Annotated in this window: 56 protein-coding genes and 4 pseudogenes (1 of these 60 running past the window's edge); 25 read left to right on the forward strand and 35 right to left on the reverse strand. The window is 70.5% G+C overall.

Annotated features, from left to right (window positions below):
* Positions 1–70: 70 nt before the first annotated feature.
* A complete protein-coding gene (locus ACFY4A_RS34505) occupies positions 71–220 on the reverse strand; it encodes a LysR family transcriptional regulator (protein WP_390833257.1) in 150 nt (49 codons plus the stop codon).
* Between the two features lie 217 nt (positions 221–437).
* Between ACFY4A_RS34505 and ACFY4A_RS34510 the strand changes: the two are divergent.
* The 3 genes and pseudogenes from ACFY4A_RS34510 (at position 438) to ACFY4A_RS34520 (ending at position 1910) form a co-directional block, all read left to right on the forward strand.
* A pseudogene (locus tag ACFY4A_RS34510) lies at positions 438–789 on the forward strand (DUF317 domain-containing protein).
* Between the two features lie 106 nt (positions 790–895).
* On the forward strand, positions 896–1186 hold the full coding sequence (locus tag ACFY4A_RS34515) for a hypothetical protein (protein ID WP_390833314.1): 291 nt from the start codon (positions 896–898) through the stop codon (positions 1184–1186).
* The gene (locus ACFY4A_RS34520) at positions 1080–1910 is read left to right on the forward strand and encodes a DUF317 domain-containing protein (protein ID WP_390833258.1); all 831 of its coding nucleotides are present in this window, start codon (positions 1080–1082) and stop codon (positions 1908–1910) included. The genes ACFY4A_RS34515 and ACFY4A_RS34520 overlap by 107 nt, the downstream gene beginning before the upstream one ends.
* Before the next feature lie 171 nt (positions 1911–2081).
* On the opposite strand, the gene ACFY4A_RS34525 is transcribed toward ACFY4A_RS34520, so the two are convergent.
* The 3 genes from ACFY4A_RS34525 to ACFY4A_RS34535 form a co-directional block, all read right to left on the reverse strand.
* Positions 2082–2564 (reverse strand): hypothetical protein, encoded by a 483-nt coding sequence (locus ACFY4A_RS34525; RefSeq protein ID WP_390833259.1) that lies wholly within the window; start codon positions 2562–2564, stop codon positions 2082–2084.
* A gap of 75 nt (positions 2565–2639) precedes the next feature.
* Positions 2640–3095 carry a hypothetical protein gene (locus tag ACFY4A_RS34530; RefSeq protein WP_390833260.1) on the reverse strand — a complete coding sequence of 152 codons (456 nt, stop codon included), beginning with the start codon at positions 3093–3095 and terminating at the stop codon, positions 2640–2642.
* Between the two features lie 194 nt (positions 3096–3289).
* A complete protein-coding gene (locus ACFY4A_RS34535; protein ID WP_390833261.1) occupies positions 3290–4393 on the reverse strand; it encodes an AI-2E family transporter in 1104 nt (367 codons plus the stop codon).
* 572 nt (positions 4394–4965) lie between these two features.
* On the opposite strand from ACFY4A_RS34535, the gene ACFY4A_RS34540 reads away from it, so the two are divergent.
* On the forward strand, positions 4966–6243 hold the full coding sequence (locus ACFY4A_RS34540; RefSeq protein WP_390833262.1) for a diacylglycerol/lipid kinase family protein: 1278 nt from the start codon (positions 4966–4968) through the stop codon (positions 6241–6243).
* On the opposite strand, the gene ACFY4A_RS34545 is transcribed toward ACFY4A_RS34540, so the two are convergent.
* The 7 genes from ACFY4A_RS34545 to ACFY4A_RS34575 form a co-directional block, all read right to left on the reverse strand.
* The gene (locus ACFY4A_RS34545; RefSeq protein ID WP_390833263.1) at positions 6231–6728 is read right to left on the reverse strand and encodes a hypothetical protein; all 498 of its coding nucleotides are present in this window, start codon (positions 6726–6728) and stop codon (positions 6231–6233) included. The two genes, ACFY4A_RS34540 and ACFY4A_RS34545, sit on opposite strands and share 13 nt — an antisense overlap.
* Before the next feature lie 254 nt (positions 6729–6982).
* Positions 6983–8191 carry a PP2C family protein-serine/threonine phosphatase gene (locus tag ACFY4A_RS34550; protein ID WP_390833264.1) on the reverse strand — a complete coding sequence of 403 codons (1209 nt, stop codon included), beginning with the start codon at positions 8189–8191 and terminating at the stop codon, positions 6983–6985.
* Positions 8192–8824: 633 nt separating this feature from the next.
* Positions 8825–9526 carry an HdeD family acid-resistance protein gene (locus tag ACFY4A_RS34555; protein ID WP_390833265.1) on the reverse strand — a complete coding sequence of 234 codons (702 nt, stop codon included), beginning with the start codon at positions 9524–9526 and terminating at the stop codon, positions 8825–8827.
* A gap of 266 nt (positions 9527–9792) precedes the next feature.
* On the reverse strand, positions 9793–10836 hold the full coding sequence (locus tag ACFY4A_RS34560; protein WP_390833266.1) for an NAD(P)-dependent alcohol dehydrogenase: 1044 nt from the start codon (positions 10834–10836) through the stop codon (positions 9793–9795).
* Positions 10837–10860: 24 nt separating this feature from the next.
* Positions 10861–12123, reverse strand: a complete 1263-nt coding sequence (locus tag ACFY4A_RS34565; protein ID WP_390833267.1) for a cytochrome P450 — start codon at positions 12121–12123, stop codon at positions 10861–10863.
* 61 nt (positions 12124–12184) lie between these two features.
* Positions 12185–13588: an NAD(P)/FAD-dependent oxidoreductase gene (locus ACFY4A_RS34570; RefSeq protein ID WP_390833268.1), complete on the reverse strand. Its 1404-nt coding sequence runs from the start codon at positions 13586–13588 to the stop codon at positions 12185–12187.
* Positions 13585–13803 carry a ferredoxin gene (locus ACFY4A_RS34575; protein WP_386576192.1) on the reverse strand — a complete coding sequence of 73 codons (219 nt, stop codon included), beginning with the start codon at positions 13801–13803 and terminating at the stop codon, positions 13585–13587. Before ACFY4A_RS34575 ends, ACFY4A_RS34570 begins: the two co-directional genes overlap by 4 nt.
* 549 nt (positions 13804–14352) lie before the next feature.
* Here ACFY4A_RS34575 and ACFY4A_RS34580 point away from each other — a divergent pair.
* From ACFY4A_RS34580 to ACFY4A_RS34595, 4 genes and pseudogenes are all read left to right on the forward strand, one after another.
* A complete protein-coding gene (locus tag ACFY4A_RS34580; RefSeq protein ID WP_390833269.1) occupies positions 14353–14505 on the forward strand; it encodes a hypothetical protein in 153 nt (50 codons plus the stop codon).
* A gap of 865 nt (positions 14506–15370) precedes the next feature.
* Positions 15371–15514: pseudogene (locus tag ACFY4A_RS34585) on the forward strand (transposase); the annotation flags it as partial.
* Positions 15515–15698: 184 nt separating this feature from the next.
* Entirely contained in the window at positions 15699–16007 is a 309-nt protein-coding gene (locus ACFY4A_RS34590; protein WP_390833316.1) for a hypothetical protein, read from the forward strand.
* A 16-nt stretch (positions 16008–16023) separates the two neighbouring features.
* On the forward strand, positions 16024–16731 hold the full coding sequence (locus ACFY4A_RS34595) for a hypothetical protein (RefSeq protein WP_390833270.1): 708 nt from the start codon (positions 16024–16026) through the stop codon (positions 16729–16731).
* 49 nt (positions 16732–16780) lie between these two features.
* Here ACFY4A_RS34595 and ACFY4A_RS34600 read toward each other — a convergent pair whose 3' ends face one another.
* The 4 genes from ACFY4A_RS34600 to ACFY4A_RS34615 form a co-directional block, all read right to left on the reverse strand.
* Positions 16781–17431 (reverse strand): hypothetical protein, encoded by a 651-nt coding sequence (locus ACFY4A_RS34600; protein ID WP_390833271.1) that lies wholly within the window; start codon positions 17429–17431, stop codon positions 16781–16783.
* Complete coding sequence (locus ACFY4A_RS34605; protein WP_390833272.1) at positions 17409–17888, reverse strand: sigma factor-like helix-turn-helix DNA-binding protein; 480 nt, start codon at positions 17886–17888, stop codon at positions 17409–17411. The genes ACFY4A_RS34600 and ACFY4A_RS34605 overlap by 23 nt, the downstream gene beginning before the upstream one ends.
* Positions 17889–18285: 397 nt before the next feature.
* Positions 18286–19155, reverse strand: coding sequence for an acyl-CoA thioesterase (locus tag ACFY4A_RS34610; protein ID WP_390833273.1), 870 nt, complete (start codon positions 19153–19155; stop codon positions 18286–18288).
* Positions 19156–19195: 40 nt separating this feature from the next.
* Positions 19196–21709, reverse strand: a complete 2514-nt coding sequence (locus ACFY4A_RS34615) for a DEAD/DEAH box helicase (protein WP_390833274.1) — start codon at positions 21707–21709, stop codon at positions 19196–19198.
* 145 nt (positions 21710–21854) lie between these two features.
* On the opposite strand from ACFY4A_RS34615, the gene ACFY4A_RS34620 reads away from it, so the two are divergent.
* Positions 21855–22649, forward strand: a complete 795-nt coding sequence (locus ACFY4A_RS34620; RefSeq protein ID WP_390833275.1) for a metal-dependent hydrolase — start codon at positions 21855–21857, stop codon at positions 22647–22649.
* A gap of 127 nt (positions 22650–22776) precedes the next feature.
* On the opposite strand, the gene ACFY4A_RS34625 is transcribed toward ACFY4A_RS34620, so the two are convergent.
* The 4 genes from ACFY4A_RS34625 to ACFY4A_RS34640 form a co-directional block, all read right to left on the reverse strand.
* Positions 22777–23049, reverse strand: coding sequence for a type B 50S ribosomal protein L31 (locus ACFY4A_RS34625; protein ID WP_390833276.1), 273 nt, complete (start codon positions 23047–23049; stop codon positions 22777–22779).
* 51 nt (positions 23050–23100) lie between these two features.
* Positions 23101–23571 (reverse strand): DUF5709 domain-containing protein, encoded by a 471-nt coding sequence (locus ACFY4A_RS34630; RefSeq protein ID WP_390833277.1) that lies wholly within the window; start codon positions 23569–23571, stop codon positions 23101–23103.
* A gap of 534 nt (positions 23572–24105) precedes the next feature.
* Complete coding sequence (locus tag ACFY4A_RS34635) at positions 24106–25887, reverse strand: ABC transporter ATP-binding protein (RefSeq protein ID WP_390833278.1); 1782 nt, start codon at positions 25885–25887, stop codon at positions 24106–24108.
* Entirely contained in the window at positions 25884–27785 is a 1902-nt protein-coding gene (locus ACFY4A_RS34640) for an ABC transporter transmembrane domain-containing protein (protein WP_390833279.1), read from the reverse strand. The genes ACFY4A_RS34635 and ACFY4A_RS34640 overlap by 4 nt, the downstream gene beginning before the upstream one ends.
* Positions 27786–28074: 289 nt before the next feature.
* On the opposite strand from ACFY4A_RS34640, the gene ACFY4A_RS34645 reads away from it, so the two are divergent.
* Positions 28075–28827, forward strand: coding sequence for a L,D-transpeptidase family protein (locus ACFY4A_RS34645; protein WP_390833280.1), 753 nt, complete (start codon positions 28075–28077; stop codon positions 28825–28827).
* Positions 28828–28968: 141 nt separating this feature from the next.
* On the opposite strand, the gene ACFY4A_RS34650 is transcribed toward ACFY4A_RS34645, so the two are convergent.
* Positions 28969–29424: a MarR family winged helix-turn-helix transcriptional regulator gene (locus tag ACFY4A_RS34650; RefSeq protein WP_390833281.1), complete on the reverse strand. Its 456-nt coding sequence runs from the start codon at positions 29422–29424 to the stop codon at positions 28969–28971.
* 116 nt (positions 29425–29540) lie between these two features.
* On the opposite strand from ACFY4A_RS34650, the gene ACFY4A_RS34655 reads away from it, so the two are divergent.
* A complete protein-coding gene (locus ACFY4A_RS34655) occupies positions 29541–31343 on the forward strand; it encodes an ABC transporter ATP-binding protein (RefSeq protein ID WP_390833282.1) in 1803 nt (600 codons plus the stop codon).
* A 43-nt stretch (positions 31344–31386) separates the two neighbouring features.
* Positions 31387–32235: an endolytic transglycosylase MltG gene (gene mltG / locus ACFY4A_RS34660; protein WP_390833283.1), complete on the forward strand. Its 849-nt coding sequence runs from the start codon at positions 31387–31389 to the stop codon at positions 32233–32235.
* 30 nt (positions 32236–32265) lie between these two features.
* Here mltG and ACFY4A_RS34665 read toward each other — a convergent pair whose 3' ends face one another.
* Complete coding sequence (locus ACFY4A_RS34665) at positions 32266–33345, reverse strand: NAD(P)-binding domain-containing protein (RefSeq protein WP_390833284.1); 1080 nt, start codon at positions 33343–33345, stop codon at positions 32266–32268.
* 59 nt (positions 33346–33404) lie between these two features.
* Here ACFY4A_RS34665 and ACFY4A_RS34670 point away from each other — a divergent pair, with 59 nt between their 5' ends.
* From ACFY4A_RS34670 to ACFY4A_RS34710, 9 genes are all read left to right on the forward strand, one after another.
* Entirely contained in the window at positions 33405–33827 is a 423-nt protein-coding gene (locus ACFY4A_RS34670) for a secondary thiamine-phosphate synthase enzyme YjbQ (protein ID WP_390833285.1), read from the forward strand.
* An 84-nt stretch (positions 33828–33911) separates the two neighbouring features.
* Positions 33912–34097, forward strand: a complete 186-nt coding sequence (locus ACFY4A_RS34675; RefSeq protein WP_390833286.1) for an integrase — start codon at positions 33912–33914, stop codon at positions 34095–34097.
* 480 nt (positions 34098–34577) lie between these two features.
* Positions 34578–34895: a hypothetical protein gene (locus tag ACFY4A_RS34680; RefSeq protein WP_390833287.1), complete on the forward strand. Its 318-nt coding sequence runs from the start codon at positions 34578–34580 to the stop codon at positions 34893–34895.
* A 136-nt stretch (positions 34896–35031) separates the two neighbouring features.
* Positions 35032–35706, forward strand: a complete 675-nt coding sequence (locus ACFY4A_RS34685) for a GntR family transcriptional regulator (protein ID WP_390833288.1) — start codon at positions 35032–35034, stop codon at positions 35704–35706.
* A gap of 215 nt (positions 35707–35921) precedes the next feature.
* Positions 35922–37361, forward strand: a complete 1440-nt coding sequence (locus ACFY4A_RS34690) for a sodium:solute symporter (protein ID WP_390833289.1) — start codon at positions 35922–35924, stop codon at positions 37359–37361.
* Positions 37358–38527: an NAD(P)/FAD-dependent oxidoreductase gene (locus tag ACFY4A_RS34695; protein WP_390833290.1), complete on the forward strand. Its 1170-nt coding sequence runs from the start codon at positions 37358–37360 to the stop codon at positions 38525–38527. The genes ACFY4A_RS34690 and ACFY4A_RS34695 overlap by 4 nt, the downstream gene beginning before the upstream one ends.
* Positions 38528–38594: 67 nt before the next feature.
* Positions 38595–39593, forward strand: coding sequence for a LacI family DNA-binding transcriptional regulator (locus ACFY4A_RS34700; protein WP_390833291.1), 999 nt, complete (start codon positions 38595–38597; stop codon positions 39591–39593).
* Positions 39594–39701: 108 nt separating this feature from the next.
* Entirely contained in the window at positions 39702–41042 is a 1341-nt protein-coding gene (gene hisD / locus ACFY4A_RS34705) for a histidinol dehydrogenase (protein WP_390833292.1), read from the forward strand.
* A gap of 77 nt (positions 41043–41119) precedes the next feature.
* Positions 41120–42484 (forward strand): MFS transporter, encoded by a 1365-nt coding sequence (locus tag ACFY4A_RS34710; protein WP_390833293.1) that lies wholly within the window; start codon positions 41120–41122, stop codon positions 42482–42484.
* 16 nt (positions 42485–42500) lie between these two features.
* Here the strand turns inward: ACFY4A_RS34710 and ACFY4A_RS34715 are convergent.
* From ACFY4A_RS34715 to ACFY4A_RS34735, 5 genes and pseudogenes are all read right to left on the reverse strand, one after another.
* Positions 42501–43145, reverse strand: a pseudogene (locus ACFY4A_RS34715) (oligopeptide/dipeptide ABC transporter ATP-binding protein); the annotation flags it as partial.
* 43 nt (positions 43146–43188) lie between these two features.
* Positions 43189–43656 (reverse strand): MarR family winged helix-turn-helix transcriptional regulator, encoded by a 468-nt coding sequence (locus ACFY4A_RS34720; protein ID WP_390833294.1) that lies wholly within the window; start codon positions 43654–43656, stop codon positions 43189–43191.
* Positions 43657–43959: 303 nt separating this feature from the next.
* On the reverse strand, positions 43960–44664 hold the full coding sequence (locus tag ACFY4A_RS34725) for a hypothetical protein (RefSeq protein WP_390833295.1): 705 nt from the start codon (positions 44662–44664) through the stop codon (positions 43960–43962).
* A gap of 489 nt (positions 44665–45153) precedes the next feature.
* A complete protein-coding gene (locus ACFY4A_RS34730) occupies positions 45154–45573 on the reverse strand; it encodes an SRPBCC family protein (RefSeq protein WP_390833296.1) in 420 nt (139 codons plus the stop codon).
* Between the two features lie 37 nt (positions 45574–45610).
* A complete protein-coding gene (locus ACFY4A_RS34735; protein WP_390833297.1) occupies positions 45611–46621 on the reverse strand; it encodes an aldo/keto reductase in 1011 nt (336 codons plus the stop codon).
* Between the two features lie 631 nt (positions 46622–47252).
* Here ACFY4A_RS34735 and ACFY4A_RS34740 point away from each other — a divergent pair.
* Positions 47253–47564, forward strand: a complete 312-nt coding sequence (locus tag ACFY4A_RS34740) for a hypothetical protein (RefSeq protein ID WP_390833315.1) — start codon at positions 47253–47255, stop codon at positions 47562–47564.
* On the opposite strand, the gene ACFY4A_RS34745 is transcribed toward ACFY4A_RS34740, so the two are convergent.
* The 7 genes and pseudogenes from ACFY4A_RS34745 to ACFY4A_RS34775 form a co-directional block, all read right to left on the reverse strand.
* Positions 47524–47670, reverse strand: coding sequence for a hypothetical protein (locus ACFY4A_RS34745; RefSeq protein WP_390833298.1), 147 nt, complete (start codon positions 47668–47670; stop codon positions 47524–47526). The two genes, ACFY4A_RS34740 and ACFY4A_RS34745, sit on opposite strands and share 41 nt — an antisense overlap.
* A 70-nt stretch (positions 47671–47740) precedes the next feature.
* The gene (locus ACFY4A_RS34750; RefSeq protein WP_390833299.1) at positions 47741–48736 is read right to left on the reverse strand and encodes a TIGR03571 family LLM class oxidoreductase; all 996 of its coding nucleotides are present in this window, start codon (positions 48734–48736) and stop codon (positions 47741–47743) included.
* A gap of 133 nt (positions 48737–48869) precedes the next feature.
* A complete protein-coding gene (locus ACFY4A_RS34755) occupies positions 48870–49694 on the reverse strand; it encodes an aldo/keto reductase (RefSeq protein WP_390833300.1) in 825 nt (274 codons plus the stop codon).
* A 16-nt stretch (positions 49695–49710) separates the two neighbouring features.
* Entirely contained in the window at positions 49711–50058 is a 348-nt protein-coding gene (locus ACFY4A_RS34760; RefSeq protein WP_390833301.1) for a nuclear transport factor 2 family protein, read from the reverse strand.
* Entirely contained in the window at positions 50055–50477 is a 423-nt protein-coding gene (locus ACFY4A_RS34765) for a heme-binding protein (protein ID WP_390833302.1), read from the reverse strand. Before ACFY4A_RS34765 ends, ACFY4A_RS34760 begins: the two co-directional genes overlap by 4 nt.
* 36 nt (positions 50478–50513) lie before the next feature.
* Positions 50514–51710: an MFS transporter gene (locus tag ACFY4A_RS34770; RefSeq protein WP_390833303.1), complete on the reverse strand. Its 1197-nt coding sequence runs from the start codon at positions 51708–51710 to the stop codon at positions 50514–50516.
* Between the two features lie 182 nt (positions 51711–51892).
* Positions 51893–52078, reverse strand: a pseudogene (locus ACFY4A_RS34775) (hypothetical protein); the annotation flags it as partial.
* Between ACFY4A_RS34775 and ACFY4A_RS34780 the strand changes: the two are divergent.
* Together ACFY4A_RS34780 and ACFY4A_RS34785 are read left to right on the forward strand one after the other, a co-directional pair.
* Entirely contained in the window at positions 52074–52208 is a 135-nt protein-coding gene (locus tag ACFY4A_RS34780; RefSeq protein ID WP_390833304.1) for a hypothetical protein, read from the forward strand. The pseudogene ACFY4A_RS34775 and the gene ACFY4A_RS34780 overlap by 5 nt on opposite strands.
* Positions 52209–52500: 292 nt before the next feature.
* Positions 52501–54060: an SMI1/KNR4 family protein gene (locus tag ACFY4A_RS34785; protein ID WP_390833305.1), complete on the forward strand. Its 1560-nt coding sequence runs from the start codon at positions 52501–52503 to the stop codon at positions 54058–54060.
* A gap of 39 nt (positions 54061–54099) precedes the next feature.
* Here the strand turns inward: ACFY4A_RS34785 and ACFY4A_RS34790 are convergent, their stop codons facing one another.
* Positions 54100–54840 (reverse strand): class I SAM-dependent DNA methyltransferase, encoded by a 741-nt coding sequence (locus tag ACFY4A_RS34790; RefSeq protein ID WP_390833306.1) that lies wholly within the window; start codon positions 54838–54840, stop codon positions 54100–54102.
* A gap of 72 nt (positions 54841–54912) precedes the next feature.
* Complete coding sequence (locus ACFY4A_RS34795; protein WP_390833307.1) at positions 54913–55323, reverse strand: DUF5997 family protein; 411 nt, start codon at positions 55321–55323, stop codon at positions 54913–54915.
* 58 nt (positions 55324–55381) lie between these two features.
* Between ACFY4A_RS34795 and ACFY4A_RS34800 the strand changes: the two genes are divergently transcribed.
* Positions 55382–55532 carry the 5' portion of a LysR family substrate-binding domain-containing protein gene (locus ACFY4A_RS34800; protein WP_390833308.1) on the forward strand. 710 nt of this gene lie beyond the right edge of the window, so 151 of the gene's 861 nt are visible here — the first part of the coding sequence; it begins with the start codon at positions 55382–55384; its stop codon lies off the right edge, out of view.

Here is a 55532-nt window from a genome sequence, read left to right on the forward strand (position 1 = left end):
TCCTGACCAGGTACGAGACGAGGCGCTGAGCAGCTTCCCGCTGTCTCACGGCTTGGATGGGTGTTTCCTCTCACCGTCGTGGCATTTCCTCAGCCGGGATCGTCTGGGCGGCTGCGGCGACGCGTTTCCCGAATCGGGTCAGCTTCATGGCCCTGCCGCGCTCTGCCCGCTCGAAGAGGGGCTGCCCGAGGTCCTCTTCGAGACGGTTGATCTGGGTCACCAGAGCGGACTGGCGGATGCCGAGGCGGCTTGACCTGCCAGTCTCAGATTCGTGTCAGATATGCCATCGCTTGGCCATCGCTCGTGAGATTTGGCCACGAAATCTGAGACCCTACACCGCGAGGTGGCGTCGCAGTTCGCCGGGGGCAGACAGGGAAGATCCACGCATGCCAAGGTAGACGACCTTCCCGGAAATCACGTCAGAGAGGTGATTGCCCGTGACCGCGGCTCCCGTGAGCCCCGGATTTTTTACCACCGTTGAGACCCTGCGTCTGCGTGCGTGGCAGCTTGGCCCAGGCCAGTCCGTGCTCGTCATGGACCAATTCTCCGCCGATGACTTCAACCTGGTCGTGGACGACGGGGGGCGTGCAAGTCAACTCAAAAGACGGCCGTTTCTATCTCGGATGGTTTCCGCTGGGCCGCCCCGGTACCGACGGCGAGGGATGGACGATAGCCGTCACAGGTACGGCCAAGGTGCGCGGTTACCGCATTTCTTCCGAAACCGAGACGCCGGCCGATATCGTCGCCGTCGCCGTGGCCCGCGTGCTGGCTACTTCCCAGCCCTTGTGAAGGGCGAGTTGGCTTCGCCGTTTTCGACCGGACGTGTTTCGGCGCCCGCACAGCGAGGGGTTCGAAAGCCGCTTTCCGCAAATTAAGGAGACTTCCCGTGCAGCTCATGGAGATGACCGTCGGTGACCTGGTCAAGCGTCTGTCCGCCTGCGATCCGGCTTCGCCCCTGCGGCTGGCCGTGAACCCGTTCTTCCCGATGGAGCACCGTCTCGAACAGGTCGTCGAGGCCACGGATCGGGCCGGGCGCCTTGTCGTGTATCTGGCCGAGGGCCGGAACGCGGACACACAGCTTGGTCACCTGCCGCCCAAGGTGGCCGTCGCCCTCGCCTGGCAGGCTCCCGTTCAGGCGCCCCCGCGCCGCCCCCGCCGTTCTGCCCGCCCCGCTGGCGGGCGGTGACGACGGACGTCTCTACGACGTCGTCGCGGACACGCTCGCCGGCCTCGGCTGGACCAGCCTCGCGATCGTCCGCGGACGTCAGGAGCCCGACGAGGCCCCGGAGGACCGGCAGGTCCTGCGCAGCACCGTCCTCCACATCAGTCCCGACACCCTCCGGTGGGCGCAGTGGATGCTGCCCGACGAGCCGTTCCACCTGGGCGACCTGCCGATCGCGTGGCAGATCTCCGCCCGCCAGGATGTGACTACGCCCCTTGCGCAGTGGTCCGCCTATTTCACCCCTGATGTGCCGGGCGAGGTTCTCGCCGACTTCCTCCTCGCGCTCGACGCCCGCGACGACCCCACCGCCGCGTATACTGGGCCTGGGCTGGTCCTCGATGCCGTCACGGCCCACGGCTGGCTCCGCGACGTCGACCGGCCCGACGCCGGTGCGGCGGACCCGACGTTCACCTCTCACCTCAGCCTCGGCGAGGTGCCGCCCCTGATCCAGGACGCCGACCCCCGCCTCCTGGCCGTCGAGGCGGACGAGGCGGGACCCGCCGGATGGCTGGCATGGGCGCAGCCTGCACTGGGCGCGCCCTTCTTGTGGGCCGCGTTCTTCGGTGCCAGCGTGCCGCACGACCTTGTCGCGGTCTTCGCCGCCTCCCTCAGCTCCACCGTCCCGGTCCTGCGCCGGGTGCTGCCCGAGAGCACGCGGGACCGACTCCTGCGCGCCCCGGCCGGCTGAGGGCAGGAACACCGCGCACATAAGCCCGGCCTCCCGCTTCGGGGAGGCCGGGCTGCGTGGTGTTCCGGACTGATCGCTCACTGTCTCAGGGCTGTCGCCGAAGGGCCAGGTACAACCACGGCGCCCCCGGTCGTCCGTGTGACCGGGGGCGCCGTGGCATACGGAGGAGTGTCAGCGGGCTGCTGTCGCTTGGCGAGAGCCTGGTCGAGTGCCGGTCGACGAGGGCGGGTGAGCCGGAGACGAGGAGAGCTTGTCGGCGCTGTCGCTGTACAGCTCCTCCGAGACCTCCGAGCTGGTGCCGGCCGTGTAGGTGAAGGACGCCTTCGCCTGGCGGCGGAAGCCGAGCGAGCCTGCGGTGGCCGCGTCACCGCCCAGCTGGTTGAGGGCGGGGCAGCCGAGAACCGTCACATCGTCGTGCTGCGTGGTGCCCTCGGGCTTGCGCGTGTAGCCGGCGCCCAGGTCGCTCTCGTCGAGAAGCAAGGGCTCCAACGCGGCCGACGACAGCGGCGTCGTCTCCTGCCCGCTGTTCGCCGGAATGCCGACGCCGGCGGAGGAGACGGACCGGGTCTTGCTGGAGTGGGTGGAGCAGGCCGGCAGAGCGAAGACGGTGACGGCGGTGAGGCCGAGGACGGTGGTGGCGACACGGACGCGCACGGCAGGACCCCTTGGTGCCGGGGGACAGTTGGGCAGCGCGGGCCGACGGGCCCGGCGGGGTCGTAGGGGAAGGGGTCAGTGGCCGAGGTGCCGTAGGCAGTCCTCGAACGTCGCGTGCGTCGCGTCCGAAGGACCGGAGTGCCGGTTGAACCAGGCGGTGTCGAGACGCGTTTCGAGCCGCTGGTGGCCGGCGCGGCAGCGCAGCCACACCTGGCCGCGGGTGGAGATGATGAGCCAGTCGCGGTACGTCCCGCACTGGGCGCAGGCGACGACCTCGTCGTCCAGGACGATGGGCCAGGGCCAGGGCATCATCCGGCCTTCGACCTGATCGTGGCTGGGCACCCGCAGCTCCGGCGGCAGGAAGTTGTCGACCACGGACGCCGGCTCAGTGGGCGCCTCCGCGGCGGTGGCCGGCTGCGCGGGGTGCGGCGGCAGCTGGTTCGCGACGATCCGCGCTTCGAACTCTGCGTGCCTGCGCAGTATCCCGGCGATCTCTTCCTCCGCGCGGCGGCGTCTTATCCGATGGAACAACCGTGGTCCTCCCTCGGGGTCCCGGAGCGCCGACTGGACCGTCGTGGCCAAGAACGTGTTGGTGCTTGCCCGCGTCAATCACGAGGAGCCCTACTGGGCCGAGGAAGCAGCCCAGAGCCCGACGGCGAAAGGCGGAGTCTTCGACCTGGGCGAACTCCTCGCTGCGCTTGTGGCGGCCGGATTCCATATGGCGGTCATTCGGGGTCGTCGGACCGGCCGGCGTTCTCGGGGCTGCTGTCTGCCCGCATCGGCAGCCCCAGCGGCCGAGCGTCGCGGTGAGCCCAGATGTCACCGAGGACGACTTGGATGATGCCGGTGACGGGAATCGCCAGAAGGGCACCGAGGATCCCGGCGACTTCGGCGGCGATCAGGATGGCCAGCAGCACGGTGAGGGGGTTGAGTTTCACCGTCCGGGACAGGATGACCGGTTGCAGGAGGTGGTTCTCGGCCTGCTGATAGACGATGAAGAAGACGATGGCTCCGATGCCGGCCGGCAGGGAGTGGACGAACGCTGCTGTGGAGGCGACGACAGCCCCTATGGTGGCCCCCACCAGGGGAATGAGGCCGGTCAGGGCGACGAAGAGGGCCAGCAGGCCGGCGAACGGCACTCCGGAAACCAGCAGCACGACGTAGGTCAGGAGCCCGCAGATGAAGCTGATCAGCAAGTTTCCGGTCAGGTAGCCGTTGACGGTACGGGCGCACGCGGCTCCGACCCGGCGTATGCGGGCCGCGGGCGCCTCGTCCACGAGGGCCAGGGACCGAGCTATGGCCTTGGGGCCCTCCAGCACCATCAGATAGGCCAGGACGAAAATCGTGAGAGCGCCCGTCGCGGTGGTCGCGGCACTGCGGACGAACTTCAAGGCGGGCGTGCTCAGTCCGGTGGCGAACGCGCGGATCTGCGCCTGATGCCGCTGGACGTACTGCAGAGCGTGCGTCCGCTCCAGCAGGTTGCCGACTGGCCCGCGGCCGGCCCGGGCGTCCCTGATCATCGCGGGCAGACGATCGGCGAACCGGCTCCCCTCCTGAGCCAGGGGGATGACGAACAGGGCGACCACCGCGCCGACGGCCGCGGCCGCAGCCAAGAAGACCAGCAAGGTGGCCACCGACCGTCGGCACCGCGGCACCCGTCGCTGCAGCGCCTCGACCGCCGGATGAAGGGAGACGGCCAGGAACAACGCGATGACCGCCCAGATCAAGACCCGGCGAGCCTGCACCACCAGCTCAATCACGACGTAGGTGGCGAGCACCAGACCGATGGTGGCGAGGATGGTTCGCACCGGAACCGGACGCGCCGCCATGGGCACTGAGTGCCCAGCCCCGGTCACGGGAAACGAGGAGACCTCCTCGCCCGGTGTGAGCCGTGATTTCCCTGCGCTGTCGCACTTGCCGGCCTCTGGCACGGGCTGCGGCAAGTCGCCTCCGGCCGCCAGGGGAGGAGGCGGACACAACCAGCGGATGCCTCGGCCGTCCCCCATGGATCGCCGCCGAGGCGGCCGTGTCCGGCTACGGCGGCGCCGGCACCAATCGCTGGGCCACCGGTCACGTCCTGGGCATTGACCGCCTCGGTCGGCTGGCGCCGGAGAAGGCCCCGGCCGGCTCTCATCTGTACGCCGCGGCTGAAGAGGGCACCATGGTAAGGAGATCATCCAGACCATTGGCCGGCACCCGAGCGTCCCGACCGAGCAGGCCGCGGAGCACTTCAAGGGCCTCCCGTTCACCACCCTCGACACTGGCCTGATGGCTGATGCCGTGCAGTGGGAGCGGTAGCGGGCCTTCTGCGTGAGCGCGCTTCCGCGGCTCATCCACATCCTGATCCGCGCGCCGCCCGACCCCGGCGCACGCAGGTTGAGGAGACGGCGTCGGCCCGGCGATGGTGGAGGAGTTGCGGGGACCGGTCCAGGGCGCGGTGGACCTTGATGGCGGTGGCGGGTCGACCACGAACGTCCCAGGTGCGGATGCCCAGACCGAGCCGCAGGCTGGTGCCGTAGGCCGTAACTGTCGAAGGAAATGCCATGGAGACGGTGGCCGCAGGTGCGATCGCCCGACCGCCGGCCCGGTGGGGGACGGCGCCATCAGCTGCGGGCGTGATCGCGGCAGCCCTGCTGCCGCCAGTGATGTGCGCCGGGCTGATGCATGCGGCTTGTCGGTACGTGCCGTGACCGAGAACGCGTCGCGACCGGCGACCGGCGCGCGGCGGCCCTATCTGATCGTGAATCCCCATTCGGGGGGAGGGAAGGCGAGCAGGTTCCGGATTGCGGAACGAGCCCGTGCGTTGGGGGCTCAGGTTCTCCTGCTCGATCCTTCCCGGCCCCAGGACCTGGCGGCGGTCGCGCGACGCGCGGTGGATGACGGTGCGGATCTGCTGGGGGTGGCCGGCGGAGACGGCACGCAGGCACTTGTCGCCGGAGTGGCCGCAAAGAGCGGTGTTCCTTTCGTGGTCATTCCGGCCGGCACCCGCAACCACTTCGCGATGGACCTGGGCCTGGACCGTGCGGACCCCTCGGCCGCGCTGGAGGCCCTCACGGACGGCGTCGAGCTGCGCGTGGACCTCGGGTTCGCGGGCGAGCGGGTGTTCGTCAACAACGTCTCGTTCGGCGCGTACGCCGCCCTGGTGCAGGACCCGGCCTATCGGGACGACAAGATCGGCACCACGGTGCGCATCCTTCCGGAGTTCCTGGCCCGCCACCAGGGACCGCACCTGGTGGTGCGCGCCGGGCTGCTCACGGTGGAGGGGCCGGATGCCGTGCTGGTGAGCAACAACCCCTACCAGGTCGATGACCCGGCCGGACTCGGCAGGCGTGCGCAGCTGGACTCCGGGCTCCTGGGAGTCCTGGCCGCCAGGGCGGAGACGCCCGCCGAGACGGCCGCCCGGCTGCGCAGCGGGCAGACGCACGGCCTGACCCATCTCGCCACACCCGATGACGTCGTCGTCCACGCCGACGTCCCGGTCATCCCCGTCGGGCTGGACGGCGAAGCCGTCACCCTGCCGACACCCGTGCGGTGCCGGATCAGTCCCCGGACGCTACGGGTACGGGTCCCCCGCCATCGGCCGGACGCCGCGCCCGCCGGGCGGCCGCCGGGCTGGGCCGCCGTCCGGCGGATGGCCTCAGCCGTCGGGCGGGCTGCTCGCGGCCGTCACACCGGCTGACCGCAGCCCGCACCGGACCGAGTGACCGACGGTTTCATCCGGCGCTTCACGATGTGCTCCGGACCGATCGGCTCGCTGTCCGACTTCGTGACCTTCGCGGTGACGCTGTGGGTCTTCCACACCGGCTGGTTCGTGAACTCGCCTGCCCCACGGACCCTGGTGATCTTCGCCATCCGCACCCGCCGCACCCCGTTCCGGCGCAGCCGCCCAGCCTCCCCCTGACGCCGACGGCACTGGGTGTCATCGCCCTCGGCGCCGCCCTGCCGGCCACCCCCCTGGCCTCCGTCCTCGGCTTCCAACCCCTGCCGACCGCCTTCTTCGCCGCCGTGGCCGCCATGGTCGTCGTCTACCTCCTCCTCGTCGAGCTCGGTAAGCGGATCTTCTACCGGACCGCGCGGCCACCGGCTCGCCCACAACCCGCTCTCGGCCACCGGCACCTGCGCCGCCGCGCGGCACGGTTCAGCACCATCACCCGACTGCCGCATCCGCAAGCCCCCCGCCGTCCGCCGGCGAACGGTCCACACCCGACGGGCACCACCGCGTCATTCCACTCGCTCACTCCTCGGACCTCATCTGCGTGATCCGCCGGAATCCTGCACCCGTCCGCCATGCGACTCAGCATTTTCCGGCCGGTCGTGCTTCTACGGCCGACGCAGTCGGTGATCCGCCTCGCAAAGCAGACTTCAGCAGAGCGCTTGCGGCCCAGCTTGGGGCCTGGCTGCTCGCAAGGTGCGGACGGTTACTGGCACTGCGGGCGCCATTCGAAGAGCAGGATGGTCGCGTCGTCCCGCAGTTGGTTGCGCTGGTGGTCGAGGATGGCGTGGATGAGCAGCCGCAGTGCCTCGGCCGGACGCCGGCCGACGGCGTTGGAGCGGATGATGAAGTCGGTGAACCGGTCGAGGCCGAACTCCGCGCCGTCGGCGTCGCGCGCCTCCACGACACCGTCGGTGTAGAGCAGGACGCAGTCGCCCGGTTCCAGTTTCGTCTCGTGGACCTGCCGGGCTGCCGGGGCGAGCGGGCCGGCCAGGCCGATCGGCGGCTGCGGAAGGCTGCCCAGCGCCCCGGCGAGCACCCGCTCGGCACGGATCAGCAGCGGTGGGGGATGACCACAGTTGACCCAGCGCAGCACCCCGGTCTCCGCGTCGAGGCGGCACAGCACGCCGGTGCAGAAGTGGTCGGGGAGCCACAGGGCGAGCGCCTGGTCGACGCAGCCGACGACGTCGGCCAGGTCGCCACCGCCGCGGCGGGCGTTCCGCGCCGCCGCCATGGCGACCGACGTGGTCAGGCCGGCGGTCAGATCGTGCCCCATGCCGTCAAGGATCATGGTGTGCAGTTCGTTCTTGACCACCGAGTGGTCGAAGGCGTCCCCGGCGATGTCGTACGCCGGTTCCAGGACCGCGGTCGAGATGCACCTGCTGCTGCCGATGGTGCGCGGCGGCAGGAAGGCCCGCAGCATCTCGGCGGGCAACCCCATGGTCGCGGTGCGGGTACGGGAGGCGAGCCAGTCGCTATAGGCACGCTTGGAGGAGATCAGCATGGCGAACAGATGGGCCAGCATCCGACTGCGACGCATCCGCACCCCATCGAGCGAGGCGGTCCGTACCTCCAGCACGCCCAGCCGCTCCGCACCATCGACCAGAGGCATCCAGACGATCAAGCCGTCATCGGTCTCGACCACCCGCGGAGAGACCGTGCGGTACGCCCAGCCGGCCGACGAGCGGTCCACCGGCAGCGGCTCCAAGGCCTCGTCGAGTGGAATGAGCAGCCGTTGTTGCAGGTCGACGAGGTAGATCAGCGCGGTGCCCAGGCCGAGCGCCGAGGCGCACTGGTTGGCCAGGGCGGGCAGTTCGACCGGCAGGGCCGTCTGCGCCTCGGTGATCAGCTGTTCCAGCCGATTCTCGTCAACGGCGGGGGCGGGATCGGCGGACGCCTGCGGTGGGTCCGACACGGGGATCACCCCTTCCCTGCCCAGTCTCACTCCGATCCCGTCGTCTCTCACGTGTGAGACGGGGCAGACAGCAGAGCGGGGTCAGCGGGTTCGTCGGCGCTCGTGCCGTGGTGGGCTCTCGGTCGGGAATGAGGGATCTGTTCCGGGATCTTGGACGGTTCCTCGAAGGTGAACTCGGTGGCCAGTGCCTGGACCCCGGCGTCCTCGGCCGCGGCGGAGGGTTCGATGCGCGCGGGCGCTCGCTGACCATGTTGACCGGGCTGCCTTCGGCTGCTTCAGCTTCCCGGCTCACGTCTGCTCTTCAGAGCCTGGGGAAGCGCACGCAAAGGGAATTACTGGAGCTGGCGGCGGGAGCAGGGAGGTCCAGCGCGCTTCGGCCCTGATCCGCCGCAGCTCCGATGCTGCCGCTGCGGTGGTCACACCGTGGACGACTTCTCCACTCCTCTGGCTCGGGCGGAAGGTGAGTACGGCCCTGATGAGCCGATGCCCGAGAACGCCCCGGCCAGTTGGGCGCGCCGCGCGACGCCAGGATCGCCACCACAGCCGCGCCCACTGCGATGGGCGTGAAGGTCCGCTCGCCGGCCGATGACCCGCGGATGTTGCGCGATGTCGCCGCTTGCCGCGTCCGGCCGATCAGTGCTGGGGGTGCGGACGGGCGTGGAACAGGGGGCGCCGCTGGGTGGCCGTGCCGGAAGCGAGATGGCCGATCTCGACGCGTGTCCTGATGGCGCGGATCACCTCCGTCAGGCCCAGGACTATAGCCATGACGCCGACCACCAGGGTGAGGGTCGCGATCGAGGCGAACGGCATGATGATCATCACGACGCCGGCCAGAGCGCCGATGATGCCGAAGGCCACGTGCCAGCCGCGTGCCGGCATGTCCGGGGCGGAGGCCGCCGCGGCCGTCTCCAGGGTGCCGCGCAGCAGCCAGCTGAAGCCGATCCACAGGGCGAGCAGCAGGATCGACTGCAGGGTGCCCCGGAAGCAGATCAGTCCCAGCAGGATGGAGGCCGCGCCGGTGATGAAGTGCAGTACGCGAAGATGCCGACGGACGTGGGTGCCGAAGGCGGCGGCGAGTTGGAAGACACCGGTGACCAGCAGGTAGACGCCGAAAAGGATGCCAACGACGCGGAGCGTCGCGCCCGGCCAGACCAGGGCGATGACGCCCAGGGCGATGGTGGCGAGGCCCATGGTGAGCAGGATCTGCCAGCCCATGTTCGCCAGGGCGGCCATGCCTTCGGCCAGGGGCGTCTCTTGCGTTTGCGGTGTCTCTCGCGTTCGCGGCTCGGTGCCGCGCGGGGGAACGGGGCCGGGGGAATCGGAAGGAGATGTCATGACACCTGCCTCCTTCTGGGAGCAGCGTGGTCACGCCCGTACATGTCCATCGTCATCCGATCAGCCTCGTGTTGCTCGGTGGAGAGGGCGGGGGGCGTGGTGCATGAGGTATTCCACGGGCAGGCTCCTCCGGCCTGTTCACCGACGCGTGCCCCGATTGTTACGCTCCGTTCTGTGGGAGCCCGGGGTGCGATTTCCCCGGGCCGCCCGACGCCGGCGGCCGTAGGACATGTCTTGGTGTCCCGTTGGGGTTGACACGTCGGTACTCATGCGTGGGGGGTGATGACGGCGCGTCCTTGGATCTTGCCGTCGTGCAGGAGCTGGTAGGCCTCGTTGGCGTCTTGCAAGGGGAAGTGCTCGACCAGCATTGTGATCTTTTCCTGCTGGGCGAGGGTGATCACTTCCATCAGTTCGGTGAGGGAGCCCCAGTAGGGCGAGGCGACCGAGCACTCGTGCGGCGGGCTGGAGAAGTTCACGGGCAGGGCTCCGCCGCCGAGGCCGACGATGGTCAGGTGGCCGAGCATCCTGGCCACCCGAGCGGCCATCCGCAGTGTCGGGTCTGTGCCGACCATGTCCAGCACGAGCTGAGCGCCCTGCTGTGCCGTGATGTCCTCGATGCGCGCGATCGTCTCGTCGCCCGAGAGCAGAGCCTCGTCGGCGCCCATGCGCTTGGCGGTTTCCAGTTTGCCGGCGTCGGTGTCCACGGCGACGACGGTGGTCGCCGCGCTGAGCGTGCGCAGAATCTGGATGGTCATCTGCCCCAGACCGCCGGCCCCGATCACGACCGCGGTTGAGCCCGGTCCCAGCAGGTGCAGCGACCGTTTGACGGCGTGATAGCTGGTCAGTCCCGCGTCGCTGAGCGGGGCGGCCTGGCGGGGGTCGAGGGTGCCCAGCGCAATGAGGTATCGCGCCGCCGGGACCAGCAGGTACTCGGCCATGCCGCCGTCGTGACCACCTCCCAGGCCCGGGCCCTGACCACTGAGCTTCTGGCAGTAGTTCTCCCGGCCCTGACGGCAGTTGGCGCACATGCCGCAGCCCCAGGAACCATAGACGATCACCGGGTCTCCCGGCGCGAACCCGGTGACACCCGGTCCCAGCCGTTCCACCCATCCCGCGTTCTCGTGGCCGAGCGTGAAGGGCGGGTTCGTGAAACCGGGTAGCGGTGCGGGTGCCTGCATGATGTGCAGATCGGAGTGGCAGGCCCCGGCACCTGCGACCTTCACCAGGACCTGCCCCGGCCCGGGCTCGGGCACCGGCACCTCGCGCAGCTCGGGCGGTTGCCGCCAACCGACGAGTTGGAAAGCACGCATAGCGGCCCTTTTCCTCACACCGGGTCAGTCGTGGATGCCGTCGATGTCGACCAGGACGTGCCGCGGGCCGCGGAAGATCTGGTTGTGCCGGTACGGCGGCGGATCCTCGACGAGCCGGGGGTTCTGCACTCGGCGGACGAACTCGCCGACCGCGATCTGGACCTCGAGCCGCGCGAGTGGAGCGCCGAAGCAGAAGTGGATGCCCTGGCTGAATCCCAGGTGCTGGTTGTTGCGGCGTTCGAGGTCGAGTTCGTCGGGATCGGTGAACCGTTCAGGGTCGCGGTTCGCCGAGCCGTACGCCAGGAAGATCGGCGCTCCCTTCGGGATGGTGGTGCCGGCGACGTCGATGGCTTCCACGGCGGAGCGGGTGTGCCAGAACTGCACCGACGACTCGAAGCGCAGCAGCTCCTCCACCCCGGTCACGATCAGCTCGGGCCGGCGGCGCAGCGTCTTGAGCGCCTCGGGGTGGCGCAGCAGGGTGAGCACGCTGTGGGCGATGAGGTTGACCGTGGTCTCATGGCCCGCGAAGATCAGGAGCAGGGCGTTGCTCGTGAGCACGCTCTTGGACATCCGTCCCTCCGGGCCGTCCTCGTTCACCATCGCTGAGAGCATGCCCGGGCCGGGCTGGTCGGCGTACCGGTCGAGCAGCTCAGCTGCGAACTGCCCGAACTCCTGCACGGCCTGACGGCCCCCGGCCCGCCGGCTCCGGATCTCTTCGGAGGCGGCCTCGGGGCCGAAGTCCAAAGCGTCCAGGGCGGTCTCGATCCAGTGGTGGAAGCGCGGCTCGTCCTCCAGCGGCACGCCCAGAACCTTGCAGATCACCGTCACTGGCAGGGGATAGGCGAAGTCGTCGACGGCATCGATCCGGGTCTTGCCCTGCATGCCGTCCAGCAGGCCGTCGACGATGCGGCGGATCTCGGGCTCCAGGTCGGAGATCAGGTGAGGCGCATGATGTGGGCCGACGAAATGCGGCGTCATCGTCCGGCGATCCCGATCGTGCTCGGGCGGATCCTGGGTGATGATGTTCGGCTCGGTCAGCGCCTCCCTGATCGGCTCGGCCTCCGCCGAGCCCTCCGCCGGGGCCGCGGCCGGGACGGGACACTTTCGGGGATCCGAACTGACCCGGGGGTCATGCAGCAGCGCGACGATCTCCCGGTAGGTGCTGACGACATAGGTTCCATCCGGCTGCCGCGCCACCGGTGTCTTGCGCAGTTCCTCGTAGAAGGGGTACGGATTGGCGCGGTTGGCGTAGCGCAGGGCCTGCTGCCAGGGGGTTTCCTCGACCACGAGGCTCCCCTCCTTCTTCCTGTCGGTGCTGTCCGCCTGCACGCTTGGCCCGGCGGGCGCGTCAGTGACGTCGGGGCCGGAACTCGGCCGTCCGCTCGCTTGGGGCATGGCCGGTCAGGACGACGTCGGGGATCGCCGTCGGAACCCTTGGGTCCGGGAACTCGGCCGGCATCGGCTTCGTGTCGGGCGGCTGGTCCCAGCCCGGCGGCGGAGGCGGGAACGGACCAGATTGCTCGATCAGCTTCCCGTAGTACTCCAGCCACTTGCCGTGATCGAACGTGACGGCCGCGACGATGCGGCCCCGGTGACCGTAGGCGGCGGCGAAACGGCGCTCCGCGACGGACCCCTGCGTGAAGACGATCTCGTCGCCGAAAGGCGGCACACCGACGGACTTGATATTGACGCCGAACTGACCGGACCAGAAGCCGGGTAGCAGCAGATGCGGGCGATAGTGGGGCTCGAGGTTCACCATGTTGTGCGCCGCGACCTCGGCACCGAAAACGGCGTTGTCCCAATGCTCCATCGCCAGGAACTGGTACTCGTACAGCACATGCGGCGCACGCGCCACATCCCCTGCCACGTAGATGCTGTCGGTGACCACACCGTTGATGTCGAAGGCACGACCACCGGCGTCGCACCCGACACCCCAGAAGCCGGCCGCCAGCCCCGAGCCCTCCAACCATTCCACGTTGCGGATCGACCCCAGCGAGGCCACCACCACGTCGGCGTCGACGGTGGATCCGTCCGAAAGCTCGGCACGCCGCACATGTCCGGCGCCGTCGCCCTCAAGTGACGACACGCCCAGCCCGCAGCGCAGGTCCACGGCGTGATCGCGCTGCATCTGCGCGGCGATCTCCCCGATCACCCCGCCGAGCGCGCCGACCAGCGGCGCCGAACCCCGCTCGACGACGGTCACCAGGAGATCGAGTTCCCGGCAGACAGAGGCCACTTCCGAGCCGATGAACCCGGCGCCGATGACCAAGACCCGCGACGGCGCTTCGGCCAGCGCTTTCTGCAGCTGCGCGGCATCATCACGCGAGCGAATCGTATGGACCCCGTGCAGGGCGGCCTCGGTCGGGTTCGGCCACTGTCGCGCGCGGGTGCCCGTGGCGATCAGCAACCGGTCGTACGGGACCCGCTCGCCGTCGGCCAGGCGCACCTGCTTGGTGTCCCGGTCCAGCCCGGTGGCGGCCACCCCGAGCCGCCAGTCCGCATTTACTTCTCGCATGCGGGGCAGCTTGGTGTGGTCGGCCGGCACCCAGCCTTTGAGCACTTGCTTGGACAGCGGGGGACGGTCGTAGGGCTCGTACGGCTCGTCCCCGATGATGGTCAAAGAGCCGGTGAAGCCCTCCTCGCGCAGGGTTTCCGCGGCCCGCAACCCGGCCAGGGACGCACCCACGATGACGATCCGGCCGTTGGCCCTGAACTCGCGCACCAGCTCTGCCACCGTTGCCGGCAAGGTCATGACGTCTCGCCCCGCTCCGCGCCGTCCAAGCGGTCGATCACGATCGCCTGCACCGGGCAAGCCGCAGCGGCTCGCTCAACCTGCAGGCGCCGCTCGTCATCGGGGTTCGGCTCATAGGTGAGCGCCTCCTGACCGTTCAACCTGAAGACCTCGTGCGCCAGATACACGCATTGTGCGTATCCCTGGCAGCGATTCAGGTCCACGACGATCCGCATGGGCAGACTCCTTCCGTTCTGCCTCCCGCCCCACGGCGACCATCGACGCGGTCATGAAGCCATGGAACGGTTCTCAAGCCTCCCATCAGGCGACCCGGCTGGATGCCCTACCCATCGCCCCGCCGAGGCCACCGACTGAGCAGGTTCGGTCTTGTTCGCTGCGTCGCTGCCTTGACGGTGACGCTTGTCGGCTGTGAGCGTCACCGTTCGAAGGGCGCGGTGCACATCGACGGCGTCACCATCAAGGTGTGCCCCGGCCGTTGTGCCCTAGAAAAATACTCGTCCCGCCTTCCGACGATCGCAAACCCGCTGTTGCGGAAAACAAGCTCTCTCAGGCCGATGTAACTCTTGATCATTTACCGGTTCATGCAGGTAGCGGGCTTCCGGAGAGCCTGTCCGCAAAGAAGCGGCCACCGTGATCATGAGCGTTTGTGGAGACAACACGGCCCCCGGCCGACCGAGCCGGCTGAAGCCGCTGATCACGCCTTGCACGGCCCGGTCACCACCTCGATGACCTCACAGTGGAGTGCCACCGATGGTCCCGGGCCGATGCAGTATGGGCAGCAGGCGGAGGACAGCCGGACGTTCTTTCAACTGCTGGCGCAGGAGTTAGTCCTCGACCGCTGCCTGGTGGAAGGCTCCGACAAGAGCTTCAACGTCGGCCTTGAGCCGGGCGGTCTCCTCCGCATCGGCAGCCCGTAGTTCCTTGAGGCGACGGATCTGCTTACGCGGCGCTGCTCGCTGTCCGGAGCGCCATCTCGGATGCGGACCCTGTCGCCCGGGCGCGGCGGGCGTCGTCCATCCAGGCGGCGGCAACCCCGGGGCTGCCCGGTCCCACCTCGAGGCCGGGATGCGCGGGGGAGGCGGTGACGGGGCGCGGAGTGCGCTGGCGGACGGTGAGCCCACTCGCCGTCGTGGAAGGTGCCGGCACCCGCGGCACGGCTTCCGGGGCAGGCGCCAGGCGTGCTGACGGCGTCGTCTGCGCGGGGGCCGGCTGAGGCGGCTTGGGCGTCGTCAACAGGGCCTGCGGCAGCACGATGACCGCACGGGTCCCGCCATACAGATTGGGTGCTGCCAATTCGATGCGGAAGCCGTACTGGTTGGCGAGGACGGACGCCACGCGCAGCCCCGTCTGGGGGTAAGCGCCGCGCCGCAGGTTTCCTGCGTGGAGGGGCGCCGGCAGGTTCTTCGTCTGCTGGTGGTACAGGCCATGTAAGCCGTTGATCAGCCGGTATGGCAGCCATGGAGAAGGTCGGAAGGAGGCTGGCCTGCATATGGTCCGGATCTTGGTCTCCGATGTCATCACCAGGGTCCATCTCTGCTGGGACCTGGTCCGGACGTCAGCGGCAAATGTGCTTCCAAGCGGAGCGGCCGTGATGGGGACGATGGGAAGCGAAGCCCTGATGCTCCGGGCGCGGGCAAGCTGCCCCGGCGGGGTGCCGGCGCCGGGGATTGGACGCCGGTGGGTGATCCACAGCGGGGGCTCGGTTTGGCAGATTGACGGAGGCGGCACCGTGCACCTCCCCTCCTACTGTGGGGACCGTGACCGGAGGGATAGTTGGGGGTTATGGCATCCAGGAAGCGCATCTACGACGCCGAGTTCCGTGAGGGGGCGGTACGGATCGTGACGGAGACCGGGAAGCCGATTCCGGAGGTGGCCGAGGATCTGGGCATCCACCCGGGGACGTTGCACAGCTGGGTCTCGCGGGCCCGGCGCAAAACTGGACCAAGGCGTCCTGGACGGATCAAGGGGTACGCGACAAGGTCGGAGCCACCCACCTTCCGCTGCCCGGCCTGCTGCACGCATTCCTCAACGCCGGACTGGTACTTGAACAGTTCGCCGAGCACGGTGCTCCCACCCCGGTCGTCATGGCTGTCAAGGCGCGCAAGGCCACATGACGCCCTCAGAAGGCTTCTCGAAACCGAGTGTGGAGCTTGGTTTGTGCTGGTCAGGCATAGTCGGCATCGCCGTCAGCCTCGCGGTGGCACCCGAGCGGACGTTGGCCTCGATCGCCCTCGATCGCAACGAACTCGTCGAACTCGACAGCAGCTCCCTGGAGTTCGAGCAGGACACGGTCGAGGTCCGGCATATCTCCGGCTTATCCCATGTCGACCACCACCTCGACTGGATCCGGAAGTCGCGCTTGGCCTTGTCGCAGCGCACATCGATGCCGGGTGAGCGGGCACTGCCGCCGTCGACCTAAGGTCGATTCGTACGGCGTGCCGGGATGCGTCCTGACGCAGTACGTCCCCGAGTACCAGATGGACGCCGCCCGCTACCCGGCCGCCGCGGCCCACTTCTGGATGGTCCAGAACAAGTCCGCGCTCAAGGACCTGGGGACCATCGCCAAGCCGCTGCACTACCGCCCCGACGCGGACAACGGCCGGGTGAACTCCACCTGGACCAAGAAGAAGATCCGTAACCGCGTCTGCGGCTACTACGGCGGCAACCGGGCCGACGGCTACGTCCCGACCAAGGGATTCGTGCCACACCCGTACACGTTCCTGCACCCGGAGTTCCGCCCGCAGGTCCCCTTGCCGAACCCCGACAAGGTGAACTGTGACGAGGTGCCGTTCGCCTCGACGTACGAGACCGTCGGCCTGCCCGCCACCGCCGGCGGGTTGAACCCGGCCGGCACGGCCGGCGGCGGCGAGTGCATCCAGACTGTGGCGGCGAAGGTCGACGACGGCAGTGAGCACCTCCTGGATGACACCCGCTACGACGCGCCGACGTTCAGCGAGAAGTGCGGCCGTTCCTCGATGTCGGGGTACGTCAACCAGGGCGCGATGAACAAGTACGGAAACGAGTTCCTCTCACAGATGCGGGTCATCGACGGCGACGAGTTCGCGATCGACGCGGGTGATCTGTGGTTCAAGGGTTGCGACACCGGCGCGGCGACTCTCGTCTGCGAGATGAAGAAGCCGTAGCCACCGCACTCTGCCCGGGGCCCGCCCGCCAGGCGGGCCCCGGGCAGAGTCACGGTGAGTGGACGGGGTGCCAGTGCTCCAACGCATTGTCCAGCAGAGGAGCCTCGGGGTCGTCCCAGATCAGACAGCCCCACACCAGGCCGGGCACATCGGGGCCCATGGCGTCGGCCGGCCCCTCGGTGAGCGTGCGGTGAACGGCCTCGAGATAGGCGGCGATCGACGGATACCCGGGCTTGTCGCACGCGAGATTGTCCGGCAGCGACCAGGGGCCGGCGCCGTCCTCGCCCACGTAGAGCCCCGACTCGGGTCCTGCCTCGTCGCCGGTCAGCCAAGGCACCACCGCGGAGCCCCACATATCGCCGCGCCCGACCTCCGGCAGCCGCGGCCGGAGAGCATCCTCCGGACCGAGCAGAACCCCGCCCGGCAGGAACGCCCCCGAACCGACCTCGCCCGCTTCCTCATTGGCCTCGATGTACTGGTGCTCCACACCGCCGCACAGCCGCCACAGCGCCGCCAATTCCGTGGGCAGCCCGAACCCGACGGCATGCCTCAGGCGGGAGTCGGCCGCGGCGATCTCCTCCTCCGTCGCGGGCGCAAGGAGAGAAGCGTGGGAGACGGGCGCATGCTCGGCGAGCCAGCCGGTCACCTTCCGCCAAGCAGCCGCGACCCGCTCGACCTCACTGGTGTGTTGAACAGACATTCGCCCACCGTAGCCGCCGCATGCCCAACTCACCACGACCGAGGCGAGTTCGCCGGCGGCGGAACGGCCGAGCCATGATCCGCCCGGATCTCTGAGCTGTCAGAACAGAGTCCCCTGCCCGTCCGGCACACGCGGCTTCTTGGCGCTCGCCGCCGGGAGAGCAGCCTTCGGTGCGGTGCGGTGCGGGTGCGGGTGCGGGTGCGGGTGCGGGAGACGCCTCTTCCTGCACCTGCGTCTTGCGCTTCCGCCCGCGCTTCCCCCGCGGTGCGGGTGCACTGCCCGCCAGCACCTTCTTCAACCGGTCCCGCGCCCGGTTCTCCAGCTGCCGGGTGCGCTCACGCGTGACTCCGTACTCCTCGCCGATCTCCCCCAGCGTCTGACGCTCGCCGCCCACCAGCCCGCAGCGCCGCCGCATCACGTCGGCCTCGCGCTCGCTGAGGCAGCAACTCCTCCACACGCTGCCGGGAGTACTTTGGAGCGAGAACCTCCTCAGGAGTGGGCGCAAGGTGCAGCGCCGCCACCAGCTCCCCCAGATGTGTTCCGTCGCCGATCTCGCGGTCCAGGGAGTCCGTCGGCCGGCTGAACCGGCGCACGGCGTCGACCTCGGCCACGGTGAGGTTCGCCGCCACGGCCACGGCGCCGGCGGTCAGGGATTGGCCCTGGGCGGCCAGCCGTGCCTCGACCATCGCGACCTTGCGCACCTTCTCGTGCAGATGGATCGGGATGCGGATCAGCCGGCTCTCGTTGCCGAGCGCCCGCTCCAGCGCCTGCCGGGCCCACCAGGTCGCGTACGTCGAGAACTTGAAGCCCTTACGACGCGGCGCGGGCCGACCGATGATCGGTGAAACCGCAGGTCAGCCCACCTTGCGGAACAGCCCCTCCTGCACCACGGACACGATCAGTTGCCCTTCGGGGTTGTAGATGCGGCCCCGGGCAAGACCCCGGCCGCCCACCGCGATCGGCGACTCCTGGTCGTAGAGGAACCACTCGTCCGCACGGAACGGCCGGTGGAACCACATGGCGTGGTCCAGCGACGCCATGTCGAAGCCCCGCGGCCCCCACAGCGGCTCGACCGGGATGCGCACCGCGTCGAGCAAGGTCATGTCACTGGCGTAGGTCAGCGCGCACGTGTGCACGAGCGGGTCGTCACCGAGCGGCCCCACCGCGCGCATCCACACGGCGCTGCGCGGTTCGGCTTCCTTGACGTCATCGGCGCTCCAGCGCAGCCGGTCCACATACCGGATGTCGAACGGCTGGCGCCGTGCCATGCGCTCCAACTGCTCGGGCAGTGTGCCCAGATGCTCCCGGATCTCGTCCGCGACCGTCGGCAGGGACTCGGGCTCCGGGATCTCGCGGCCCGGCGGCATCTGGTGCTCGAAGCTCCCTTGTTCAGGTTTGTGGAAGGAGGCGGTGAGATTGAAGATCGTCCGGCCCTCTTGCACCGCGGTGACCCGGCGGGTGGTGAAGGACCGCCCGTCCCGTACCCGCTCCACCTGGTACACGATCGGCACCCCCGGCCGGCCCGGGCGCAGGAAGTACGCGTGCAGCGAATGGACCGGGCGCTCGCCGTCCGTGGTGCGTCCGGCGGCGACCAGCGCCTGGCCGGCCACCTGGCCGCCGAAGACCCTCTGCAGGGACTCCTGCGGACTGCGGCCGCGGAAGATGTTGACTTCTATCTGCTCCAGGTCGAGCAGGTCGACGAGCCTTTCGGCCGGGTTGGTCATGGGTGGGAGACTCCTGGGTTCAGAACGGGTCGACGTTGGCTCACAGCTGGCCGACGTCGGTCACACGGACGACCGCGCGGCCCTCGGCGTCGGACGCGGCGAGATCGACTTCGGCGCTGATGCCCCAGTCGTGGTCGCCGGCGGGGTCGTCGAAGATCTGCCGCACGCGCCACAGCCCGTTCTGCGGCTCCTCCTTGATCACCAGCAGCTTGGGGCCGCGGGCGTCGGGACCGGTACCGAGGTCGTCGTACTCGTCCCAGTACTTGTCCATCGCCTCGCCCCAGGCCTCGGCGTCCCACCCGGACTCGGCGTCCATCTCGCCCAGCTCCCCGACCTGGTCGAGGGCGGCGAGTTCGACGCGGCGGAACATGGCGTTGCGGACCAGGACGCGGAACGCGCGCGCGTTGGAGGTGACCGGCTTGACCTGGTCGGCCTTCTCCTGGGCCTCCTCGGCGGTCATCTCCTCCGGGTTGGCCAGCTGTTCCCACTCGTCCAGCAGGCTGGAGTCGACCTGGCGCACCATCTCGCCGAGCCAGGCGATCAGGTCCTGAAGGTCTTCGGACTTCAGGTCGTCCGGGACGGTGTGCTCCAGGGCCTTGTACGCGCTGGCCAGGTAGCGCAGCACAATGCCCTCGGTGCGGGCCAGCTCGTAGAAGGACACCAACTCCGTGAACGACAGCGCCCGTTCGTACATGTCGCGGATCACGGACTTCGGCGACAGCGGATGGTCGCCCACCCACGGGTGACTCTTGCGGTAGGTGTTGTACGCGTGGAAGAGCAGCTCTTCCAGCGGCTTGGGGTACGTGATCTCCTGGAGGCGCTCCATGCGCTCCTCGTACTCGACACCATCCGCCTTCATGGCGGCAACGGCCTCGCCACGCGCCTTGTTCTGCTGGGCGGCGAGGATCTGGCGCGGGTCGTCCAGCGTGGACTCCACCACGGACACCATGTCCAGTGCGTAGGACGGCGACTCGGGGTCCAGCAGTTCGAACGCGGCCAGCGCGAAGGTGGACAGCGGCTGGTTGAGCGCGAAGTCCTGCTGGAGATCGACCGTGAGCCGGACGATACGGCCCTCGGCGTCCGGTCGGTCGAGCTTCTCCACGATGCCGCCGTCCAGCAGCGAGCGGTAGATGGCGATCGCCCGCCGGATGTGCCTCAGCTGCTGCTTGCGCGACTCGTGGTTGTCCTCCAGCAGGCGCCGCATCGCCTCGAAGGCGTTGCCGGGCCGTGCGATCACCGAGAGCAGCATTGTGTGCGTCACGCGGAAGCGGGAGGTCAGCGGCTCCGGCTCGGAGGCGATGAGTTTGTCGAAGGTGCTGTCCGTCCAGCCGACGAAGCCCTCCGGTGCCTTCTTGCGGACGACCTTGCGGCGCTTCTTCGGATCGTCGCCCGCCTTGGCGAGGGCCTTCTCGTTCTCGATGACGTGCTCGGGGGCCTGCGCGGCGACGAAGCCCTCGGTGTCGAAGCCCGCGCGGCCGGCCCGGCCGGCGATCTGGTGGAACTCACGGGCGCGCAGCGTGCGTACGCGGCTGCCGTCGTACTTGGTCAACGCGGTGAACAACACCGTGCGGATCGGCACGTTGACGCCCACGCCGAGCGTGTCCGTACCGCAGATCACCTTCAGCAGACCGGCCTGCGCCAGCTTCTCCACCAGACGCCGGTACTTGGGCAGCATGCCGGCGTGGTGGACGCCGATGCCGTGCCGGACGTAGCGGGAGAGGTTACGGCCGAACCTGGTGGTGAAGCGGAAGTTGCCGATCAGCTCGGCGATCTGGTCCTTCTCCTCACGCGAGCACATGTTGATGCTCATCAGCGCCTGCGCCCGTTCCACGGCCTGGGCCTGGGTGAAGTGGACGATGTACACGGGCGCCTGGCGCGTCTGCAGCAGGTCGGTGAGCGTCTCGGTGAGCGGTGTGCGCCGGTACTCGTAGGACAGGGGAACCGGGCGGGTCGCCGAACGGACCACCGCGGTGGGGCGCCCGGTGCGGCGGGTGAGGTCCTTCTCGAAGAAGGAGACGTCGCCGAGTGTGGCCGACATCAGGACGAACTGCGCCTGCGGCAGTTCCAGCAGCGGAATCTGCCAGGCCCAGCCCCGGTCGGGCTCCGCGTAGAAGTGGAACTCGTCCATGACGACCTGGCCGACGTCGGCGTCCTTGCCGTCGCGCAGCGCGATCGACGCGAGGACCTCCGCCGTGCAGCAGATGACGGGCGCGTCGGCGTTCACGGAGGCGTCGCCGGTGAGCATGCCGACGTTCTCGGTGCCGAACAGCTTGCACAGTTCGAAGAACTTCTCCGACACCAGCGCTTTGATCGGTGCCGTGTAGAAGGTGACCTCGTCCCTGGCCAGCGCGGCGAAGTGAGCGCCGGCGGCGATCATGCTCTTGCCGGACCCGGTGGGCGTCGACACGATCACGTTGGCTCCGGAGACCGCCTCGATCAGCGCCTCCTCCTGGTGGGGGTAGAGCGTGAGACCGCGCTCCTGCGCCCAGGATTCGAAGGCCTCGTACAGGGCGTCGGGGTCGGCGGTCGGCGGGAGCTGATCGATGAGGGTCACGCCCCCATCTTGCCTGGCGCCCCGGCCAAGACGGGAATCGGATGCCGGACCGAAGATCACGACCGCTACGCTGTGTCGCCGACAGGACATCGGCACACCGGGCCAACTGGACAGCGGCGCAAGAGGAATGGGGCGGGCATCGGCCATGATGGGACCAGCACACTCACTGTCGGGGGCGGCGGCCTGGCTCGGCGTCGGAGCCGCGGTCGCCGCGGCCGGGCACCCGATGCCCTGGCCGGTCCTGCTGGTCGGTGCGCTGATCTGCGCCGGGGCCGCGCTCGCCCCGGACCTGGACCACAAGGCCGCCACGATCTCGCGAGCCTTCGGACCCGTCTCGCACGCGTTGTGCGAGATCGTCGACAAGCTGTCCTACACCGTCTACAAGGCGTCGCGGAAGCAGGGCGACCCGCGCCGTTCCGGCGGGCACCGGACGCTGACGCACACCTGGCTGTGGGCGGTGCTGATCGGGGCGGGCACCTCCGCCCTGGCGATCACCGGGGGCCGCTGGGCGGTGCTCGCCATTCTTTTCGTGCACATGGTGCTGGCCATCGAGGGCCTGCTGTGGCGGGCGGCCCGCGGCTCCAGCAGCGCCGTCCTGGTCTGGCTGCTGGCCGCGACCAGCGCCTGGATCCTGGCGGACATCCTCGACCAGCCCGGCAACGGAGCGGACTGGCTGTTCACCGCTCCGGGCCAGGAGTACCTGTGGCTGGGCCTGCCGATCGTGCTGGGAGCGCTGGTGCACGACATCGGGGACGCGCTGACCGTCTCCGGATGCCCCATCCTGTGGCCGATACCGGTGGGCCGCAAGCGCTGGTACCCCATCGGTCCGCCGAAGGCGATGCGGTTCCGGGCGGGCAGCTGGGTCGAGCTCAAGGTGCTGATGCCGGCGTTCATGGTGCTCGGCGGAGTGGGCTGCGCGGTCGCGCTGAACTTCATCTGAGGGACGCGCTCAGCAGCGCCCGCGGTCCACAGCGCCCGGCGGTCCCACCCGGTCCCCGGTCCCGCCCGTCGCGCGGGCCCCGCCCGGCCCCGGCCGGGATGGCCGTCCCGCCGTCCTCGGTGGTCGGTCAGGCGGCTCCGTCGCCTCCGGGGCCCTGCACGCCGCCGTAGCGCCGCTCGAACCGGGCGATACGGCCCTCCGAGTCCACCGTGCGGGCCTTGCCGGTGTAGAACGGGTGGCTCTCCGAGGAGATCTCCACATCCACGACCGGGTAGGTCGCGCCGTCGTCCCACTCGATGGTCTGCTCACTGGTCGCGGTGGACCGGGTGAGGAAGGCGTAACCAGCGGCACGGTCCCGGAAGACGACGGGATGGTAGTCGGGTTGCTTGTCCTGCTGCATGGGTGCTCCTCGTGCGGCGGGGGAGAGGGTGACGGCTCACGGGCGGCCAGGTCAGCCCTGCGGGGCTTCCTCGTCGACGACGTGCATCGCGGCCTCCTCGGCGGAGGCGGCCGCGCCGTCGATGCCCACGTCGGTGGCGACCAGGGCACTCTCGTCGTCCTCGTGTGCTCCCTCGTCGGGGGCGACGAGACGGCCGGAGCGGGCGGCGCCGACCTCGTTGTCCAGGAGTTCCCCGTCGGTGTCCTCGCAGTCACCCAGGTCGTCGCCGTCCCAGGCGACCGTTTCGGGCAGCTCCTCGGCGAGGCGCTGGTCCAGGGTTTCGCCCTGCCGGCGCTCCGCGGCGGTCACGCCGGTGTGCTCCACGGCCCACGGCCGCTCGGGAGGCGACCAGCCACGGTCCAGGGGGTCGTCGACACCGTCGTACACCAGCGTGTCCTCCGGGTCGAGCACGCCCGTGTCCTCCCTGACCTCGGAGTCGTCGGGCTGGTAGACGTCGTCTCCCCATCCGTCGGCGCTGTCCACGGGTACCTCCAGGTGGTGGGGACGGGCCCGTTCTCTCTGCGGCCGGTGCGCGGCCGCCCTTGCACGGAACGCAGCCGACACCCGGCACCAACCGTACGGTTCCCGGGCGCTCCCCGAGCCGTTTCCGGTTTCCAGCCTTCCACCGCTGTTCGGCACCGCGCAACGGCACCGGCTGCGAGGCCCGGCCGATGCCCCGTCCACTACCGGTCCCGGCCCTGGCCCATCCCGGCCGCCGGGCCCGGTACCGCACCCGTCGAGGCGACGAAGCCGGTCCCGCCGACCCTGCCGGTCCCGCCCACCGCGCCCGCCGCCGCTCATGCCCGCCGCGAGGGAGCCGGTCCCACCGACTCCGCCGGTCCCACCGACCCCGCCGATATGGAACCGGTCCAAGTGACTGTGCCCGCCACCGCGCCGCTCACCGCGCCCGCCACCGTGGACGACAGGGACCGTGGCCCGCACGCCGTGCGGCGGGGCGGCTCGCGTTCCGCGGCAGGGGCCGGACGCAGGGCCGGGGGGTGCCGAGCGTTCGTGCGGTCACCCGTGCCAGGACCGCCACAGCGCCGCGTAGGCGCCGTTCGCCGCGACGAGTTCGTCGTGGCTGCCCAGCTCGCTGATGCGGCCGTTCTCGACCACGGCGATGACGTCGGCGTCGTGGGCCGTGTGGAGCCGGTGGGCGATGGCGACGACCGTGCGGCCGTCCAGGACGCGGGCCAGGGACCGCTCCAGATGCCGGGCCGCACGCGGGTCGAGCAGCGAGGTCGCCTCGTCCAGGACCAGCGTGTGCGGATCGGCCAGGACCAGCCGGGCCAGGGCGATCTGCTGGGCCTGGGCCGGGGTGAGGGCCAGACCGCCCGAGCCGACCTCGGTGTCCAGACCGTCGTCGAGGGCACGGGCCCAGCTGTCCGCGTCGACCGCGCCCAGTGCCGCCCACAGCTCGGCGTCGACGGCGTCCGTCCGGGCGAGCAGCAGATTGTCGCGCAGGGAGCCCACGAAGACGTGGTGCTCCTGGTTGACGAGGGCGACATGGGAGCGGACGCGTTCGGCGGGCATCCGGGAGAGTTCGGCGCCGCCGAGCGCGATCCGGCCGTCCCGGGGCGCGTAGATCCCGGCGAGCAGCCGGCCCAGCGTGGACTTTCCGGCGCCGGACGGGCCGACCAGGGCCAGCCGCGTGCCCGGGGCGACCTTCAGGGAGACCTCGCGCAGCACGTCGACGCCCTCCCGGTAGCCGAAGTGCACCCGGTCCGCGTCCACGTCCCGGCCGGAGGGGACCAGCGAGTCGTCCCCGGCGTCCGGCTCGATGTCGCGCACTCCGACGAGCCGGGCCAGCGACACCTGCGCCACCTGCAACTCGTCGTACCAGCGCAGGATCAGCCCCACCGGGTCGACCAGCATCTGCGCGATGAGGGCGCCCGTCGTCAGCTGGCCGACCCCGATCCAGCCCCGCAGGACGAACACGCCACCGACCATGAGCACGGAGGCGAGCACGGTGACGTGGGTGACGTTGATGACCGGGAAGAGCACCGACCGCAGCCAGAGTGTGTAGCGTTCCCACGCGGTCCATTGCGTGATCCGGAGTTCCGACAGGGCGACGCGGCGTTCGCCGAGGCGGTGTGCCTCGACGGTGCGCCCGGCGTCGACGGTCTCGGTGAGCGCGGCGGCCACGGCGGCGTAGCCGGCGGCCTCCGAGCGGTAGGCGGACGGCGCCCGCCGGAAGTACCAGCGGCAGCCGAGCACCAGCAGCGGCACGGCCAGCAGCACGGCCGCGGCGAGCGGCGGCGCGGTCAGCACCAGACCACCCAGCAGCAGCGTCACCCACACGACCCCGATCGCCAACTGCGGCACGGCCTCGCGCATAGCGTTGGCGAGCCGGTCGATGTCGGTGGTGATACGGGAGAGCAGGTCGCCGGTGCCCGCCCGCTCCAGCACGCCGGGCGGCAGGCCCACCGACCGGACGAGGAAGTCCTCGCGCAGGTCGGCCAGCATCCGCTCGCCGAGCATCGCCCCGCGCAGCCGGACCTCCCGTACGAACACCGCCTGGACGAGCAACGCGAGCACGAACAGTGCGACGGTGAGGGGCAGATGCAGCTCCCGGGTGCCGTCCGACACCCGTTCGACCAGACCGCCCAGCAGCCAGGGACCGGTCATGGAGGCCACCACGGCGACGGTGTTGACGGTGATGAGCAGGACGAAGGCACGCCGGTGCCGGCGCAGCAGCTCGGTCACATAGGAGCGTACGGTCGCGGCGGAGCCGACGGGCAGGGTGTCGGCCGTCGTCGGGGCCGCCGGGTCGTAGACAGGGGGCGCCACGCCGATCATGCCGTCTCCTCCATCTCTTCCAGGTCCTCTTGCAAGGCCTCTTCCAGGGCCTCTTCCGTGGCGTCCCGCGGGGCGGCCTCGTCGTCGCGCGGCGCGTCGTGCGGCGGGCGGTCCCCTGCGGCCCGCAGCCTGCCGCCTCCGTCGAGCAGGTGGTGCGCGGCGCGCTCCTCGTCGGTCTCCCGGGTCACCACCGCCCGGTACCGGGGTTCGGTGTGCACCAGGTTCCGGTGCACACCGACCGCGGCGACACTGCCCTCGTGGACCAGCACCACCCGGTCGGCGCGGTCCAGGAGCAGGGGCGAGGAGGTGAACACCACCGTGGTGCGTCCGGCCCGCAGATCGCGCAGGCCTTGCGCGATCCGCGCCTCGGTGTGCGAGTCGACGGCGGAGGTCGGTTCGTCCAGGACGAGCACCTCCGGGTCGGTGATCAGCGACCGGGCCAGAGCCAGACGCTGGCGCTGGCCGCCGGAGAGGGACCGGCCGCGCTCGGTGATCCGGACGCCCATCGGGTCCTCGGCGGCCGGTGACGATTGCGCGAGCGCGTCCAGGACGTCGTCGCACTGGGCGGCGGTGAGCGCCTCCCGGGTGGTGACCTTCCCCGAGGCGGGCACGTCGAGCAGTTCGCGCAGCGATCCCGACAGCAGCACCGGGTCCTTGTCCTGGACCAGGACGGCCGTGCGCGCGGAGTCGAGTGGCAACTCGTCCAGCGGTACGCCCCCGAGCAGCGCGGAAGTGCCCGGCTCGGTGGGATGGCCGCCGAGTCGTTCCGCCAGTCGGCCTGCGGCGTCCGGGTCGCCGCAGACCACGGCGGTGAGCCGTCCGGTTGGTGCCCGAAGGCCGGTCGCCGGGTCGTGCAGATCACCTGACGGCACGACGGGTGCCCGTGTCCCGGTCCCGTCGGTGGCCCGCTCAAGGGACAGCACCCGGGCGGCCCGGGTGGCCGACGGGCGGGAGAAGGAGTACGCCATGGCGATCTCGACGAAGTGCCGCAGTGGATAGGTGAGAACCATGACGGAGCTGTAGACGGTGACGAGTTCGCCCACGCTGATACGGCCCGCGCGGGCCAGGTGCACGCCGTACCAGACGACCCCGATCAGCAGCAGGCCCGGCAGCAGGACCTGGATCGCGGCGATCAGGGACCACATGCGGGCACTGCGGACGGCCGCGTGCCGTACCTCCTGGGAGGCACGCCGGTAGCGGTCGAGGAACAGCTCCTCCCCGCCGATACCGCGCAGTACTCGCAGCCCGGCGACGGTGTCCGAGGCCAGTTCGGTGGCGCGGCCCGCCTTCTCGCGCTGGACGTCGGCGCGCCGGGTCGCGCGCGGCAGCAACGGCAGCACCGCGAGAGCCAGCGCGGGCAGACCCACGGCGACGACCACGCCCAGCGCGGGCTGGTAGACGACGAGGGCGACACAGACCAGCACGATGGTGAGGGCCGCCGCGGTGAACCGGGACACGGCCTCCACGAACCAGCCGATTTTCTCGACGTCTGCCGTGGAGACGGCGACCACCTCGCCGGCGGCCACCCGCCGGCTCAGTGCGGAGCCCAGCCCGGCGGCCTTGCGGGCGAGCAGTTGCTGGACGCGGGCCGCGGCGGTGATCCAGTTGGTGATCGCGGCGCGGTGCAGGTAGGTGTCGCCGAGCGCGTTGCCGGCACAAGCCACCGTCAGCAGCCCGCCGGCGAGGGCCAGCCGCGCACCCGAACGGTCGACGACCGCCTGGACGGCGAGGCCGACGCAGAACGGCAGGGAGGAGACGGAGGCGAAGTGCAGCAGTCCCCATGCCAGTGCCTTCATCTGCCCGCCCAGCTGGTTCCGCCCCAGCCACCACAGGAGTCGGGGACCCGAGCGTGCGTCAGGCACGCCCGGATCGGGATACGGAAGATCTTTAATCTGCATGACGTCCCAGTGGCTCGTGTCAGGGGCGGAAGCTGCCGCCGGGGCGGCGGGCGAGCCGTGACAGCCTGGCTTCGCAAAGTGGTCGAAAGCAAGCGGTTTTCCGTACGGGGGAACGGGATTGGCCGTCTCGCCCCCGACCCGTCGGATGCCGGGGCCCGCCACGTTCCGGCCCCACGCCAGGGGCCTCTGACCAGGAGTCGACGAGTGAAATGCCTCAATAGGAAGGAGATAAGGCTATTTGGGCCAATCTCGACTAGATCATGTCGTGCCTCCTGGTCAAGATGAGGACATGCAGACTCGCGGTGCAAGACGTGTGATGGTCGCTGCGGCGACCTGTGGTTTCCTTCTGGCGACGGTGGCCGCGTGCGGCGGAACGCCCAACGAGGTCCGTCATTACGGCGACATGCCCAGGCCGGGCGGGCCGACGGGGACCGCCCGGCCCAGCCCGCCCGTGGTGCAGTCCCGGGTTCCGGGCATCGGAGACCGGATGTGGCAGCGGATACCCGTCGGCACCCGGCAGATCGTGGCGGTCTACGGTGATCACAAGACCTCCCCCGACTCCACGCTCGTTCTCTACGAGAAACAGGGCGCCAAGTGGGAGCCGCAGGGGAGTTGGCCGGCGCACAACGGCAAGCGCGGGTGGGCGATCGACCACCGGGAGGGCGACGAGCGCAGCCCGGTGGGAGTGTTCACGCTCTCCGACGCGGGTGGCGTCCTCGACGACCCGGGCACCCGGCTTCCGTACACCCAGGACGCGGATGCCTTCATCTCCCCCTTCTACTGGGACGAAGCGCACTGGCGCGACTTCGACTACGTCATCGCCATCGACTACAACCGCCTGCGCGGTACCCGTCCGGACGATCCGACCCGTCCGCTGGGCCAGAGCAAGGGTGGCGGCATCTGGCTGCACCTGGACCACGGTGACGGCACGCTGGGCTGCGTGAGTGTTCCGGAGTCCGGGATGGAGTACCTGCTCCGCAGGCTCGATCCGAAGAGCAAGCCCGTCATAGTCATGGGGGACAAGGCCAACCTGCGACTGTAGCCGCCGCATTGGCCGAGTGGTCGGCGAAAGGGTGCCCTGTATGCAAGCCCGCGCCGTGTGCGCAAGCCGCTCCGCACTGCCCTCGCTTCTGGTGTCAACGCGCCCTGCTCAGCTCGGCGTTGACGTGTCGAAGGCACGGGTTCAGCAGCCGCGCCCCTGGGTGGGCACCGTGCCCACCAGCGTATCCAGCAGTCCGCCGAGCGTCTTGCGCTGCTCGCCCGTCAGGGGCGCCAGGATCTCCTCCGCGGCGGCTCGCCGGGCGCGGCGCAGCTCCCGCAGAGCCTTGTGTCCGTCGTTGGTGAGCTCGATGCGGATGACCCGGCGGTTGGCCGGATCGGGGACCCGGCGCACCTTGCCACTTCCCTCGAGGCCGTCCACGAGTGTGGTCACCGCGCGGGGCACGACCTCCAGGGACTCGGCGAGATCCGCCATGCGGGGCGGCCCGCCGAAGTGCGCCAGGGTACGCAGCAGCCGGGACTGGGCGGGCGTGATGCCCAGGGCGTGCTGTTCGAGGTGCCGCTTCTGGATGCGGTGCACCCGGCGGGTGAGCCGCAGCAGTTGCTCGGCGAGAAGACCGTCGGGGTCGGGGGAGGTCATGCCGGAACAATACCAGGACCACGTTCATTGTGAGTATAGGTAACAGTGAGCTAGGATCGGGTGGTCGTCGTCGGCCGCACCTGCGATCCGGCGCCCACCCACCCCCGTAGGAGCTCATGCATCCCGACCATCACCCCATCTGGACCCCACCCGCCGACGCCAGGGAGCAGCCGCGGCAGGTCCGCCGGATCCTGCGGCTCTTCCGCCCCTACCGGGGCCGTCTCGCGATCGTCGGCCTGCTGGTGGGAGCCGCCTCGTTGGTCTCCGTCGCCACGCCCTTCCTGCTGAAGGAGACCCTCGACGTCGCGATCCCGCAGGGTCGCACCGGCCTGCTGAGCCTGCTCGCGCTCGGCATGATCCTCAGCGCCGTCCTCACGAGCGTCTTCGGCGTGCTGCAGACGCTGATCTCCACGACCGTCGGCCAGCGTGTCATGCACGACCTGCGCACCGCCGTCTACGGGCGGCTGCAGCGCATGTCCCTCGCCTTCTTCACCCGGACCCGCACCGGTGAGGTGCAGTCCCGCATCGCCAACGACATCGGTGGCATGCAGGCCACCGTCACCTCCACCGCCACCTCGCTCGTCTCCAACCTCACCAGCGTGGTCGCCACGATCGTCGCGATGGTCGTCCTCGACTGGCGGCTCACCGTCGTCTCGCTGCTGCTGCTCCCGGTGTTCGTGTGGATCAGCCGCCGTGTCGGCAACGAGCGCAAGAAGATCACCACTCAGCGGCAGAAGCAGATGGCCGCGATCGCCGCCACGGTCACCGAATCCCTCTCCGTCAGCGGCATCCTGCTCGGCCGCACGATGGGCCGCTCCGCGTCGCTGACCGAGTCCTTCGCCGCCGAGTCGGAAGGCCTGGTCGACCTCGAAGTGAAGTCGAACATGGCCGGGCGCTGGCGCATGGCCGTCATCACGATCGTCATGGCCGCCCTGCCCGCCGTCATCTACTGGACCGCGGGCGTCGCCCTCCAGGTCGGCGGCCCGCAGGTCTCCATCGGCACGATCGTCGCCTTCGTCTCGCTCCAGCAGGGCCTGTTCCGGCCGACCGTCAGCCTGCTGTCCACTGGTGTGCAGATCCAGACCTCGCTCGCGCTGTTCCAGCGCATCTTCGAGTACCTCGACCTGCCGATCGACATCACCGAGCGCGAGCAGCCGGTCCACCTCGACCGCGTCAAGGGCGAGGTCCGCTTCGAAGACGTCGACTTCCGCTACGACGACAAGAGCGGCCCGATCCTGGAGGGCATCGACGTCACCGTGCCCGCCGGCAGCAGCCTCGCGATCGTCGGTCCGACCGGCGCCGGCAAGTCCACGCTCGGCTACCTGGTGCCCCGGCTGTACGACGTGACCGGCGGCCGCGTCACCATCGACGGGGTCGACGTGCGCGACCTCGACTTCGACACCCTCGCCCGCGCGGTCGGCGTCGTCTCCCAGGAGACGTACCTCTTCCACGCCTCGGTCGCCGAGAACCTCCGCTTCGCCAAGCCGGACGCCACCGACGAGGAGCTTCGGGCGGCGGCGAAGGCGGCGCAGATCCACGACCACATCGCGGCCCTGCCCGACGGCTACGACACGGTCGTCGGCGAACGCGGCCACCGCTTCTCCGGCGGTGAGAAGCAGCGCCTGGCCATCGCCCGGACCATCCTGCGCGACCCGCCGGTCCTCATCCTCGACGAGGCCACCAGCGCCCTGGACACCCGTACGGAGGCCGCCGTGCAGGAGGCCATCGACGCCCTGTCCGCCAACCGGACGACCCTGACCATCGCGCACCGCCTGTCCACCGTCCGCGGGGCCGACCAGATCGTGGTCCTCGACTCCGGGCGGCCGGCCGAACGCGGTACGCACCAGGAGTTGCTGGAACTCGACGGACGCTACGCGGCCCTGGTGCGCCGGGACGCGCAACTGGAACCGACAAGCTGAAGATATGCCGGGTTTGCGACCCCTTGGGGGTTACCGTGCCCGCATGCAGAGGAACACTCCGTCACGGAGAATCAGCCGACTGACACGCCGGGGCCGTGTGGCCCTGGGCCTGACCGGGGCCGTCCTGGCCGGCACCGCCGTGGCGGTGTCGCTGCTGACGATCCACCGCGACGACGCCCCGGCCGTACCCCGCACGCTGGTGATCCCCGAGGGCTGGCGGTCCGGCCAGATCTACGCCGCCATCGACAAGGCCCTCGCCCTGGCACCCGGCACCACGAAGCAGTCGCTCGCCGACGCCCAACTGAACCTGCCGAGCGCCGCCGAGGGCAACCCGGAAGGCTACCTCTTCCCGGCGACGTACCCCATCGACGAGAAGACCACCCCGCAGTCCCTGCTGGCCTACATGGTCGACACCGCGAACAAGAGGTTCGACGCGGCCCCGGTCGCCGCCGGCCCACAGCGCCACTCCATGAGCCTGTACCAGGCGATCACCATCGCGAGCATCGTCCAGGCCGAGGCCGCCTCGAAGGCCGACATGAGCAAGGTGGCCCGAGTCGTCTTCAACCGGCTGGAGCGCGGCATGCCGCTGCAGATGGACTCCACCCTCAACTACGCCCTCAACCGCAGCACGGTCCGCACGAGCGCGGAGGAAACCCGGATGGACAGCCCCTACAACTCCTACCAGCGCATGGGGCTGCCGCCGACGCCCATCGACAGTCCCGGCGAGGACGCCATGCGCGCCGTCGCCAACCCGGCGCAGGGCGACTGGCTGTACTTCGTCACCGTCAAGCCGGGCGACACGCGCTTCACCGCCGACTACACGGAGCACCAGCGCAATGTGGAGGAGTTCAACGCCCATCTGAGAGGCAGCAGCCCGCAGCCCGCGAAGTGAGCCGTGCCCGGCGCGGGCGGTCCACGCCGGTCACGCCGCGGCGGCCGGCTCCCCCTCCAGCAGGCGCCTGATGTCCCGGACGGCCGCGCGTCCGGCCCGGTTGGCGCCGATCGTGCTGGCCGAAGGGCCGTAGCCGACCAGGTGGATCCGGGGATCGGCGACGGCCCGGGTGCCGTCCACACGGATGCCGCCCCCCGGTTCGCGCAGCCCGAGCGGCGCCAGATGCCGGAGCGAAGGCCGGAATCCGGTTGCCCAGAGGATGACGTCGGCCGCCACGTGCCGTCCGTCCGCCCACCGCACCCCGTCCGGGGTGATCCGGTCGAACATCGGCTGCCGGTCCAGGACCCCGTCCTTCAGCCCCTGCCGTACGGCGTCGTTCAGCGGAAGTCCCGTCACCGAGACGACACTCCTGGGCGGCAGCCCCTGCCGCACCCGCTCCTCGACCAGCGCGACAGCCGCACGCCCCGCGTCCTCGTCGAACGGGCCGTCACGGAAGACCGGCGGCCGTCGCGTCACCCAGGTGGTGGCGGCCGCGAACGGGGCGATCTCCAGCAGGTGCTGGGTGCCGGAGGCGCCGCCGCCCACCACGATCACGCGCTGCCCGGCGAACTCCCCGGGCCCGGCGTACTGCGCCGTGTGCAACTGCCGCCCGCGGAAGGTCTCCTGACCCGGGTACCGCGGCCAGAACGGCTGGTCCCAGGTACCGGTCGCGTTGATCAGCGCCCGAGTCGCCCAGGTGCCGTCGGAGGTCTCGACGAGCAGCCGCCCGCCGGGGCCGTCCGTGACCGCGGTGACCTCCACCGGCCGCTGTACCCGCAGGTCGAAGGCGCGTTCGTAGTCGGCGAAGTACGCGGCGACGACCTCCGACGACGGCCGCGCGGGATCGGCGCCGATCAGCTCCATCCCCGGCAGCGCGTGCATCCCGTGCACCTTGCCGTACGTCAGCGACGGCCACCGGAACTGCCAAGCGCCGCCCGGACCGGCGGGGCGGTCGAGCACGACGAAGTCGCGGTCCGGCTCGAACCCGGTGCGCCGCAGGTGATAGGCGCTGGACAGACCCGCCTGACCAGCGCCCACGACGACCACGTCGACCTCACGTATGGTGTTCACGCTTCTTCCAACCGTGCCGCGGGCGCCGATCTTCCCCGGCAATCGACGAGGATGGGGGCATGTCACCTGCCTTCACCACCCGAGTCCTGAACGTGGCTTCCGGCTCCCGGGAGACGGTCGTGGACCTGACCCGTGACTGCGAGGCCTTCCTCCAGGAGACCGCGGCCGACCGGGACGGTCTGCTGAACCTGTTCGTGCCGCACGCCACCGCCGGCATCGCGATCATCGAGACAGGCTCCGGCAGCGACGAGGACCTCCTCGCCGCCCTGCACACCCTGCTGCCCGCCGACGACCGCTGGCAGCACCGCCACGGCAGCCCCGGCCACGGCCGCGACCATGTCCTGCCCGCCATCGTGCCGCCGCACGCGACCATCCCGGTCCTCGGCGGCCGACTGGAACTGGGCACATGGCAGTCGGTGTGCCTGGTGGACACCAACATCTCTAATGTCAACCGTCAGGTTCGGCTGAGCTTCCTGGGCTGAGCAAGATCGTCCTGGGTGTGGCCGCCAAATCTCCGTACCTTGCGTGTTCGAAACGGAGAAGCCTTGCGCGGTACGGACCTGAACATGATCGAACGCCTCTACGACGGATGCGGCAGGTGCCTGCTCGGCGTGCGACGGCTGTCGCGGATGAAGCTCGCCGCGTCGTCGCCGGAGCGGCAACGCGAGGACGTGCTGACTGCCGCCGCGTCTGTCCGGGGCCACATCATCGGCTGGGCCGACGACTGGGAGGTGTCGGTGCCACCGACCTGATGACCCGGCCGAAGCTGGGCCCTTGGCTTCGCGACGGCGGACAAGCGGTGGCTGTCGGTGACGCCGGATCAGATCCGCTGACCTCGGGCGGCGTGCGGCGTGGCCTCTTTGCGTGACAGGCGTGGCCACGCCCGTGCCGGTCGGACCCGGATCGGCAGCACGAGGTCTCTCGGCTGGGGTCTCGCCGGATGTGGAGGCGATCGCACCTGGGTGGCGGGATGGTGAAACGACAGTGAAGGGGGTTTGGGGCATGGCGGACGGGTAACGCGCCGGACCGTGACTCACCCCGACAACGGCATGCCGCCGAATGCCCCATACGGCCCGAATGGGAACACCCCTCGTCATGGTGGCGCGTATCCTCCGCAGAATGGGGATACGGCTCCACTGCCTACCAGCGGCGCCTATGTCCCGCGCGATGAAATTCAACCTCCTCCCTACCGCCCCGAGCCCAGAAGCCCGCACGTCCAGGCTCCCAGTCCCGTGTATCACGCCCCCAGAGGCGCGGGCGCAGGGCGCAACGGCATAAGTGCGGATCGGCTGGCGCTGACCGTTCACACTCTTGCCGACATCGCCGCGATCTTCCTCGGGCTGTGGGTGGTTCTGTACCTGCTCGACGCGAATCAGGCGAACGTGTTCGTCGACTTCGTGCACCGCGTGGCTGACTGGCTCGCGGGCTGGGCGCAGGACATCTTCACGATGGACACGGAAGGTCTGCACGTCTTCTTCGATTACGCCCTTCCCGCTGTGGTCTACCTCGCGGTGGGCCATGGCGTTGCCGCGTGGCTGCGCCGCCTGTGAATGCGGTGCCGGCCGGGTTTCGGGGCACGCTGTCCGGCGTGTTGTGGAAGCCGGTCGGCGTGGCGTGGCCGTCACTCAGGTGAGATGAATCCCATGAGACGGTTCTGTGTGCTCCGGTGACCATTTGGGGGCAGGTGTGGACATCGGGCGTGAGCTCGCGGTGTCGCCTTGTCGGACGGAGGCCGAGCTCCAGGAGCAGTACGCGATCGGCCGCGCGACCGCGCAGCGCGTACTGACCGAACTGGCGCAGGCCGGACTGGTGGAGCGGCACCGCAGGCGAGGCACCTTCGTCGCCGACGGGGCACGCCAGGAGAACCTGCTGCGGTTCGTGAACCCGGCACTGCGCGGCCCGGAGATCCCGGGGCGGCACGCCGTGGAGTCCGCGACCGTCGTCCCGGCCCGGGACGCGGGGGTGGCCATGCCGGGCATCGACGACGAAGCTCCGGTGCACCGGCTGCGCCGCCTGAAGTACGACCTGGACGACAGCGTGATCGCGGTCGAACTGTCCGCCGTCCCGTTCGCGCTCGCCCCCCGACTGCAGGAGGAGGACCTCGACCACCTGACCACCCACGACTACTTCGGCCGGCTGGGCGTCCCGGCGGCGAAGTCCCGTATCTACATCGACCCGATCGCCCTCGACGCGCAGACCGCGTCCCGGCTCCGGGTGCCGGAGGGGCAGGCCGTGATCCGGCTGCGCCGCCTGACCTGGCTGGCCGACGGCAAACTCGCCGAGGCGCGCTGGGACATCAGCCGCCCGGACCTCGTCGAGTTCTTCCTGGAACAGACCGTCCAGCCGCCCGCGGACGCGTAACTCCCGCACCGCCCGATCGACTTCCGCACGGCCGCACCACCGCGGCCTGCCCCTTCCTGTGCACCGCCCCGGCCCCGCCCGGACGCTCCCGGACGCGGCTTTTGCTCTCCCCACCCAGGCTCGCGCCGCCCCGCTCCCCGCGCGGCGGCAACCGAGCACGCCCTCACCCACCCGAGCCGGGCCGCGTCCGCGCCGCCCGGCCGCCGGAGGCACCCATGCACACAGGTTCGACCGGACAGATCGTCGGCATCAGCGTCGCCAGTCTGCTGGTGATCGCCTGGGGCGCGGCGATGTCCCTCTACTTCGGACGCCGCGCCAGGACGTCCCGCGACTGGCTCTCCGCCAACGAGTCGCTACCGCTGTTCGTCGTCGTCATCACCCAGTTCGCCGCGGCGGCGGGCGGTGGCGTCCTCATCGCCCACGTAGGGATCGGCTACCGGTCCGGGTGGTCCGTGTTCGTCTACGAGGGCTGTGTCCTGGTCGGCTTCCTCCTGCTGACGCTCATCGCGAGGTGGCTGCGCGAACAGAGCTTCACCACGGTCCCCGACGTCGTCACCCGGCTCTTCGGGCAGCACCGGCTCGTCACCGCCGTCGCCGCCCTGGCCGCGCTCGTGGTCCCGTTCGGCTGGACCGTCACCCAGTTCGTCGCCTTCGCCAAGCTCTTCGGCCAGCTGACCGGGATATCGACGCCCGTGCTCGTCGCCGTGATCACCCTGGCCTCGCTGACCTTCGTCCTGCCCGGCGGCCTCACCTCGGTGGCGTGGGCCGACTTCGTCTTCGGACTCTTCAAGATCGGGATGGCGCTCGTCGTCGCGTTCTACGGAATCCATCTGGCCGGCGGCTGGGGGCGCATCACCGCGACCGTGCCGGAGCGGCTGTGGAGCCCCGCCGGAGTGTCGGCGGTCGGCTGGCAGCAGATCTGGCTCTGGGCCGCCGCGATCATCCCCGGCACCCTCACCAACCAGCTCTACTACCAGCGGGTGTTCGCCACCAAGAAGGTCTCCGACGCCCGCCGCGGCCTGGCGTTCTCCGGACTGACCATGCTGGTCAGCGGGGTGTACGCGGGCTGCATCGGCCTCGCCGTGCACGCGATGAATCCGCGGCTCGCCAACCAGGAGGACGCGGCGGGGTGGCTGCTCACCCAGCTCCCCACCTGGATGCTCGTCCTGTTCGCCGCCTTCCTCGTGGCGACGATCGTGGCCACCAGCGGCGCCGCCCTGCAGTCCACCGTCGCCAACCTGACTCGCGACGTCTACCAGACCGTCGCGGGAGGGCGGTCGGGCGAGCGCGGGACCGTCGCGCTCTCCCGGCTCATCACCGTCGTCGTCGCGGCCGTCGCGGCCCTCCTCGCGATCGCGTTCCCCACCGCCCTCGCCTGGCTCGTCGCCTCGTACGCCTACTCCGCCGCCGCGCTCGCCGCCCCGATCTTCCTCGGCTACCTGCTGCACCGCCGCCGCAGGCTGAGCCCCGCCGCCGCGATCGGCAGCATGGTCGCCGGTCTCGCCGGCTGCGGCGTCGCCCAGTACCTCGGCACCACCGTGCCGTACGCGGTCTACGGCATCGCTGCCTCCGCCGTCGTCCTCCTGCTGCTGACCGCGACCACCTCCGAGAAGCGCGTCCCCGCCACCCCGCGAGAGATTGTGAGCAACGCATGAAGACCGCCGTGATCGGACTCGGTGTCCTGGGCGCCGCGACCGCCCGTTCCCTGGCCCGCGCCGGAGCCGAAGTGACCGTCTACGAACGGGACCACGCTCTGGCCGGCACCTCCGCCACCTCGTTCGCCTGGACCAACTCCCATAACAAGAACCCCCGTTCGTACCACGAGCTCAACGTCGCCGGAATGGCCGAGCACGAGGCACTCGCCGAACAGCCCGGCACGGCCCCGGCCTGGTACGTCCGCAACGGAAACCTGGAGTGGGCCGGGGACGCGGCCGGAACCGAGCGGCTCGCCGCGTCGGTCGGTGAACTCCTCGACCGCGACTACCCCGTGCGCTGGATCACCCCGCGCGAGGCCCGCCGACTCGTCCCCGACCTGCGCCTCGCCCCCGACGCCGAACACATCGCGCACTACCCCGAGGAAGGCCATGTCTTCCCCGCCCTGCTCGTCTCCCGCCTGTGGGGAGAAGCCCGCGACCTGGGCGCCCGGCTGCGCCGCCCGGCGGAAGTCACCGGCCTGCGCGAGACGGCGGACGGCGTGCGCGTCGAACTGTCCGACGGCACCGCCGACGAGGCCGACGCGGTCGTGATCGCGGCCGGCCGCTGGACGGAGCACCTCACCGCGGCGGCCGGTCACCGCGTCCCCATGGCCGACCCCGACGCCGCGGGCACCGCCACCGTCGGCCTGCTCGGCTACACGAACCCGCTCCCGACCCGCCTCGACCGTGTCCTCACCACACCCCGGCTCAACGTCCGCCCCGACGGCGCGGGCCGCCTCATCGTGCAGGGCCTCGACCTCGACGCGGACGCCGACCCGGCGGCCCCGCCCGCCGTGGATGGCCCGCACGCTGCCGAACTGTGCTGCCGCCTCAGCGAGTTGCTCGCCGGAACCGAAGGCGTCCGCCTGGAATCCCTGCGGGTCGGACAGCGCGCCCTGCCCGCCGACGGCCTCACGGTCGCGGGCTTCCTCGGCGACAGCACCCGCGTCTACACCCTCGCCACCCACAGCGGCATCACCCTCGGCCCCCTCCTCGGCCGGCTCGCCACGCGGGAACTGCTCACCGGCGAACCCGACGACCTCCTGACGGACTTCCGCCCCGGACGCCTGATCGGCCGCACGCGCCTGCCGGCCCTGCAACCCGCCCGCTTCGCCGGCCAGCAGTGACCTCTCGGCCCCGGGCGCCGGCGGAGATCCGTATTCTGGCTTCGACACGACCCGGAGGTAAGGACACATGGTGCGGCGGCCCACGGTCACGAGCGTGCAGATCGCGCGGGAGGCGGGCGTCGCGCAGTCGACGGTCTCGCGGGTGCTGAACGGCGGGAGCGTGGCGCCCGAGACCAAGCGCCGCGTCCTCGAAGTCGTCGCCAAGTACGACTTCCAGCCCAGCCAGGCCGCGCGCAGCCTCGTCGGTGCGCGCTCGGGCCTGATCGGCGTCGTGATCCGCGACCTGACCAACCCCTTCTACCCGGTGATGGTCAAGGCCATGGAGCGCGTCCTGCACGAGCGCGGCCTGCGCCTCTCCCTGGTCACCGATGTGATGTCGGCCGAGGAGGGGCTCGCGCTGCTGCGCCGCGAAGGCGTCGACGGGGTCGTGTTCACGTCGGCGCTCGAAGGGGAGCCCCTCGCGCACCGGATGACCGGCCACGGCATCCCGGTGGTCCTGTGCCACCGCACGATCGAGGGCTTCCCGGCCGACCAGGTCGAGGCCGACAACGCGACCGCCGGCGAGCTCGCGGCCCGGCATCTGCTCGGCCTCGGGCACCGCCGGATCGCGATGGTCCGCGGCGTCGCCGGGGCGAGCACCGCGCAGCAGCGCGGGCTCGCCTTCCGCCGCGAGGTCGGGGCCGCGGACGGCGTCACGCTCACGGAGATCGACGGCGCCTACGACTACACCACCGCGTACGAGGCGGTGGGCACCCTGCTCGCGAGCCCCGAGCCGCCCACGGCACTGTTCTGCCACAACGACGTGATGGCGTACGCGGCGCTGAACGCGGCCGTGGCGGCCGGCGTCTCCGTGCCGGCCGAGCTGAGCGTGGTGGGCTGCGACGACGTGCCGCTGTCCGCGTGGGAGCGCATCGACCTGACGACGGTGCGCCAGCCGCTGGAGCGGATCGCCCAGGTCGGCGTGGAGCTGCTCCTGGACCGCCTCGACGATCCCGACCTGCCGCACCGGCACGAGGTCCTGCCCGTGGAGTTCGTCGAGCGCTCCACCACGGCGCCTCCCGCCTGACCGCTTCCACGTCACCTCTCGAACGCCGCCTCTCGCACATCACCTCTTGACCGTCGGGCTTCCGTCTTCCATGCTGTGGATACGTATCCAATGGATACGTATCCATCCATGAGTGAGGAGCTCGGCGTGTCCCGCACCATCAAGGCCGCTGTCAGCCAGTCCACTGCCCCGTCGGGCAACGACGCCGTCGCGCAGACCGTCCGCGAGCTGATCGCCGACGTCCGCGCCCGAGGCGACGAGGCGGTCCGCGAACTCTCCGCGCGCTTCGACCGCTGGGAGCCCGCGTCCTTCCGTCTGGACGAGGCGCAGCTCGCCGAGATCATGAACAGCCTCGACCCGCAGGTCATCGAGGACATCAAGACCGTCCAGGCCAACGTCCGCCGGTTCGCCGAGGCCCAGCGCGCCTCCATGGCCGAGATCGAGATCGAGTCCGAGCCCGGCGTCTTCCTCGGCCACCGCCACGTGCCGATCCGGTCCGTCGGCGCGTACATCCCCGGCGGCCGCTACCCGCTGACCGCCTCCGCGCACATGACCATCGTGACAGCGAAGGCCGCCGGTGTGCCGCGCGTGGTCGCCTGCACCCCGCCGATCCGCGGCGAGATCCCCGCCGCGACCGTCGCCGCGATGCACCTCGCGGGCGCGGACGAGGTCCACATCCTCGGCGGCGTGCAGGCCATCGCCGCGATGAGCGTCGGCACCGAGACCATGACGCCCGTGGACATGCTGGCCGGCCCCGGCAACGCCTATGTGGCCGAGGCCAAGCGGCAGTTGTTCGGCGAGGTCGGCATCGACCTGTTCGCCGGTCCGACCGAGATCCTCGTCGTCGCCGACGACGCGGCCGACCCGTTCGTCGCCGCTGTCGACCTACTCTCGCAGGCGGAGCACGGCCCGGACTCGCCCGCCGCCCTGATCACGACCAGCGAGCGTGTCGCCACCGCCGTGCAGCAGCACATCGAGGAGATCCTGCCCGGCCTGCAGACCGGCGACATCGCGGGCCCCGCCTGGCGCGACCACGGGCAGATCATCCTGGCCGACGACCTCGACGAGGCCTACCGCATCGCCGACACCTTCGCCTACGAGCACGTACAGATCCTCACCGAGAACCCCCGCGAGGCCCTGGACAGGATGCACGCCTACGGCGCCCTCTTCCTCGGCGAGGGCACCTGCGTCTCCTACGGCGACAAGGTCATCGGCACCAACCACGTCCTGCCGACCCGCGGCGCCGCCCGCTACACCGGTGGCCTGTGGGTGGGCATGTACCTGCGCACCGTCACGTACCAGGAGGTCCGCGACCCGAAGGCGTCCGCAGCCCTCGGCGAGCTGTGCGGCCGCGCCGCCCGCGTCGAACTGTTCGAGGGGCACGCCCGCTCTGGCGACGTCCGGGCCGCCAAGTACGCCGGCGCCCCGCCGGCCTGGACCGACCACTACGCGAGCGCCGCCCGCGTCTGACCCCCGCCCGAGGGGGCGCCGACCACCCCGCCCCCTCCCCGCACGTCCCCGTTCCGTCCCCGATCAACGGAGATCCCATGGCCACCGCCGCCCCCTTGACGCCGGAGCAGATCAGACGCCGATCCCTGCAGTCAGGCACCATCGGCGCGATCGTCGAGTGGTACGAGTACACGATCTACGGCATCGCCGCGGCGCTCGTGTTCGGGCATCTGTTCTTCCCGAACCTCGCTCCCGGCATCGGCCAGATCGTCTCGCTCGCCACCTTCGGTGTCGGTTTCCTGGCCCGGCCGATCGGCGCGTTCGTCGCCGGGCACCTCGGGGACCGTATCGGGCGCAAGTCCACGCTGATCCTCACCTTCTCGATCATGACCGTCGCGACCGCGGCGATCGGTCTCGTCCCGACGTACGAACAGATCGGGATCACGGCACCGCTGCTGCTCTGCGTGCTGCGCCTCGCGCAGGGCTTTGCCGTCGGCGGAGAGTGGGGCGGGGCGGCCATCATCGCGGTGGAGAACGCCCCGCGCGAACGGCGCGGCTACTTCGGTTCCTGGCCGCAGATCGGGGTCTCGGCGGGGCTGCTCCTGGGCACCGCCGCGGTCTCGCTTGCGTCGTGGATGTCTGGCGACGCGTTCGAGACGTGGGGCTGGCGCGTGCCGTTCCTGCTGAGCACGGTGCTGGCCGGCGTCGGCTTCGCGATCCGGCTGCGGGCCACGGAGAGCCCCGAGTTCCTCGCGGAGAAGGCGAAGATGGAGGCCGAGCTCGAACGCCGCAAGGCGCCCGCGGCGATCCTCTTCCGCGATCACCGCAAGTCGCTGCTGATCACGATTTTCGGCCGGTTCGCCGAGGCCGGGAACTACTACCTGTTCACGACGTTCATCCTGTCCTACGTCACCACCACCCTGGACGTGCCCAAGAGTTACGGCCTGACGGCGTCGATGATCGGTGCCGCGGTGAACATCGTGATGATCCCGGTCTTCGGCGCCGTCTCCGACCGCATCGGACGCGTCCGCACGTTCCTCGTCGGCGGTGTCCTCATCGTGGTCACCACGTGGCCCGTGTTCGCGCTCGTCCACACGGGACGGCTGTGGGCGATCGTCGCCGGTGTGGTGCTCTTCCTCGCCCTGGGCCACGCCATGGTGTATGCGCCGCTGCCCGCCCTGTACTGCGAGATGTTCCCGACCGCGGTGCGCTACTCCGGCATCTCCATCGGCTACCAGATGGCGTCCATCCTCCTGGCGAGCTTCACGCCGGCCCTGGCGGGAGCGATGGTCCTGTGGGCCGGCGGAAGCCTGTGGATGGTGATCGCCTTCGCCATCGTGACCACACTGATCGCGATGGCGGCCATCGCCTTCGCCCCCGACCAGCGGGACCGTGAACTCGACGAGATCGGCGATGCGGCGCGTACGCCGCGGCGAGTGAGCGAGGCCAAGGAGGCTGTGTAGCCGCCGGGATGAACCGGCACCCGGTCGGCGGGTTCGTCACGTTCGGCGCCTCGCCCGTTACGGCGCGGCGCTCCTTGGCGCGTTCGACGGCGGGGTCGATGCTCCTCACGGCGGACAGCAGCGTCCGCGTGTACGGGTGCGCCGGCCGCTCGATTATCTGATCGCGGGTGCCGAACTCAACCACCAGGCCGAAGTACATCACCATGATCCGGCCGGAGATGTGCGCGATCACCGACAGGTCGTGCGACACGCAGATCGTCGCGACATGCAGCCGGTCGCGCAGGTCCTGCAGCACGTTGAGGATGCCGGCCTGGATCGACACGTCGAGGGCGGACACCGGCTCGTCGAGGATCAGCACCTCGGGGTCGAGCGCGAGCGCGCGGGCGATGCTGACCCGCTGACGCTCGCCGCCGGACAGCTCCCGCGGGTACCGGTTGCGGTACCGCTCAGGCAGGCCCGCCATGCTGAGCAACTCGGCGACCCTGTTCTCGTCGAACGGGACGTGGTGGATCCGCAGCGGCTCGTTGATCAGCTGCTCGACCGTCATCTTCGGGTCCAGCGACGAGAACGGATCCTGCATCACGACCTGCACGGCCCGGCGGCGTCGCGCGACACGGTCCGCCGATCGGGCTGTATGGTCCCGGTCTCGGTCCCGCGGACTGCTGTGGAATCGGTCGTGCTGGAAGGTGACGGATTGCTCGGGCCTACTGCCGTCGCGCCGGAACGTCCGCCGCTTCCACGGCCTCGACCAGCGGGGTCAGCTCGGGGTTCTTCGCGGCTTCGTCGAGTGCCTCCCGGAGGGCGGCGTCGTTGGTCGGCCGGGCCTCCTCCAGGAGCTTCAGGCCGGCTTCGGTGACGTCGGTGTAGATGCCGCGGCGGTCGGTCGGGCACAGGTACCGGGAGAGCAGATTGCGGTCTTCGAGGCGGGTGACCAGGCGGGTTGTGGCGCTCTGGCTGAGTACGACCGCGTCGGCGACCTGCTTCATCTGCAGGTGGCCGCCTTCGCCGTCGTGCTGGCGGCTGAGCACGTCGAGCAGCGAGTACTCCCGCACACTCAGGTCGTGCTTGGACTGCAGGGCGCGCTCGATGTGCGCCTCGATCTTGCCGTGCAGGAGGGAGAGGGCACCCCATCCGCTGGCGAGAGCGGTGAGTGCGGGGTCTGTGGCGGTCATGGGTCCAGGTCTCCTTCTGGGGGTGTACAGGATAAGCCATGAGATGAAATATTCGCTAGAGTCAATATAGCGCTAATGCAATCATCTGTGTGAGGGTGAAGAGGTCGGCCGCGGGCCGGGGCCGACCGGGGATTGGTCGGAGCCGTCAAAGGGCTGCAGATCATCGGCAGCGCAAGGGGCCCCCGCCCCGGGAATCGGCAAGGGTGTCGTTGGGCCGGCGAAGAGGTCTCGGCGGCCTGGGCGAAGACTTCTCCGCAGATCTACGGCACCCGCGGGAGAAGGCCGTGAGCTGACATCTTCCTCTCAGCCGATGCCTGCAAGGATGTCGGCCTTCCCTGTGTAACCCGGCCGGGTGCCCGACGACCGCCCGTTCACGTCTGCGGGGGTCCCCGGCTGTGCGATGCACCGAGTGCGGGACAGGGCGAAAACGCCGTAGGAGAAGAGTGCGACGCCGAGGAGCGCGGGAGCCACCCACGGCCCATGGCGCGGCGATTCCCCGTAGAGCGTCACCCCGAGGAAGAAGCTGACCACTGCATCCCCGAGCGTGAGGGCCGGCTGAGAAGCGATCAACGGGCCCGCCTGCATGGCATATCCCAGCAGGAAGACGGAGAGTGTGCCGGCGAGCACGAAGCCGTAGGTCTGCCAGGCGAGGAAGAACCCAGCGGCCCCCTCCTCCGAGAGAATGGCCATGGCGGACTTGACCAGTGCCGCTGTGAGCGCGTTGCCGACCGCGGCGGCAGCGGCCAGGGACGCTGCCCGGGCCAGGCCATGAGGACGGCGCAGACCCGTCAGCACGAGGGTGACCCCGGCGCCGCCCAGGATCGCGAGCGTCGGTGCCCACCAGAGTCCGGGCACTTGGTCCCGCCCGCCGGACGGGGCGGCCGAGAAGAGGCTGACCGCCAGGCCCGCGAAAATGAGAACCACGGACAGCCACGTGGTCTTCTCGGCACTCTTCCAGGCCCTGGCGCTGACGACGGGATCTCTGGCCGCCGTCCAGCCGGTCTTCATCCTCGAGCTCCCGCTCGCTCTCATGATCGGCAGCGCTTTCTTCCAGGTCCGGGTGTCGCGGAGGGCCCTGGGAGGGGCCTGTGGAGGGGTGATCGGCCCGCGTCGGTGCGCGGCGCATGGCTATATAATTGCACACGCTGGTTATTTATTCCAGCTGTATAGCGGCGCGTGGAAGGAGTCGTGGAGTCGCGTGGAGTCGGTGAAGGCTTCGGGCGGGCTCGGGCCACGAGTGTGCTCGCGTGCGCCCGTTGGTACGGGCGAGCACACGGCGCGGGCGAGGCTGCCTGGCGCTCGGCCTCCGGGGTCGGTCGATCGGGGTGGTGGCCGCCTGGCGGTCCTCCGGCAGCGCAGCGATCCGCTCCGGCGCCACGTGCTGGGCGTGCCAGCCGTCGCGGTGGGTGACGGTGCGGCCCGGGCGCACCGCAGCCCGGGTATGCGGGGTGCGTACCCGGGCTGCGCGGTGGGGCCTTGCGATGGATGGCCCCGGTGTCAGGCCGTGAGGGTCTTGTGGAGTGCGTCGAGGTCGTCGCGGTAGATGCCGGTGAAGAGGTCGACGACTTCGTCGTCGGTGGCGTTGTCGGGGTTGAAGCGGCCGGACCACTGGACCTCGGCGATGTCGTCGCGGCCGGGAACGGTGTGGACCCGGATGGTGGAGACGTAGCCGTTGACCGGGAACGGGGCCTGGAGGATGGCGTAGCTGTAGTGGCGCTCGGCCTCGTTGAAGTCCACCAGGCGCTCGATGATGACCTCGCCGTTCGGGTTCTTCAGCCGGCGGACCCGGCCGCCTTCGAGCGGGGTGCTCTCGGGGATGTAGGGGAGCCAGTCGGGCAGGGCGTCGAAGCCGCCGATGATGCTCCAGACCTTGTCGGGGGAGGCGGGCACTATGCGGCTGACGGAGGTGGAAGCCATGATCTTTCTCCTGTGGTGGGGGTTTCGGGGTGTGTGGTCAGGCGCCGTTGGGCAGCGGGGCGGCCGGGCTGACCAGGCCGGCGGTGCGCAGCTCGTGCCAGAACGCGGCCGGGACGGTCTCGTTCAGGGCGGCGATGTCCTCGGCGATGCGGCTGGGCCGGGTCGCGCCGGGAACGGCGGCGGCGGCAACCGGGTGGGCGAGGGAGAACTGGAGGGCGGCGGCCTTGATGGAGACGCCGTGCTTCTGGGCCAGGGCCTTCAGACGGGAAACCTTCCCGACGATCTCCGGCGGGGCCTGCTGGTACTCGAAGTGGGTGCCGCCGGCGAGGACGCCGGAGCTGTAGGGGCCGCCGACGACCATGTCGACGTTGTGTTCCTGGGCCATGGGCAGCAGCCGCTGCAGGGCGTGCTCGTGGTCGAGGAGGGTGTAGCGGCCGGCGAGGAGGAATCCGTCCGGCTGCGGCTCGTCGAGGGCGAGGGTCAGCTCGATGGGCTCGGTGCGGTTGACGCCGAGGCCCCAGGCCTTGATGATCCCCTCGTCGCGCAGCCGGGACAGCACCCGGAAGGCGCCGGTACGGGCCTCCTCGAACTTCTGCAGCCACAGGTCGCCGTGGAAGTCCTGGGCGATGTCGTGGACCCAGACGATGTCGAGCCGGTCGGTGCCGAGCCGCTTGAGGCTGTCCTCGACGGAACGCTCGGTGGCCTCGGCGGTCCACACGTGGAGCATCTTGTTGGGATTGCCGTGCTCGAACAGGCCTCCCTTCTCGCCGAGGTCGCGGGTACCCTCCTCCAGCTCGTCGAGGATGACGCGGCCGACCTTGGTCGACAGGACGTAGGCGTCGCGGGGCTTGGTGGACAGGACCTCGCCCAGGCGGGACTCCGAGAGGCCGGCGCCGTAGAACGGGGCGGTGTCGTAGTAGCGGATGCCCTGGTCCCAGGCGGCCTCGACGGTGGCGCGGGCCTCCTCGTCGGGGATCGCGCGGAACATGTTGCCGAGCGGAGCGGTGCCGAAGCCGAGCTTGCCGGGAAGGATTTCCTTGAGGGACATGACGGTGCCTTTTCGATCAGTGGTGCCGGGGTGCGACGGCATCCCCGGCACGGGGGTGAGGTATGAGTGGAACGGATGCCTCTGGGTTGGCGGCTCTGCCGGCGGAGCCGTCGCAGTGGATGCACGGCGGTGGCGTCCTGCCGGAGCCAGCCGTGCGACGCAGATAAATGCAGAAGCGCCTTACAGGTAAAAGCAATAATTGCAGACGCTAGATAATGGAAGTGGCTGCAACACCGGGCCAGTCGATCCGGGCTCGGGCGCCAGGCCCATCAGGCACAGGCCTTCACCGTCATCACCCAGGCCCATCAGGCACAGGCCTTCCCTGCCATCACTCACCCGGCACGAGGGCTTGCAAGCCGAAGGCGTCCGCACGACGACCGCCCGCCCGCGCCGACGATGGCGCACCGCATCCCGCGGGGAACGCCGCGCGCGTCGCCAAGGCTCCCGGCCGGAGCGCATCCCGGAGCAGGAACCACACCGCCCCTCGCCCAGGAGGAAGGCGCCATGGCGGTCGAGCGCGTCGGCCTTGTCGTCCGCAACGGCCCTGCGCCGGGGCGCGCTGCCGATCGTGTTGCCGGACGCGCCGAGGAGGGCGAACCGCACGCAGCGGACCGGCACCGTGGATCACCTCGTGCACGCGTCGGGTGCGAGCCGTCCGGAGGAGCGGTTCGCGGCGGAGATCACCGACCCCCGAGCGGCCTGGCGTACGGTCGTGGCCACCGCGGCCCACCGCGGCGTCCCCGCGCCGGCGTTCTCCGCCGCGCTCGCCTACTGCGACACCCTGCGCAGCGAGCACCTGCCCGCCGCCCTGGTCCAGGGGCCGCGCGATTTCCAAGACGGGGCGCCGGTCCGCTGCCTTCCCTGCTGGTCCAGCTGGGCCGGAAGCGATCCAGGGCACCCTGCTACCGGCGCCGCGAGGTGGCCACGGCCTCGACCGCGGTGACCAGCGAGAGCGCGGGATGGCTGGCGGCTTCACCGAGCGCCTCGCGCAGAGCGGCCTCACCGGTCGGGCGGGCCTCGGCCGGCAGCTTCAGGCCGTCCTCGTTCATGCTGGTGCAGATGCCGCGACGGTCGATGAAGCACAGGCAGCGGGGTGAGCAGGCCGCGGTTCAAGGGCTCTTACGCGAGGTCCTGGCGAGGGAAGTGCGGCAGGATGTCCTCGGCGAGCTCGTGCAGCACGTCGTCGACGGGCCGCTCGTTGGGCCGCAGGTTGAAGGAGACATGGGCGACGCCGAGGCCGGCCATCTGCGCCAGGTAGTCGATCAAAGCCTTGCTTCCCGTACTGAGTCCCAGCCGGATAGGACGCGGCGGGGCGTCAGGCTCCTCCTGCAGGTGCAGCACCATGGGCGTGAGGTACGGCTTGCCACCGCCCGCGGTGAGCCGCTGCCACTCGCGCGTCTTCAGGCGCAGGGCGCCGAGGTCGCGCGGGTAGTTGAGGGAGGCGTCAGCGTGCTCGGCGATCCATTCGGGGGTCTGCTGCGCGCTGCCGGCGACGGCGATCGGAATGCCCGCCCTGTGGACGGGCTTGGGCAGGACGTCGAGCTGCCGGTCGGCGTCGAGGCCGGCCCGGGGAAGTTCCAGCGGGCCGCTGCGCCAGGCGGCGCGCAGGGTCTCCACGCCTTCGCGGAAAGCTGTGCCGCGCTGCTGGAAGTCCTCTCCGAACAGCGGATACTCCACGGGGCGGTCGCCGCTCGCGAGCCCGAGCATCATGCGGCCGCGCGAGAGCACGTCCACGGTGGCGGCGGCCTTGGCGACCAGCAAGGGCTCGCGCAGGGGAAGCACGATCGCGCCGGTGGCGAGGACGACGTCGTCGGTGACGGCGGCCAGGTGGCCGAGATGGGTGAAGGTCTCGAAGACCGATCCGGCGTCGCCGAACTGCACGGGGTCGTAGAGCGGCACGTCGCGCAGCCACAGGGCGGCGAAACCGAGCCGGTCGGCAAGCCGGGCGAGCCGGGTGTGCCCGGTCAGGTCGGGGACGCCGAAGGGGCGGCCGGCCTCGCGGTCGGCGTGCTGCCGCGCCGGGTCCCAGTCGTTGTCGAGGGGGAGTTCGAGTCCGAGGGTGAGCCGCCCAGGGGCGGGGGCCAGACGGGCGAGTGCGGGGTGCGGGGATGCCAAGGTGGGTCCTTCCGGGCGGGGGACGGTGCCCCGTTCCTGGAGGTCTGCCCGGAACGAAGCGGCGGGGTGTACGGGCCGAGCCGTACCGCGCGGGAGCCGTGGCGGTGACCGTGTACCGGCTCGGACGTGCGGCTCAGTTGAACTGGTCCGGGTGGGGGCCGGTGCGCAGGTCACGGTCGGTGGCGGCGATTGCGGCCATGTCCTCGTTGGTGAGCTGGAAGTCGAACACGTCGAGGTTCTGGCGGATGCGGGCCGGGGTGACCGACTTGGGGATGACGATGTTGCCGAGCTGAAGGTGCCAGCGCAGCACCACTTGGGCGGGGGACTTGCCGGTGCGGCCGGCGACGGCGGTGATGGCGGGGTCGTCCAGGACGGCGCCCTGGGCGAGCGGGCTCCATGCCTCGGTGGCGATGCCGTGCTGGGCGTGGAAGGCGCGCAGCCCGGCCTGCTGCAGGCCGGGGTGCAGCTCGATCTGGTTGACCGCCGGGACGAGCGCGCTGTTCTCCAGCAGGCGGGTGAGGTGGGCGGGCTGGAAGTTGGAGACGCCGGCGGCGCGGATCCGCCCCTCGGTGGCGAGGCGCTCGAGGGCGCGCCAGGAGTCCAGGTAGAGGTCGCGGTCGGGGGTGGGCCAGTGGATCAGGTAGAGGTCGAGGTGGTCCAGGCCCAGCTTGGCGAGGCTGGCGTCGAAGGCGCGCAGGGTGGCGTCGTAGCCCTGGTCGGCGTTCCACAGCTTGGTGGTGACGAACAGCTCCTCGCGGGGCAGCCCGGAAGCGGCCAGCGCCCGGCCGACGCCGCTCTCGTTGCCGTAGACCGCGGCGGTGTCGATGCTGCGGTAGCCGGCCTGCAGCGCGGCGGTGACGGCGGCGGTGGTCTGGTCGTCGGGGACCTGGAAGACGCCGAAGCCGAGCTGGGGGATCTCGACCCCGTTGTTCAGCTTCACGGTGGGGATGGTGGTCATGGTGTCCAGCTCTCTTTCAGTCGGTGCGGTCGGTGAGGGTGTAGCGGACGGTCTGGGCGCTGATCAGGCCGTCGCGGAAGACGAAGGTGTCGACGCCGTCGGCGACCTGGTGGGTGCCGGTGGTCGCGGCCCACTGGAGGAACAGCACCTCGCCCGCGAACCGCGGGGTCAGCCGCCAGTCGGCGTCCGGGAGGTCGGTCAGCAGCCGGCCGATGACCTGCCGGACCCCGTCCCGCCCGTGGAACACCCCGGCGGGGGTGATCAGGACGGCGTCCTCGGTGTAGTTCCCGGCGATCAGTTTGAGGTCCCCGGTGCCGAGCCGCTTCCCGTGGTCGGCGAAGACCTCCTGCGGGGTGCGGTTCATCGGGCGAGTTCCTTCAGCGCGGCGGTGGCGAAGGAGTGGTCCTGCTCGGGTGCGCCGCCGCCGATGCCGATCGCGCCGATCAGGCGGCCGTCGCGGTGGACGGGGATGCCGCCGGCGATGAACAGCAGCGGCCGGTCCAGCGCGGTGGGCAGGGTGTGGAAGGGCCCGTCGGGCTTGACCAGGTCGATCAGGTCGGCGGTCGGGGCGTTGAGCTGCAGAGCGGTGTAGGCCTTGCGGGTGCTGGTCTCGCCGGAGATCAGGACCGCGCGGTCGTCGCGGCGGAAGGCGAGCAGGTGCCCGCCGGCGTCCAGGACGGTGACGCTGACCGGGACGCGGGCGGACTCGGCGGCGGTCCGGGCGGCCGCGATCAAAGTCTCGGCGTCGGTGGTGGTCAGCGGGGTGACGGCAGTGGCGTTCACGGTGCTTCTCCCGGAGGGAATGTGGAAGGAGGGAGGTCAGTGGTGGGCGGGGGCGGCTGCGGGGACGCTCGCCGCGGTCTTTCGTGTCGGGGTGCGGCGCTCGAGGGCGGCGGACCAGAAGGCGAGGACCAGCGCGGCGGCGGCGAGGGCGGCGCCGACCCAGTTCGGGGCGGTGTAGCCGAGGCCGGCGGCGATGACGAGGCCGCCGAGCCAGGCGGACAGCGCGTTGCCGAGGTTGAAGGCGCCGATGTTGACGGCGGAGGCCAGGGTGGGTGCGCCGTGGGCCTGGTCGAGGACGCGCTTTTGGAGCGGCGGCACGGTGGCGAAGCCGAGCGCCCCGACGAGGAGGATCGTGATCGCGGCGAGGACCTTGCTGTGCGCGGTCAGGGTGAACAGCGCCAGCACGACGGCCAGGCCGCCGAGGGTGGCGTACAGCATGGGCATGAGGGCGCGGTCCGCGTAGCGGCCGCCGAGCAGGTTGCCGAGGAACATACCGACGCCGAACAGGACCAGCAGCCAGGTGACCGCGCCGTCGGAGTAGCCGGCGACGTGGGTCATCATCGGCGCGATGTAGGTGATCGCGGCGAAGACACCGCCGAAGCCGAGCACGGTCATCGCCATCGCGAGCAGCACCTGCGGGTTGCGGAACGCGGTCAGCTCCCGGCGCAGGTGGGCGCCCTCGGCCCGGGGCATGGCGGGAACGAGCCTGGCGATGCCGAGCAGGCCGACCACGCCGAGCGCGGCGACGATGACGAAGGTGACCCGCCAGCCCGCGGCCTGCCCGATGAAGGTGCCCAGCGGCACGCCGACGATGTTGGCGATGGTCAGCCCGGTGAACATGGTGGCGATGGCGCCGGCCTTCTTCTGAGGGGCGACCAGGTCGGCGGCGACCACGGAGCCAATACCGAAGAACGAACCGTGGGCCAGTGAGGCGACCACGCGGCCGGCCAGCATCAGCCCGAAGTTGGGGGCGAGGGCGGAGAGCACGTTGCCGAGCACGAACAGGGCCATGAGCAGCATGAGCATCTGCTTGCGGCTGACCTTGGTGCCGAGCACCGTCAGCAGCGGCGCGCCGACGACGACGCCGAGCGCGTACCCGGTGACCAGCAGGCCCGCGGTGGGGATGGAGACGCCGTAGTCGGCGGCGATCTCGGGCAGCAGACCCATGATCACGAACTCGGTGGTGCCGATTCCGAAGGCTCCGACAGCCAGGGCGAGGAGTGCGAGAGGCATGGGCTCAGACCTTCTGTGATTGCTTGAACGAGCTCCTTGCATGCCTCCACAATAGTTGCATACACGCTATAAATTCAAGCGCGGGTAGTGCGTGGATGTAGATGCGGGGTGTCTCGCGTGGCCGATGGCCGTGGCTGCCCGCCTGCGGCGGATGTGGCGGACCGGTGAGTGCGACAGGTGGCTCATGTGTCGCCATGCGTGCGCGCGGGGGATGGGGGTGCAGGTCCGGGTGACGGTGTGCGATGTCGGCTCTGCCCGAGCGTGGCTGTGGGCGAGCCCGGTGGCGTCGGACGATCGTGTTCGGTCGGGCACAGGTACCGGGAGAGCAGATCGCGGTCTTCGAGACGGGTGACCAGGCGGGTTGTGGCGCAGCTGGCCGGCGGTGCACTGACGGGTGGTCTGTACGGCTACTCGATCCTGGTGCTCATCACGGTGGTCATCGCCATCCAGGTGCTGGCTGTGGTGCTGCTGGCCGTCACCCGGGTCGATCGGCGCTGAGACGCCGGGGCAGTCCGTCGGTTGGTCAGTGGCTCTCTCGCCGGGCGAGTGCGCGTCTTGCTGAGGGTTGCCTTAACGGAGGTTGGCGGACACCAATCGGGACAACCCCAACCGTCAGGTCCGTCTGTCGTTCCTCGGATGGCTCCGGCGGCCTGCACGGCCGCCGTCCCCGGCCTGGTGCGCCGCCGCCGTCGGCACCGGCGCCTCCGGGGCCGCGGGGGCACCGGCAGGCGCTCGATGTCAGTGGTCCCTGTCAGGATGGCGGGCGTATTCCACAGAACTGGAGCAGCGCATGGTCGAGCAGGTCACCCGCCGCATGGCCGAACAGATCGTCACGGACGCGCCGGAGGGATGGACACGGGCCGTGCTCTCCGGTCACGCGGGCCGTGGCGGGACCGGGATCACGGGCGGCTACACCGTCCCCGGGCCGCGTGCCGCCATGGGGCTGCCCGAGATGCACTCCCGGCTGGCGGAACTCGCGGACGTGATACGCGACGACCGCGGCTGGGACCCCGTGAGATGGGAGATGGACTGCCGGCCCTCCGGCGAGTACCGGCTCGTCGCGTTCAGGGACGCCGTCAGTCGCGTGACCGGACCGGGAGGCGAATACGAGATCGTCCTGGACCCCGACCACCGCCTGCCGCAGCCGGGCAGGCGCCAGCAGGCGGGCACCGCCGCCCCCGCCGGCGACCCGGAGCTGGCCGCGACGAGGTTCTGCGGCTACCTCGAGCGGCGTGCCGCCGTCCTCGGACATGCCGAGGAACTGCCCCCGCCCGTCACCGAGGCCGCGCTCGACGACGCCGAACGCCGCATCGGGCGCCCGCTGCCCGCAGACCTGCGCGCGCTGTATCTGATCGCCGACGGAGACGGCATCGGGTACCGGCACCGCTACCTGATCGAGAACTACGCCTGGCTGCCTCTGGACAGTCTGGTCGCCGAGTACACCGGCTCCCGCGAGTGGCAGGACCGTCCCTGGTTCGGCTGGGACCTGGAATGGGACGCCGTGGTGTTCGACACCATCCCCGCCGAGACCGTCCGCCGCTGCGGAGGCCACCCCGGCTGGATCCGCTTCGCCACCGGCGAGGACGGCAACTACCTTGCCGTCGACATGGATCCCGCCCGTGACGGGCGGCCCGGCCAGGTCATCGCCACAGGCCGTGACTACGACGACGGCCCCGTGTATGTCGCCGACTCCCTCACCTCCCTGCTCGGGGAGCACCTGGAACTGCTGGAGCAGGGCTCCTACGAGAGGGACGACGACCACATCTCCCTGTGCAGGCCCTACTGCGACAACGGCACCCGGCAGATCATCGGCGGCGTCCCCGAAGAGGTTCCGCCGACCCTCCAGGCCATCCACATCAACGACGCCACCGGCACCGTCGACCTCGGCCCGCTCACCGCCGCCCCCGGCCTGCGCCGTCTGCACCTGAACCGTTCCACCACCGCAGACCTGACGCCCCTGTGCGACCTGCCGGTCGAGTCCCTCCGCGTCGCCCTCACCGGCGGTGACCTCACCGCGCTGGCAGGCCACCCCCACCTCGCGTCGCTCGACCTGAACACCACCGCCCCGGCCGATCTCACACCGCTGCGCAGCGCCCCCAACCTGCACGGCCTGGACCTCTCCGGAGCCGAGACACCCGACCTGACCGTCCTCGCCGACCTCGCGAACCTGCGCTACCTCGCCCTCGGCCGGCAGCAGTGGGCCACGCTGCTCGACCACGGCAAGGTCCCGCCCGCGCTGGCCGCCGTCAGTCTTGTGGGGGACGACGTCACCTTCGACGACGCCCTCGCCCTGGCCTCCCGTGTCGGCCTGGACACCGGCGACGCACTCCGCGTCGCCGGCAGCCTCTGAGTACGACGGGCGGGGCGAGGAAGACGAGGAAGGGGTGTCTCAAGCCGGCTTGCGCCAGACGGAGATGTGCTTCGCCGAGTCCTGGGTGAACGGCGCCCCGTCCCAGTCGGCGACGCGCCGTTCCAGCTCGAGCCCGGCGATCCGTGCCATCAGGTCGAGCTCCGCCGGCCACGCGTACCGGTGCCGGGAGTCGCTGCGGCGGTAGCGGCCGTCCTCGCCGTCACGGCTGAGGTGGTGCGAGACGAGGATCTGCTCGACCAGGTCGAAGGTGTCGAACCCGAGGTGCCGTTCGGAGACGTCGAACGGCACCGCGACCTGCCCGGGCGGCAGGAACCGCAGCGGCGGCACGCCCAACTCGATCACGAACCGGCCGCCGGGCGACAGGTGGCGCGCGGCGTTGCGGAAGCACTCGACCTGCTCGTCCTGGGTGAGCAGGTTCGTGATCGTGTTGTAGACGAGGTAGACCAGGGTGAACTCGCCGGGGACGGTGGTCGTGGCCATGTCCCCGAGGGCGACCGGGAGCCTGTCCCCGTCGATCTTGCGCCGCAGGACCGCCGCCATGTGTTCGGACAGTTCGATGCCCACCACGGGCACGCCGCGTTCACGGAGCGGGACGCCGACGCGTCCGGTCCCGATGGCGAACTCCAACGCCGGGCCGTCACCGGCGAGTTCGGAGAGGAAATCGAGAGTCGGTCGGAGGACGGCGGCAGAGGACCTCTCGGTCTCCTCGGCGTCGTAGCGTTCGGCGGTTTCGCGGTTCCACAGTTCGCTGCTCGTCACGGGCGGCCACTTTGCCGGGCGAGGTGGGGAGCTGTCCACGCATTTCCCCGCCCCCGCGCCCCGGTCGGCAGGTCAGCGGCCCGGCGCCTGCTCCGTGTCCTGCCCGGCGCGTTCGGCGGCGCGCCTCTTCAGGCGTGCCGTCTCCTTTCGCACCTCGGCCTGCGTGGCGCGCTCCTTCTCCAGCCACTCGGGCTGCTTCTGCTTCAGCGCCTCGATCTGCTCGGTGGTCAGGGCCTCGGTGACCCCGCCGCGCGCGAGACCGGAGATGGAGACACCCAGCATGGCCGCGGCCACAGGGCGGGGGTGGGGGCCGTTGCGTCGCAGCTCCCGCAGCCACTCGGGCGGATCGGCCTGGAGCTCGTTGAGCTCGGCACGCGAGACGACGCCCTCCTGGAACTCTGCGGGCGTGGCGGGGAGGTACACACCCAGCTTCTTCGCCGCGGTGGCGGGCTTCATCGTCTGGGTGGTCTGGTGCGACTTCATGGTGTCCAGACTATCGACCGCGGACGAGGAGGCCGACCACGCCGGGTAACCTGGCGGCGTGACCGGCTCGGATGCATCTGCCTCGTTCCGGCTCGCGTACGTCCCCGGGGCGACGCCCGCCAAGTGGGTGCGCATCTGGAACGAGCGCCTGCCGGACGTCCCCCTCGACCTCGTCCAGGTCCCGGCCGCCGAGGCGGCCGAGGTGCTGC

Source organism: Streptomyces sp. NPDC001292, assembly GCF_042896465.1.
Classification (GTDB): domain Bacteria; phylum Actinomycetota; class Actinomycetes; order Streptomycetales; family Streptomycetaceae; genus Streptomyces.

Bases quoted from the DNA above. Each gene is read 5' to 3' on its own strand.
- ACFY4A_RS34645 (WP_390833280.1), top strand. From the start codon at position 28,075: ATGCAGACTCGCGGTGCAAGACGTGTGATGGTCGCTGCGGCGACCTGT.
- ACFY4A_RS34695 (WP_390833290.1), top strand. From the start codon at position 37,358: ATGAAGACCGCCGTGATCGGACTCGGTGTCCTGGGCGCCGCGACCGCC.
- ACFY4A_RS34535 (WP_390833261.1), bottom strand. From the start codon at position 4,393: ATGGCGGCGCGTCCGGTTCCGGTGCGAACCATCCTCGCCACCATCGGT.
- ACFY4A_RS34730 (WP_390833296.1), bottom strand. From the start codon at position 45,573: ATGGCTTCCACCTCCGTCAGCCGCATAGTGCCCGCCTCCCCCGACAAG.
- ACFY4A_RS34770 (WP_390833303.1), bottom strand. From the start codon at position 51,710: ATGCCTCTCGCACTCCTCGCCCTGGCTGTCGGAGCCTTCGGAATCGGC.
- ACFY4A_RS34690 (WP_390833289.1), top strand. From the start codon at position 35,922: ATGCACACAGGTTCGACCGGACAGATCGTCGGCATCAGCGTCGCCAGT.
- ACFY4A_RS34625 (WP_390833276.1), bottom strand. From the start codon at position 23,049: ATGCAGCAGGACAAGCAACCCGACTACCATCCCGTCGTCTTCCGGGAC.
- ACFY4A_RS34610 (WP_390833273.1), bottom strand. From the start codon at position 19,155: ATGACCAACCCGGCCGAAAGGCTCGTCGACCTGCTCGACCTGGAGCAG.
- ACFY4A_RS34555 (WP_390833265.1), bottom strand. From the start codon at position 9,526: ATGACATCTCCTTCCGATTCCCCCGGCCCCGTTCCCCCGCGCGGCACC.
- ACFY4A_RS34785 (WP_390833305.1), top strand. From the start codon at position 52,501: ATGGTCGAGCAGGTCACCCGCCGCATGGCCGAACAGATCGTCACGGAC.
- ACFY4A_RS34725 (WP_390833295.1), bottom strand. From the start codon at position 44,664: ATGAAGACCGGCTGGACGGCGGCCAGAGATCCCGTCGTCAGCGCCAGG.
- ACFY4A_RS34670 (WP_390833285.1), top strand. From the start codon at position 33,405: ATGTCACCTGCCTTCACCACCCGAGTCCTGAACGTGGCTTCCGGCTCC.
- ACFY4A_RS34640 (WP_390833279.1), bottom strand. From the start codon at position 27,785: ATGCAGATTAAAGATCTTCCGTATCCCGATCCGGGCGTGCCTGACGCA.
- ACFY4A_RS34710 (WP_390833293.1), top strand. From the start codon at position 41,120: ATGGCCACCGCCGCCCCCTTGACGCCGGAGCAGATCAGACGCCGATCC.
- mltG (WP_390833283.1), top strand. From the start codon at position 31,387: ATGCAGAGGAACACTCCGTCACGGAGAATCAGCCGACTGACACGCCGG.
- hisD (WP_390833292.1), top strand. From the start codon at position 39,702: ATGAGTGAGGAGCTCGGCGTGTCCCGCACCATCAAGGCCGCTGTCAGC.
- ACFY4A_RS34540 (WP_390833262.1), top strand. From the start codon at position 4,966: ATGGTGGAGGAGTTGCGGGGACCGGTCCAGGGCGCGGTGGACCTTGAT.
- ACFY4A_RS34760 (WP_390833301.1), bottom strand. From the start codon at position 50,058: ATGAACCGCACCCCGCAGGAGGTCTTCGCCGACCACGGGAAGCGGCTC.
- ACFY4A_RS34735 (WP_390833297.1), bottom strand. From the start codon at position 46,621: ATGTCCCTCAAGGAAATCCTTCCCGGCAAGCTCGGCTTCGGCACCGCT.
- ACFY4A_RS34795 (WP_390833307.1), bottom strand. From the start codon at position 55,323: ATGAAGTCGCACCAGACCACCCAGACGATGAAGCCCGCCACCGCGGCG.
- ACFY4A_RS34675 (WP_390833286.1), top strand. From the start codon at position 33,912: ATGATCGAACGCCTCTACGACGGATGCGGCAGGTGCCTGCTCGGCGTG.
- ACFY4A_RS34545 (WP_390833263.1), bottom strand. From the start codon at position 6,728: ATGCGGCAGTCGGGTGATGGTGCTGAACCGTGCCGCGCGGCGGCGCAG.
- ACFY4A_RS34600 (WP_390833271.1), bottom strand. From the start codon at position 17,431: ATGTCTGTTCAACACACCAGTGAGGTCGAGCGGGTCGCGGCTGCTTGG.
- ACFY4A_RS34560 (WP_390833266.1), bottom strand. From the start codon at position 10,836: ATGCGTGCTTTCCAACTCGTCGGTTGGCGGCAACCGCCCGAGCTGCGC.
- ACFY4A_RS34570 (WP_390833268.1), bottom strand. From the start codon at position 13,588: ATGACCTTGCCGGCAACGGTGGCAGAGCTGGTGCGCGAGTTCAGGGCC.
- ACFY4A_RS34700 (WP_390833291.1), top strand. From the start codon at position 38,595: ATGGTGCGGCGGCCCACGGTCACGAGCGTGCAGATCGCGCGGGAGGCG.
- ACFY4A_RS34650 (WP_390833281.1), bottom strand. From the start codon at position 29,424: ATGACCTCCCCCGACCCCGACGGTCTTCTCGCCGAGCAACTGCTGCGG.
- ACFY4A_RS34745 (WP_390833298.1), bottom strand. From the start codon at position 47,670: ATGAACGAGGACGGCCTGAAGCTGCCGGCCGAGGCCCGCCCGACCGGT.
- ACFY4A_RS34620 (WP_390833275.1), top strand. From the start codon at position 21,855: ATGATGGGACCAGCACACTCACTGTCGGGGGCGGCGGCCTGGCTCGGC.
- ACFY4A_RS34655 (WP_390833282.1), top strand. From the start codon at position 29,541: ATGCATCCCGACCATCACCCCATCTGGACCCCACCCGCCGACGCCAGG.
- ACFY4A_RS34590 (WP_390833316.1), top strand. From the start codon at position 15,699: ATGACGCCCTCAGAAGGCTTCTCGAAACCGAGTGTGGAGCTTGGTTTG.
- ACFY4A_RS34515 (WP_390833314.1), top strand. From the start codon at position 896: ATGGAGATGACCGTCGGTGACCTGGTCAAGCGTCTGTCCGCCTGCGAT.
- ACFY4A_RS34720 (WP_390833294.1), bottom strand. From the start codon at position 43,656: ATGACCGCCACAGACCCCGCACTCACCGCTCTCGCCAGCGGATGGGGT.
- ACFY4A_RS34575 (WP_386576192.1), bottom strand. From the start codon at position 13,803: ATGCGGATCGTCGTGGACCTGAATCGCTGCCAGGGATACGCACAATGC.
- ACFY4A_RS34635 (WP_390833278.1), bottom strand. From the start codon at position 25,887: ATGATCGGCGTGGCGCCCCCTGTCTACGACCCGGCGGCCCCGACGACG.
- ACFY4A_RS34755 (WP_390833300.1), bottom strand. From the start codon at position 49,694: ATGACCACCATCCCCACCGTGAAGCTGAACAACGGGGTCGAGATCCCC.
- ACFY4A_RS34580 (WP_390833269.1), top strand. From the start codon at position 14,353: ATGCAGTATGGGCAGCAGGCGGAGGACAGCCGGACGTTCTTTCAACTG.